The 55159-nt window shown below is 62.5% G+C and carries 56 protein-coding genes (2 of these 56 running past the window's edge); 33 read left to right on the forward strand and 23 right to left on the reverse strand.

Annotated elements, in window-relative coordinates; all coding sequences use genetic code 11:
• Positions 1–591, forward strand: the 3' portion of a protein-coding gene (locus TSA66_RS04000; protein ID WP_040042173.1) for an MgtC/SapB family protein. It extends 153 nt beyond the left edge of the window; only the last 591 of its 744 coding nucleotides appear in the window; its start codon lies beyond the left edge, outside the window; the stop codon is at positions 589–591.
• Positions 592–692: 101 nt separating this feature from the next.
• Here TSA66_RS04000 and TSA66_RS04005 read toward each other — a convergent pair whose 3' ends face one another.
• Positions 693–1292 (reverse strand): type 1 glutamine amidotransferase domain-containing protein, encoded by a 600-nt coding sequence (locus TSA66_RS04005; protein ID WP_040039080.1) that lies wholly within the window; start codon positions 1290–1292, stop codon positions 693–695.
• Between the two features lie 185 nt (positions 1293–1477).
• Here TSA66_RS04005 and mobA point away from each other — a divergent pair, with 185 nt between their 5' ends.
• The 4 genes from mobA (at position 1478) to TSA66_RS04025 (ending at position 6415) form a co-directional block, all read left to right on the forward strand.
• Positions 1478–2077, forward strand: a complete 600-nt coding sequence (gene mobA, locus TSA66_RS04010; protein ID WP_040039081.1) for a molybdenum cofactor guanylyltransferase MobA — start codon at positions 1478–1480, stop codon at positions 2075–2077.
• Positions 2074–3357, forward strand: coding sequence for a molybdopterin molybdotransferase MoeA (moeA, locus tag TSA66_RS04015; protein WP_040039082.1), 1284 nt, complete (start codon positions 2074–2076; stop codon positions 3355–3357). The genes mobA and moeA overlap by 4 nt, the downstream gene beginning before the upstream one ends.
• A gap of 334 nt (positions 3358–3691) precedes the next feature.
• Positions 3692–6055, forward strand: coding sequence for an endopeptidase La (gene lon / locus TSA66_RS04020; protein ID WP_052452613.1), 2364 nt, complete (start codon positions 3692–3694; stop codon positions 6053–6055).
• Between the two features lie 12 nt (positions 6056–6067).
• Positions 6068–6415: a hypothetical protein gene (locus TSA66_RS04025; RefSeq protein ID WP_157691595.1), complete on the forward strand. Its 348-nt coding sequence runs from the start codon at positions 6068–6070 to the stop codon at positions 6413–6415.
• A 24-nt stretch (positions 6416–6439) separates the two neighbouring features.
• Here the strand turns inward: TSA66_RS04025 and TSA66_RS04030 are convergent, their stop codons facing one another.
• The 6 genes from TSA66_RS04030 to TSA66_RS04055 all read right to left on the reverse strand — a co-directional run bounded on the left by TSA66_RS04030 (position 6440) and on the right by TSA66_RS04055 (position 11561).
• Positions 6440–7072 (reverse strand): MlaC/ttg2D family ABC transporter substrate-binding protein, encoded by a 633-nt coding sequence (locus TSA66_RS04030; RefSeq protein WP_332309929.1) that lies wholly within the window; start codon positions 7070–7072, stop codon positions 6440–6442.
• A 96-nt stretch (positions 7073–7168) separates the two neighbouring features.
• Positions 7169–7795 carry a LysE family translocator gene (locus tag TSA66_RS04035; RefSeq protein ID WP_040039085.1) on the reverse strand — a complete coding sequence of 209 codons (627 nt, stop codon included), beginning with the start codon at positions 7793–7795 and terminating at the stop codon, positions 7169–7171.
• Positions 7796–7878: 83 nt separating this feature from the next.
• Complete coding sequence (locus tag TSA66_RS04040; protein ID WP_040039086.1) at positions 7879–9000, reverse strand: DUF748 domain-containing protein; 1122 nt, start codon at positions 8998–9000, stop codon at positions 7879–7881.
• 10 nt (positions 9001–9010) lie between these two features.
• Positions 9011–10285, reverse strand: coding sequence for an amidohydrolase family protein (locus tag TSA66_RS04045; protein ID WP_040042175.1), 1275 nt, complete (start codon positions 10283–10285; stop codon positions 9011–9013).
• Between the two features lie 13 nt (positions 10286–10298).
• Positions 10299–11177 carry an ion transporter gene (locus tag TSA66_RS04050; RefSeq protein WP_052452614.1) on the reverse strand — a complete coding sequence of 293 codons (879 nt, stop codon included), beginning with the start codon at positions 11175–11177 and terminating at the stop codon, positions 10299–10301.
• A gap of 63 nt (positions 11178–11240) precedes the next feature.
• Positions 11241–11561: a cupin domain-containing protein gene (locus tag TSA66_RS04055; RefSeq protein ID WP_040039087.1), complete on the reverse strand. Its 321-nt coding sequence runs from the start codon at positions 11559–11561 to the stop codon at positions 11241–11243.
• Positions 11562–11772: 211 nt separating this feature from the next.
• Between TSA66_RS04055 and TSA66_RS04060 the strand changes: the two genes are divergently transcribed.
• From TSA66_RS04060 to TSA66_RS04100, 9 genes are all read left to right on the forward strand, one after another.
• On the forward strand, positions 11773–12894 hold the full coding sequence (locus tag TSA66_RS04060) for a branched-chain amino acid ABC transporter substrate-binding protein (protein ID WP_040039088.1): 1122 nt from the start codon (positions 11773–11775) through the stop codon (positions 12892–12894).
• A 321-nt stretch (positions 12895–13215) separates the two neighbouring features.
• Complete coding sequence (locus tag TSA66_RS25360; protein WP_232429404.1) at positions 13216–14352, forward strand: sensor histidine kinase; 1137 nt, start codon at positions 13216–13218, stop codon at positions 14350–14352.
• Between the two features lie 147 nt (positions 14353–14499).
• Positions 14500–15606, forward strand: coding sequence for a DNA topoisomerase IB (locus TSA66_RS04070; protein WP_040039089.1), 1107 nt, complete (start codon positions 14500–14502; stop codon positions 15604–15606).
• A 384-nt stretch (positions 15607–15990) separates the two neighbouring features.
• Positions 15991–17454 (forward strand): HupA family protein, encoded by a 1464-nt coding sequence (locus tag TSA66_RS04075; protein ID WP_040039090.1) that lies wholly within the window; start codon positions 15991–15993, stop codon positions 17452–17454.
• A 137-nt stretch (positions 17455–17591) separates the two neighbouring features.
• The gene (locus TSA66_RS04080; protein ID WP_040042178.1) at positions 17592–17894 is read left to right on the forward strand and encodes an antibiotic biosynthesis monooxygenase family protein; all 303 of its coding nucleotides are present in this window, start codon (positions 17592–17594) and stop codon (positions 17892–17894) included.
• 212 nt (positions 17895–18106) lie between these two features.
• Positions 18107–18673, forward strand: coding sequence for a hypothetical protein (locus TSA66_RS04085; protein ID WP_040039091.1), 567 nt, complete (start codon positions 18107–18109; stop codon positions 18671–18673).
• Positions 18674–18901: 228 nt separating this feature from the next.
• Positions 18902–19444: a spermidine N1-acetyltransferase gene (speG, locus tag TSA66_RS04090; RefSeq protein WP_040039092.1), complete on the forward strand. Its 543-nt coding sequence runs from the start codon at positions 18902–18904 to the stop codon at positions 19442–19444.
• 144 nt (positions 19445–19588) lie between these two features.
• Positions 19589–20623, forward strand: coding sequence for an SRPBCC family protein (locus TSA66_RS04095; protein ID WP_232429405.1), 1035 nt, complete (start codon positions 19589–19591; stop codon positions 20621–20623).
• On the forward strand, positions 20620–21789 hold the full coding sequence (locus tag TSA66_RS04100) for a zinc-dependent alcohol dehydrogenase (protein WP_040039093.1): 1170 nt from the start codon (positions 20620–20622) through the stop codon (positions 21787–21789). Before TSA66_RS04095 ends, TSA66_RS04100 begins: the two co-directional genes overlap by 4 nt.
• Positions 21790–21880: 91 nt before the next feature.
• On the opposite strand, the gene lpxO is transcribed toward TSA66_RS04100, so the two are convergent.
• Entirely contained in the window at positions 21881–22780 is a 900-nt protein-coding gene (gene lpxO / locus TSA66_RS04105) for a lipid A hydroxylase LpxO (protein WP_040039094.1), read from the reverse strand.
• A gap of 156 nt (positions 22781–22936) precedes the next feature.
• Positions 22937–23212 carry a hypothetical protein gene (locus TSA66_RS04110; protein ID WP_040039095.1) on the reverse strand — a complete coding sequence of 92 codons (276 nt, stop codon included), beginning with the start codon at positions 23210–23212 and terminating at the stop codon, positions 22937–22939.
• Positions 23213–23250: 38 nt separating this feature from the next.
• Here TSA66_RS04110 and TSA66_RS26750 point away from each other — a divergent pair, with 38 nt between their 5' ends.
• Both TSA66_RS26750 and TSA66_RS04115 read left to right on the forward strand, forming a co-directional pair.
• Complete coding sequence (locus TSA66_RS26750; protein WP_157691596.1) at positions 23251–23403, forward strand: hypothetical protein; 153 nt, start codon at positions 23251–23253, stop codon at positions 23401–23403.
• Between the two features lie 280 nt (positions 23404–23683).
• A complete protein-coding gene (locus TSA66_RS04115) occupies positions 23684–24346 on the forward strand; it encodes a PAS domain-containing protein (protein WP_040039096.1) in 663 nt (220 codons plus the stop codon).
• Positions 24347–24378: 32 nt separating this feature from the next.
• On the opposite strand, the gene fusA is transcribed toward TSA66_RS04115, so the two are convergent.
• Entirely contained in the window at positions 24379–26439 is a 2061-nt protein-coding gene (gene fusA, locus TSA66_RS04120; protein WP_040039097.1) for an elongation factor G, read from the reverse strand.
• 165 nt (positions 26440–26604) lie between these two features.
• Positions 26605–26841 (reverse strand): hypothetical protein, encoded by a 237-nt coding sequence (locus TSA66_RS04125; RefSeq protein WP_040039098.1) that lies wholly within the window; start codon positions 26839–26841, stop codon positions 26605–26607.
• Between the two features lie 180 nt (positions 26842–27021).
• Here TSA66_RS04125 and TSA66_RS04130 point away from each other — a divergent pair, with 180 nt between their 5' ends.
• Positions 27022–27237, forward strand: a complete 216-nt coding sequence (locus TSA66_RS04130) for a hypothetical protein (RefSeq protein ID WP_157691597.1) — start codon at positions 27022–27024, stop codon at positions 27235–27237.
• 20 nt (positions 27238–27257) lie between these two features.
• Here TSA66_RS04130 and TSA66_RS04135 read toward each other — a convergent pair whose 3' ends face one another.
• Both TSA66_RS04135 and TSA66_RS04140 read right to left on the reverse strand, forming a co-directional pair.
• Positions 27258–27677, reverse strand: coding sequence for a hypothetical protein (locus TSA66_RS04135; RefSeq protein WP_040039100.1), 420 nt, complete (start codon positions 27675–27677; stop codon positions 27258–27260).
• Positions 27678–27836: 159 nt separating this feature from the next.
• On the reverse strand, positions 27837–28238 hold the full coding sequence (locus TSA66_RS04140; protein ID WP_157691598.1) for a hypothetical protein: 402 nt from the start codon (positions 28236–28238) through the stop codon (positions 27837–27839).
• On the opposite strand from TSA66_RS04140, the gene TSA66_RS04145 reads away from it, so the two are divergent.
• Positions 28222–28842 (forward strand): hypothetical protein, encoded by a 621-nt coding sequence (locus TSA66_RS04145; RefSeq protein ID WP_157691599.1) that lies wholly within the window; start codon positions 28222–28224, stop codon positions 28840–28842. The two genes, TSA66_RS04140 and TSA66_RS04145, sit on opposite strands and share 17 nt — an antisense overlap.
• Before the next feature lie 27 nt (positions 28843–28869).
• On the opposite strand, the gene TSA66_RS04150 is transcribed toward TSA66_RS04145, so the two are convergent.
• On the reverse strand, positions 28870–29421 hold the full coding sequence (locus TSA66_RS04150; protein WP_040039103.1) for a YbhB/YbcL family Raf kinase inhibitor-like protein: 552 nt from the start codon (positions 29419–29421) through the stop codon (positions 28870–28872).
• Between the two features lie 123 nt (positions 29422–29544).
• The gene (locus TSA66_RS25365) at positions 29545–30318 is read right to left on the reverse strand and encodes a helix-turn-helix domain-containing protein (protein WP_052452096.1); all 774 of its coding nucleotides are present in this window, start codon (positions 30316–30318) and stop codon (positions 29545–29547) included.
• A 190-nt stretch (positions 30319–30508) separates the two neighbouring features.
• Between TSA66_RS25365 and TSA66_RS04160 the strand changes: the two genes are divergently transcribed.
• The 4 genes from TSA66_RS04160 (at position 30509) to TSA66_RS04175 (ending at position 33134) form a co-directional block, all read left to right on the forward strand.
• On the forward strand, positions 30509–30739 hold the full coding sequence (locus TSA66_RS04160) for a hypothetical protein (RefSeq protein WP_040039104.1): 231 nt from the start codon (positions 30509–30511) through the stop codon (positions 30737–30739).
• Between the two features lie 223 nt (positions 30740–30962).
• The gene (locus tag TSA66_RS04165) at positions 30963–32291 is read left to right on the forward strand and encodes an OmpP1/FadL family transporter (RefSeq protein WP_040039105.1); all 1329 of its coding nucleotides are present in this window, start codon (positions 30963–30965) and stop codon (positions 32289–32291) included.
• 95 nt (positions 32292–32386) lie between these two features.
• On the forward strand, positions 32387–32611 hold the full coding sequence (locus TSA66_RS04170; RefSeq protein ID WP_040039106.1) for a hypothetical protein: 225 nt from the start codon (positions 32387–32389) through the stop codon (positions 32609–32611).
• 94 nt (positions 32612–32705) lie between these two features.
• Complete coding sequence (locus tag TSA66_RS04175) at positions 32706–33134, forward strand: hypothetical protein (protein WP_040039107.1); 429 nt, start codon at positions 32706–32708, stop codon at positions 33132–33134.
• A gap of 92 nt (positions 33135–33226) precedes the next feature.
• On the opposite strand, the gene ettA is transcribed toward TSA66_RS04175, so the two are convergent.
• The 4 genes from ettA to TSA66_RS04195 form a co-directional block, all read right to left on the reverse strand.
• A complete protein-coding gene (ettA, locus tag TSA66_RS04180) occupies positions 33227–34894 on the reverse strand; it encodes an energy-dependent translational throttle protein EttA (protein ID WP_040039108.1) in 1668 nt (555 codons plus the stop codon).
• Between the two features lie 170 nt (positions 34895–35064).
• The gene (locus TSA66_RS04185; protein ID WP_084199272.1) at positions 35065–37308 is read right to left on the reverse strand and encodes a hybrid sensor histidine kinase/response regulator; all 2244 of its coding nucleotides are present in this window, start codon (positions 37306–37308) and stop codon (positions 35065–35067) included.
• A 13-nt stretch (positions 37309–37321) separates the two neighbouring features.
• The gene (locus tag TSA66_RS04190; RefSeq protein ID WP_052452097.1) at positions 37322–37717 is read right to left on the reverse strand and encodes an Hpt domain-containing protein; all 396 of its coding nucleotides are present in this window, start codon (positions 37715–37717) and stop codon (positions 37322–37324) included.
• Positions 37718–37809: 92 nt separating this feature from the next.
• The gene (locus tag TSA66_RS04195) at positions 37810–38427 is read right to left on the reverse strand and encodes a response regulator (RefSeq protein ID WP_040039109.1); all 618 of its coding nucleotides are present in this window, start codon (positions 38425–38427) and stop codon (positions 37810–37812) included.
• Positions 38428–38732: 305 nt separating this feature from the next.
• Here TSA66_RS04195 and TSA66_RS04200 point away from each other — a divergent pair, with 305 nt between their 5' ends.
• From TSA66_RS04200 to TSA66_RS04240, 9 genes are all read left to right on the forward strand, one after another.
• Positions 38733–39251: a chemotaxis protein CheW gene (locus TSA66_RS04200; protein ID WP_040039110.1), complete on the forward strand. Its 519-nt coding sequence runs from the start codon at positions 38733–38735 to the stop codon at positions 39249–39251.
• 32 nt (positions 39252–39283) lie between these two features.
• Positions 39284–40993: a methyl-accepting chemotaxis protein gene (locus TSA66_RS04205; protein ID WP_040039111.1), complete on the forward strand. Its 1710-nt coding sequence runs from the start codon at positions 39284–39286 to the stop codon at positions 40991–40993.
• A 42-nt stretch (positions 40994–41035) separates the two neighbouring features.
• Complete coding sequence (locus tag TSA66_RS27965) at positions 41036–42691, forward strand: methyl-accepting chemotaxis protein (protein ID WP_040039112.1); 1656 nt, start codon at positions 41036–41038, stop codon at positions 42689–42691.
• Positions 42692–42783: 92 nt separating this feature from the next.
• Positions 42784–43473 carry a protein phosphatase CheZ gene (locus tag TSA66_RS04215; protein ID WP_052452098.1) on the forward strand — a complete coding sequence of 230 codons (690 nt, stop codon included), beginning with the start codon at positions 42784–42786 and terminating at the stop codon, positions 43471–43473.
• 54 nt (positions 43474–43527) lie between these two features.
• On the forward strand, positions 43528–44355 hold the full coding sequence (locus tag TSA66_RS04220) for an ABC transporter substrate-binding protein (protein ID WP_040039113.1): 828 nt from the start codon (positions 43528–43530) through the stop codon (positions 44353–44355).
• Positions 44356–44363: 8 nt separating this feature from the next.
• Positions 44364–47330: a hybrid sensor histidine kinase/response regulator gene (locus TSA66_RS04225; protein ID WP_052452099.1), complete on the forward strand. Its 2967-nt coding sequence runs from the start codon at positions 44364–44366 to the stop codon at positions 47328–47330.
• Positions 47327–48370: a response regulator gene (locus TSA66_RS04230; RefSeq protein WP_040039114.1), complete on the forward strand. Its 1044-nt coding sequence runs from the start codon at positions 47327–47329 to the stop codon at positions 48368–48370. Before TSA66_RS04225 ends, TSA66_RS04230 begins: the two co-directional genes overlap by 4 nt.
• Positions 48367–49314, forward strand: a complete 948-nt coding sequence (locus TSA66_RS04235; RefSeq protein ID WP_040039115.1) for an HDOD domain-containing protein — start codon at positions 48367–48369, stop codon at positions 49312–49314. The genes TSA66_RS04230 and TSA66_RS04235 overlap by 4 nt, the downstream gene beginning before the upstream one ends.
• A gap of 113 nt (positions 49315–49427) precedes the next feature.
• Positions 49428–50054: an OmpW/AlkL family protein gene (locus TSA66_RS04240; RefSeq protein ID WP_040039116.1), complete on the forward strand. Its 627-nt coding sequence runs from the start codon at positions 49428–49430 to the stop codon at positions 50052–50054.
• A 66-nt stretch (positions 50055–50120) separates the two neighbouring features.
• Here TSA66_RS04240 and rarD read toward each other — a convergent pair whose 3' ends face one another.
• The 3 genes from rarD to TSA66_RS04255 all read right to left on the reverse strand — a co-directional run bounded on the left by rarD (position 50121) and on the right by TSA66_RS04255 (position 52541).
• Entirely contained in the window at positions 50121–51005 is an 885-nt protein-coding gene (gene rarD / locus TSA66_RS04245; RefSeq protein ID WP_040039117.1) for an EamA family transporter RarD, read from the reverse strand.
• A 134-nt stretch (positions 51006–51139) separates the two neighbouring features.
• Positions 51140–51826, reverse strand: a complete 687-nt coding sequence (locus TSA66_RS04250) for a Dph6-related ATP pyrophosphatase (RefSeq protein WP_040039118.1) — start codon at positions 51824–51826, stop codon at positions 51140–51142.
• Positions 51827–52142: 316 nt separating this feature from the next.
• Positions 52143–52541, reverse strand: a complete 399-nt coding sequence (locus TSA66_RS04255) for a bacteriohemerythrin (protein WP_040039119.1) — start codon at positions 52539–52541, stop codon at positions 52143–52145.
• A gap of 325 nt (positions 52542–52866) precedes the next feature.
• Here TSA66_RS04255 and TSA66_RS04260 point away from each other — a divergent pair, with 325 nt between their 5' ends.
• On the forward strand, positions 52867–53283 hold the full coding sequence (locus TSA66_RS04260) for a hemerythrin domain-containing protein (RefSeq protein ID WP_052452100.1): 417 nt from the start codon (positions 52867–52869) through the stop codon (positions 53281–53283).
• A 5-nt stretch (positions 53284–53288) separates the two neighbouring features.
• Here TSA66_RS04260 and TSA66_RS04265 read toward each other — a convergent pair whose 3' ends face one another.
• On the reverse strand, positions 53289–54500 hold the full coding sequence (locus TSA66_RS04265; RefSeq protein ID WP_198358708.1) for an NHL repeat-containing protein: 1212 nt from the start codon (positions 54498–54500) through the stop codon (positions 53289–53291).
• A gap of 269 nt (positions 54501–54769) precedes the next feature.
• Between TSA66_RS04265 and TSA66_RS04275 the strand changes: the two genes are divergently transcribed.
• Positions 54770–55159 carry the 5' portion of a hypothetical protein gene (locus TSA66_RS04275; protein ID WP_040039122.1) on the forward strand. 117 nt of this gene lie beyond the right edge of the window, so the window shows 390 of its 507 coding nt (coding positions 1–390); it begins with the start codon at positions 54770–54772; its stop codon lies off the right edge, out of view.

Below are 55159 nucleotides of genomic sequence, written 5' to 3' on the forward strand. Positions count from 1 at the left end.
TACGGCCTGGTATGCATGGCCTCGGCCGCGCTGACCGTCATCGCCGGCTATTCGGGCGACTGGTACGGCGGCCAGGTCGCCGTCAGCGCGGGCGCCGATCCGACCCGCGTCATCCAGGGCATCGTCACCGGCATCGGTTTCCTTGGCGCCGGCGTGATCATGAAGGAAGGCTTCAACATCAGCGGCCTGACGACCGCCGCATCGATCTGGGCCGCGTCGGTGATCGGCGTCTTGGTCGGTGTCGGTTTTTACCTGTCGGCGATGCTGCTGGCCTTGCTGTCGGCCGTGTGCATGATCGGCGTGCCAAAGCTGTCGAGCCGGCTGCCGTCGCGCCAGGCAATCGCCATTGTGCTGCGCTTCAAGGAAGGCGCTTCACCGACCGAGGAACGGCTGCGCGACGCGGCCATCAAACGCGGCTATGAAATCGCCGGCGGCTCCATCTCGATTTCGGCGCACCACGGCAAGCTCGAATGGCATTTCGTGGCCGTGGCGTTCGGCAAGAACAGCGGCGCGCCGATTTCCGAACTGGCGCGCGAACTGAGCGAGGTGGAGGGAGTGGAGGGGTTTAACTTGTCGCATGCGCGCAATTAATTAGCGCTTAGCGCCCCGTCCGGATTCGAAGGAAATTTTCCTGCGCCGCGCTCCCCTCTCTTGTTCATGCAAGAGGGGAGCGCGGCGATGGCGCAAAACGCTTATCCCGCCAGGCCGATGCCGGTTTGCTCGTCGCGCGTGCCGCGTACGCTGCCGCTGAAGCGCTGGAACAGCAGGTCGACGACCTTGTTGTTGAAGGCCGGAATATCGTCCGGCTTGCGGCTGGTGACCAGATTGCCGTCGATCACCACTTCCTGATCGACCCAGGTGCCGCCTGCGTTGCGGATGTCGTCTTGCAGCGTCGGCCAGCTGGTCATGGTCTTGCCGTCGACGAGGCGCGCCGACACCAGCAGCCAGCCGCCATGGCAAATGGCGGCGATCGGCTTGCCGTCGTCATCCATTTGCTGCACAAAGCGCTGTGCTTCGGGAATGATGCGGATGTGGTCGCCGTTCATCACGCCGCCCGGCAGCACCACGCCGTCAAAATCCTTCGGGTCGGCTTCGCCAAACGTCAGGTCGACATCGAACTGGTCGCCCTTGGTGTCGTGATGAAAGCCTTGCACCTTGCCGTGTTTCTCGGAAATCACCTTGGTCGAGGCGCCTTGCTGGAGCAGCGCATCGCGCGGGCCGGTGAACTCCACCTGCTCGAAACCGTCGGTAACCAGAATCGCGATGTTCATGCCATTGAGTGTGGTATCCATGCTTGTCTTTCCAAAAAAGAGGATCGCTCTTGGGGTCTGCTTGGACTTGGCTAAAAGGCATTAAGTTCTGGCCTATCTTGCCGGGCGGGTTGCAGAGTGGCGCTTGCCGATTCGACAGACAAGCATGCTGGAATTACAATGGCCGCATTGCGCCGAGCGGCGCTTGTCCACGACCTGCCCCATTCATGACACCCAGCACTAGCCAGATCACCGGACTCGTCCTTGCCGGCGGGCGCGGCTCGCGCATGGGGGGCGTGGACAAGGGGTTGCAGCCGTTGAATGGCATGCCGATGATCAAGCATGTCATCGAGCGCCTGTCGCCCCAGGTGGGGGCCTTGATGATCAATGCCAACCAGAACTTGGAGCGCTACCGCGCATTCGGCCTGCCGCTCTGGCCGGACCAGTTGACCGGCTTCGCCGGCCCGCTCGCCGGGCTGCACACCGGGCTGATGCATTGCGCCACCGACTATCTCGTGACGGCACCGTGCGATTCGCCGTTCCTGCCGCCCGACCTAGTGGCGCGCCTGCGTGCGGCACTGGCCGCGCAGGAGGCGAACCTGGCCGTGGCCGCCACCGAAGAAAACGGCACGCGCCGGCTGCACCCGGTGTTTTGCCTGATGCATGTATCCGTCCTGCCCAGCCTGACGGCATATCTGGACGACGGCGGGCGCAAGTTCGAGACCTGGTGCCGCTCTCTGCGGTTAGCCGACGTTCCTTTCCCCGATGAGGCAGCCTTCCGCAATATCAATACCGTGGAAGAATTGCGCCGCTTTGAGAACCCATGATGTCCAGCCTATCCCAAGTCACCAGTTGCCTGTCCGGTTACGACCCGGATGCCTTGTCGGTCGCGCAAGCGCAGCACATCATCGGCCAGTGCGTCGCGCCCGTGACGGCGGTCGAAAAGCTGGCCTTGCGCAGCGCACTCGATCGTGTGCTGGCCGCTGACCTGATCTCGCCGATCAACGTGCCGCCGCACGACAATTCGGCGATGGACGGCTACGCCTTGCGCGGTGCCGACCTGCAGGGCGCGCAGCCGGTGACGCTGAAGGTGGTCGCCACCGTGCTGGCCGGCGGCGGTTTTCATGGCGCGCTCGGCGCCGGCGAATGCGTGCGCATCATGACCGGCGCGCCGATGCCCGCCGCCTGTGATACGGTGGTGCCGCAGGAATTGACGCAGGATGCATCGGAGACGGCAGTGACGATTCCGCCCGGCGTGGTCAAGCCCGGCGACAACCGGCGCCGCCAAGGCGAAGACCTGCAAGCTGGCAAGCCTGCGCTGCGGGCTGGAAAAATCCTGCGTCCGGCCGATCTCGGCCTGATCGCCTCGCTCGGCATTGCCGAAGTGCCGGTGCGGCGCCGGCTGCGCGTGGCCTTCTTTTCCACCGGCGACGAGTTGCGTTCCATCGGCGAGCCGCTCGAACCCGGCTGCATCTATGACAGCAACCGCTACACCCTGTACGGCATGCTGGCGCGCCTTGGCTGCGACGTGATCGACATGGGTGTCGTCCGGGACGAGCCGGCGGCGATGGAGGCGGCATTTCGCAGCGCCTGCGAAAACGCCGACGCCGTCATCACTTCCGGCGGCGTGTCGGTGGGCGACGCCGACTATACCAAGCAGATGATGGCAACGCTGGGCGAAGTGGCATTCTGGAAAATCGCCATCCGCCCCGGGCGCCCGATGGCCTTCGGCCGCATCGCATCGAACGGCAGGAGCGCCTATCTGTTCGGCTTGCCCGGCAATCCGGTCGCGGTGATGGTGGCATTCTATTTCTTTGCGCGCGACGCGCTGCTGCGCATGATGGGCGCGGACGCCGCGCCGCTGCCGCCCCTGCAGGCCCTGTCGCAGGCGGCAATCCGCAAGAAGCCGGGCCGCACCGAATACCAGCGCGGCGTGTTGTCGCGCGACGCGCATGGCCGGCCGGCGGTACGTATTACCGGGTCGCAAGGCTCGGGCATCCTGCGCTCGATGTCGGAAGCCAACTGCATGGTCGTGCTGCATCACGCGCAGGGTGCCGTCAATGCGGGCGACCTCGTCGACGTGGTGCCGTTCGAGGGCTTGATCTGAGCGCTGCGCCGGGCGGCGCGGCGCTCGTGCATTCCGGCGCGGGATTTCCCGCAAAATTTCTTTTGGCGCTACAGCGCCTGCCATTTCTTTTCCCACGCCAAGTTCCGGTATCACCTTTGTGACATTAAAGGTCTTTGCCGCCGGAACAGCCCAGCGGCCACTCTTGTCAAACAGGCCGAGATTGGGATCAATTCGCGGGACGAATGCGCGAACTGAATGCGGGTTGATGTGCCACCGTTGACGCCAGCCCCGGTCTTTTTACCCATCGAGGACTAGGATGATCAAGACGGAACAGCGGCAATTCCTCGAAGTCGCGCTCGAGAGCGACAGTGCCATGACAATGGAAGAAATCAAGGCTACTCCCAGCAAGTTTCCGGCATTGCCGGCGGATGCTATGGTCATCATTCCCTTGCGTTACACGGTGCTGTTTCCCGGCATGATCGTGCCCATCAGTGTCGGGCGCGAAAGCTCGATCGCGGCGGCGCAAGAAGCGGTGCGGGCGGAGCGCCCGGTCGGGCTGCTGCTGCAGCATGATTCCGAGGTCGAGGCGCCCACGCCCGAGCAGATTTACCAGATCGGCACCTGCGCCAACATCCTGCGCTACCTGACGTCGCAGGACAGCGGCCACTACATCGTGTGCCAGGGCGACCGGCGCATCCGCGTGCTGGAATTTTTGGATGGCTATCCGTTTCACGTGGCGCGCGTCGAATTTCTGGAAGATGAAAACGAGCAAGGCCATGACATCCAGGCGCGCCTGCTGCAGCTCAAGCAGCGCGCCGCCGAAATTATCGACCTGCTGCCGCAGGCGCCGGCCGAACTGGTGACGGCGACCCAGAACATCGGTTCGGCGGCGGCGCTGGCCGACTTCGTCACCGGCCTGATGGATTTGCCGCTGCAACAGAAGCAGGAAGTGCTGGAAACCCGCAACTTGCAGCTGCGGCTCGACAAGGTGCTGCAATTTCTGTCCGACCGCATCGAGGTGCTGAAGCTGTCGCATGAAATCAACGAGCAGACCAAGGAGCGCATGGATGACCGGCAGCGCGAATTCCTGCTGCGCGAACAGTTGAAGACGATTCAGAAGGAACTCGGCGATGCCACGGACAGCGTGGCCGACGTCGAAAAGCTCAAGGCCGCGCTGCTCAAGGCCAACATGCCAGCCGAGGTCGAGGCGCACACGCGCAAGGAGCTGCAGCGGCTCGAACGCATGCAGGAAGCGGCGGCCGAATTCGCGATGCTGTGCACCTACCTTGAATGGATGACCGAGCTGCCATGGTCGGCCCAAAGCGAGGAACACATCGACATCGGGCAAGCGCGGCGCATTCTCGACGAAGACCATTTCGGCCTGGACAAGGTCAAGCGCCGCATCCTCGAACACCTTGCCGTGCGTAAGCTCAACCCGGCCGGGAACAGCCCGATCCTGTGCTTTGTCGGCCCGCCCGGCGTGGGCAAGACTTCGCTCGGGCAGAGTGTGGCGCGCGCCACCGGCCGCAAGTTCGTGCGCGTTGCGCTGGGCGGCGTGCATGACGAAGCGGAAATCCGCGGCCATCGGCGCACCTACGTGGGCGCCTTGCCTGGCAATATCATTCAAGCGCTGCGCAAGGCCGGTACGCGCAATTGCGTCATGATGCTCGACGAGCTCGACAAGCTCGGTGCCGGCATGCACGGCGATCCGGCCGCCGCGCTTTTGGAAGTGCTCGACCCGGAGCAGAATGCGCACTTTCGCGACAGCTACCTCGGCCAGCCGTTCGACTTGTCCAAGGTCATGTTCATTGGCACGGCCAACATGCTCGACACTATCCCCGCGCCTTTGCTCGATCGCATGGAAGTCATCCGCCTGCCCGGCTACACTGCGCAAGAAAAGGCGCAGATCGCGCGCCGCTACCTGGTTCCCCGGCAACTCGAAGCGGACGGGATGACCGAGCAGCAATGCCGCATCGACGATGCCGCCATCCATGCCATCATCCGCGATTACACGCGCGAAGCCGGCGTGCGCAATCTCGAGCGCGAGATCGGCACCGTCTTTCGGCATGTCGCCATGCGCATCGCCGAGGGTTCGGCGCAACAGATGCATCTCGAGTTGGCGCAGCTGGCGGAAATTCTCGGGCCGAAGACGTTCGAGAGCGAACTGGCGCTGCATGCCAGCCTGCCGGGCGTGGCGACTGGACTGGCATGGACGCCGAGCGGCGGCGACATCCTGTTCATCGAAGCGACCGTGACGCCAGGCAAGGGCAAGCTGATCCTGACCGGCAAGCTGGGCGACATCATGAAGGAAAGCGCGCAGGCTGCGCACACTCTGGTCAAGGCGCATTGCGCAGAACTCGGCGTCGATGCCGCTGTCTTCGAGAGCAGCGACATCCATGTGCACGTGCCGGCCGGCGCCATGCCCAAGGATGGCCCCAGCGCCGGCGTGGCGATCTATGTCGCGCTGTGCTCGCTGCTGACGCACCGTCCGGTGAGCAATGATTGCGCGATGACCGGCGAAATCAGCCTGCGCGGCCTGGTGCTGCCGGTCGGTGGCGTCAAGGAAAAAGTGCTGGCGGCGCTGCAGGCCGGTATCAAGCGCGTGCTGCTGCCGGCGCGTAACAGGAAGGAACTGGATGACATTCCGGCGGAAGCGCGCCGCGAACTGCAATTCATCTGGCTGGAATCGGTCGACGACGCGCTGCGCGAAGCCGTCGGCGCGTTACCCCACCACTGAATGGAGATTGGCATGAACAGAGCACTCGACATCTTCAGGCAAGCATTGTGGCAGCTGACGGAGGAGCAGCCGCGCCGGCAGCCGGCGCCGCTGACGCCGCCCGATCCATGGAACGCGATGTTCACGTTCCGCTATTCGTATACCGAAATTTCCGCGCAGGGCGGCGACGCGCATGTGAAGCGCCGCGAGACGCGCTTCGAAGACGGCAAGTTCGTCACCGAAGAGTGCGAAGGCACCGTCCGGCGCGACGCCTACGATCGCATGGTCGAGCAGACGCAGCAGGTTTTCATCGAGCAGATGAACCAGGCGATGAAGATGTTTTATCTGCCGTTTGCGCCGCGCGGGCGCAGCGATGAATAGCGCACGCTGCGCGCTGTGCACGGGCTACCGCGCCGCCAGCATCCTGTTCTTTTCCTCCAGCGTGCGGATCAAGCCTTCGACGCCGCCGCGGCCGATCTCGGCGGCGAAGCTGCTCTTGTAGGTCTGGATCATCCAGACGCCGAGCACGTTGACGTCGTACACCTTCCAGCCGTCGGTCGACTTGTAGAGGTGGTAGCCGACCTGGACCGGTTCGGCGCTGCGCTTGGGCTGCACCTGGAAGCGCACCACCACGTCGGTGGCGTCGGGAGTGGCGCGCAGCGGCTCGAACTCCAGCTTCTGGTTGCCGACCTGCGACAGCGCACCGGCATAGGTGTGCATCAGCAGCGAGCGGAATTCATCGATCAGCTGTTGCTGCTGTTGCGGCGTCGCCTGGCGCCAGTGATGGCCGACCGCCAGCGCCGTGGCGCGCCGCATGTCGAGGTAGGGCAGGATCTTCGACTCGACGACTTCCTGGATGCGCTCCGGGTTGCCGGACTTGATTTCCCTGTCGTGCCGCACGATGGACATCACTTCAGCGGTGACGCGCTTGACCATGTCGTCCGGCGCTTCTTGCGACGGCTCGGCGGCGGCGAACGCCAGTGCGGCCAGGGACCAGCCGGCGAGTGCGAGGAACAGGCGGAATAGGGGCATCATCATCTTTCAGGAAGGATATTCATTGGAGTGGATGCGATCGCGCCGGTTCGCTCTTGCGCGTGAAAAAGACGGCAAACGGAGCGTGTCGTCATCGCTGCTTCAGCGCTGCGTGGTCGCCAGCTTCAGCGCCAGCGCCGCGAATACCGTGCCGGCCACCCGGTTCATGACGCGCTCGGCCTGCTGCGACTGGCTCAGGCGCTGCCCGATCAGGCCGGCCAGCAGGGCAATGGCGCCAAACACCAACAGCGTCGACACGATGAACAAGCCGCCCAGCTGCACCATCTGGCCGGTCAGCGGGCCGCGCGCCGGATCGGCGAATTGCGGCAGGAAGGCCAGGAAAAAGATCGACACCTTCGGATTGGTGATATTCATGATGATGCCGCGGCGATAGAGCTGCCCGGGGCTGGCGCTGCTGCCTTTCCCCATCGCGATGCCGGACGACGAGGCGCGGAATGCTTGCCAGGCGAGGTAGAGCAGGTAGGCCGCGCCGACCAGCTTCAGCGCGGTGAAGGCCAGCGCCGACGCCTGGAAGATGGCGGCCACGCCGAGCGACACCGCCAGCGTATGGACGATCAGCCCGGTGCACAGGCCCAGGGTCACCAGGATGCCGGCCAGCCGGCCGCGCAGCGCGGACTGGGTAAGCACGAAAATATTGTCGGGGCCGGGAGTCATGGCCAGTACGACCGACGTGGCGAAGAAGGCGAGGGCGGTTGCGAGCGGAATCATGTGTTTCCTGTGTAAAAGCTAAGAGTGCCTGCCGATTGTAACGCCGTCCGCCGCCGCATTGATTGCGGCAGGGCAGATGGCGCCTACTTGCCAAACAGTTTCTTGACCATCCCGCCCAAGCCCTGCGCGGCGCTGCCCACGCCGCGCGTGAGTCCTTCGATGCTGATGCCCAGCGTTTCCGCCACCGATGCGCCGATGCGCCGGGAAAAACTGTCGTTGAGCGAAAACTGCGGGTCGTTCAGGTTGCCGTCGAGGGTGAAGCGCAGCGCGATCTGGCCGTCGCGGTTCTTCAGCGCCGCGACCACCGCCTGGCGCGGCACGCCCATGAAGGTGCCGAACGCGCCATTGCCGGGCGCCAGTTCCAGCCCGGAGAGCGTCACCGTCCCCGGCGCGTGCAGCCGGTTGCGGCGCACTGTCGAATGCAGCGCGAGATCGAGCGTGCCGCGCTTGACGCCGGTTTCCGACGCCTTGATCAGGTACGGCTGCAGCGCCACCAGGTCGACGCCGGAGAGCGTGGTCTCGATGTCGGAATTCTTGTCCGCCAGCTCGGCCCAGCCGCCGATCGACACCCGGCCGTCGCGCTTCACGCCCTTGACGGTGCCGTCCAGCGCCAGCCCCGTGCGCCCGGCCAGGCTCGGCACGCGCAAGTCGTCGACGCGCACATGCAATTGTTCCAGCCGTGTCTTGTGCGCCGGCTGGCGCACGCTGGAATCAAAAAATTCCAGCACGCCGTCGCGCAGCTCGATGCTGCCGATGCCGACTTCCGGCGCCGACGTTGAAGTCGGCATCGACGCGGCGGCGGGCTGCACTCCTTGCGCCGCCGGCTTTTCCAGCAGGCTGGGCAACAGGCGCACCTTGCCGTCGCGGGTGCGCCAGACCGAGACGTAGGCCCGGTCGACGGCAATGTGCGACACACGCACCTTGGCCGAGAACAGGCCGGCCAGGTCGGGCGTGACGACCACGCGCTCGGCGCGCAATGTGTCCGGCGCCGGCCAGCCCTTGGGCGCGCGGATGCGCACGTCGCGCGCTTCGATGGCCGACCAGCCGACCACGATGTCGCCCACCTCGCTGTCGGCCCCAAGCGCCTGCTCGACCTGGCCCTTGAGCGCCTTGGTGGCCACATGCAGGCCGGCGAGGGTGCCGGCACCGAGCACAATCAGCACCGCGCCCGAGACGAGCAGCGCGCGTTGCATGCTTCTTTTCATGGAATTCCTCCTATCGCCGCAGCCGGAAATCGACGCTGTCCGGCCGCCCCGGCAGGTTCAGCGCCGCATGCGCCGGCTGCGACTGGCTGACGATGCGCCCGCGCCGGATCACGTAGCGCCGCGCCGCGCGCAGCCGGATCGCCTCGACTGCGTCGCCGGCGTCCAGGATCACGAGGTCGGCGTGGCAGCCCGGCGCCAGGCCATAGCCTTTCAGCCCGAGAATGCGCGCCGGCGTTTGCGTCACCGCCAGGAAGCATGCCTGCATCGCTTCCTGCGACGTCATCTGGGCCACGTGCAATCCCATGTGCGCGACTTCCAGCATGTCGCCCGAACCGAGGCTGTACCACGGGTCCATCACGCAGTCGTGGCCGAAGGCGACATCGATGCCGGCCGCCATCAGCTCCGGCACGCGCGTCATGCCGCGCCGCTTCGGATAGCTGTCGTGCCGGCCCTGCAGGGTGATGTTGATGAGCGGGTTGGCGATGGCGGCCACGCCGGCTTCGCGCATGAGCGGCAAGAGCTTGCTCACGTAATAGTTGTCCATCGAGTGCATCGAGGTCAGGTGCGAACCGGCCACGCGCCCCTGCAGGCCGAGCCGGTGCGCGTGATACGCGAGCGTTTCGATATGGCGCGAGGCCGGGTCGTCCGACTCGTCGCAATGCATGTCCACGCGCAAGCCCTGTTCGGCCGCGAATTCGCACAGCAGGCGCACCGATTCCGCGCCGTCGGCCATGGTGCGCTCGAAATGCGGGATGCCGCCGACCACGTCGACGCCCATGGCGATGGCGCGCTTGAGGTTGGCGAACGCGCTCGGGTGGCGCAACAGCCCGTCCTGCGGAAACGCCACCAGCTGCAGGTCGAGGTAGGGGGCGACCTGGCGCTTGACGTGCAGCAGCGCTTCCACCGCCAGCAGGCGGTCGTCGCACACATCGACGTGGCTGCGGATCGCCAGCAAGCCGCGCGCCACCGCCCAGTCGCAATACTGCAGGGCGCGCGCGGCGACCGCCTCCTGCGTCAGCTGCGGCTTCAGCTCGCCCCACAGCGCGATGCCTTCGAGCAGCGTGCCGGAGCGGTTGATGCGGGGCAGCCCGTGGCTGAGCGTCGCGTCCATGTGAAAGTGGGCGTCGACGAAGGGTGGCGTGACGAGGTCGCCGGCCGCATCGATTTCCTGCGCGCCGCGCACGGCAAGGGCCGGGCCGAGCGCAGCGATGCATGCGCCTTCGATGGCGATGTCGATGCCGCGCCGGCCGTCAGGCAGCGTGGCGTTGCGGATGACCAGATCCATCGGCATGTTCCTTTCAGCGGTGGCGGTAGGGCGGCAGGTGCTCGCCGCAATCCTTGCAATATTGTGCCGTCGCTTCGTGCCCTTCGCTCAGGCAGCTGGGGCAGGTGCGCGCGGTCACCACGCGCGTCAAGCGCTGCGTCGTCATTTCCGCCGTGACGATCCCGGTCGGCACCGCCAGCACACCCCAGCCGAGCAGCATCATCAGCGAGGCGATCGCCTTGCCGAGGTCGGAGTGCGGCGTCATGTCGCCGTAGCCGACCGTCGTCATGGTCACGATGGCCCAGTACATCGCCTTCGGAATGCTGGTGAATCCCTGCTCCGGGCCTTCGACCACGTACATGATGGTTCCCATCACCAGCACCACCATCATCACGATCGACAGGAACACCAGGATCTTGCGCCGGCTGGCGCTCACCGCGTTGGTCAGCATCTGGTATTCCTGCACATACATGGTCAGCTTGAGAATCCGGAAGATGCGGATCAGGCGCAGGATGCGGATGTCGAGCAGCAGGTGCACTTCCGGCACGAAGAAGGCCAGGTACGTCGGCAGCACCGACAGCAGGTCGATGATGCCGAAAAAGCTCTTGGCATAACGCCAGGGATGCTTGACGCATGCCATGCGCAACAGGTACTCGGCGGTAAACAGCAGCGTGATGGCCCATTCGAGCGCATCGAGCGCCGTGCCGTGGCGCTGGCTGATCGCTTGCACGCTGTCGGCCAGGACCACCAGGATGCTGAACAGGATGGCGGCGATCAGCAGCAGGTCGAAGCGCCGCCCGGCCGGCGTGTCGGCTTCGAAGATGATGCTGTACAGGCGCAGCCGCCAGCCGGCGTCCGGTTTGCCGAACTCGGCTTGCGCTATCCGGGAAGAGGTGGTCTGGTTCTTCTTCATGGTCGGGGACAGATGGTCAGTGTCGTTGCCTGCGGAACGTTCGCGCAATGATATCGGCGCGCGTCAATAAAACACGGCAAGCCAGATGGTGTCGCAGTGCTGCGCGGTCCATTCCACGCGATGCCTTTCATGCGCGGCGATATCCACGTAGTCGCCTTCGGCCAGGCGCACCAGCCGGTCGTCCTGCTCGAAGCGCAGCGCCGCTTCTCCCTTGAGCACCATCACCCATTCCCGTTCGGGCTGGTCGTACCAGAAGCCGGCCGGCGAGCAATGGCCGCGCGAGACGATGCGCTCGATTCTGGCCGGACCGGCGCCGGCCAGCACCTGCGCCATTTCGGCAGGCAGCTGCGCCGGAATGGCGCGATATAAATTTCCGTATTCCATGTCGATTCCTGTCGATAAACCGAATTTAATTCGAAATTGGGGGTTATGGAGAAATAAATTGCTGTACGCTTGCCAATTCCATGAGAAGAACGCAAGAAAATTTGCCCGGAACTTCTCCATAATCCACTTCCGTGAAACATCAGGTTCACGCCAACGCCCAAGCGCAATCGACAAAATCGGTTAGCCGGGAACCATTCAAGTGAGGAAAACAATGTTAAACAAGATTATCAGCGGCATCGCCCTGTTGGGTCTGGCCGGCACCGTATCGGCACAGGAAGTCGTCGTCAAGATCGGTCACAGCGGTCCGCTGTCCGGCTCCCAGTCCTTTTCCGGCAAGGACAATGAAAACGGCGTGCGGCTTGCCATCGAAGAATTGAATGCCAAGCCGATCACCGTCGGCGGCAAGAAGGTCAAGTTCGAGCTGGTGTCCGAAGACGACCAGGGCGACCCGAAGTCCGGCGTCAACGCCGCGCAGAAGCTGATCGACAGCGGCGTGAAGTTCGTTGTCGGTCCGTATAACTCGGGTGTCACCATCCCCGCTTCGCGCGTGTACAACGAAGGCGGCGCCGTCGTCGCCACCGTGGCTTCGAACCCGAAGGTCACCGAGCAGGGCTACAAGAACCTGTACCGTATCAACGCCAGCGATTCGCAGCTGGGCGGCAAGATGGCGCTGTACGCGGCCAAGGAACTGAAGCTCAAGAACGTCGCCGTGATCGACGACCGTACCGCGTACGGCCAGGGTGTGGCCGAAGAGTTCAAGAAGCAGGCGAAGGCGTCCGGCTTGAACGTGGTCGCGCATGAGTTCACCACCGACAAGGCATCCGACTTCAGCACGATCCTGACCAGCCTGAAGGCGAAGAAGGCCGAAGCGATCTTCTTCGGCGGCTACGCGCCGCAAGCCGGCCCGATGGCTCGCCAGATGAAGCAGCTCGGCCTGACTGCCAAGCTGCTCGGCGGTGACACCGTCTGCGTGGCGGAAACTGCCAAGCTCGGCGGCGACGCGGTCGGCGACAATGTGCTGTGCGCGCAGGGCGGCGCCATCCTCGACAAGGCCGCAGCCGGCCCCGAATTCAAGTCCAAGTACAAGAAGCGCTTCAACCAGGAGCCGGATGTGTACGCCGCTTCCTTCTATGACGGCATGATGCTGTATGCGAACGCCATGAAGGGCTCGAATTCGACCGACGCGGCCAAGGTTGGCGCCGAAATCGCGAAGACTTCGTACAAGGGCGTCGCCGGCACCTACGCATTCGATGCGAAGGGCAACATGAAGCAGTCGCCGGTCACCATCTTCAACTTCAAGAATGGCCAGCCAGCACCATTAACTAGCTATTAATCGATAGCAATCATTCCGGGGCGCATAATGCGTCCCGTCATCACGAGGAGCAGCCCGAGTCATCGCGCTGCTCCTTTTTTCTGTGCAGAACGTTCCTCGTTGCGTTGTACTCACGCGGTCAACACCGATCGGCAGAAAACGTTATCACTCCTGCTACACTAGCTGCATACTTTCATTCGGGCGGAAAGCCTTATTTCATGCCGCCTGGATGCATCATTTGGGAAACATCAGCATCAGGCGCCGGTCGCGCTTTGCGCATCCTGGCGCCGCCTGCCGTGGCCGCAATGGGCTGAAATGGCGGGCATCAGCGAAGGAGAGCGCATGCCGGGCATCTTGTCCAACTGGTTCGCAAGCGGCGGGCTCGCCGTGCAGGGAAACGGCCACGTGTGGATGTCCTCGCTGGCGTGGATTTATCTCGATGCGGCCATGGCGATTGCCTACTTCGGCATTGCCGCCGGCCTGCTCTATCTCGCCTGCAAGCGCCAGCGGCTCCGCTACCGGTGGATGTTCGCCCTGTTTGCCATCTTCCTCTTCGCCGGCGGCAGCTCCTACCTGGCATCCGCGGCGACGGCTTGGTATCCGGGGCCGTGGCTCGGCGCCATCACCCGAATCGCCGCCGTGATTTCAGCCACGCTCACCGCCGTGCTGCTGTGGTGGCTGATCCCGAAAATCCTGCGGCTGCCGACCTCGGCGCAATTGCGCACCCTCGTCACGCAGCTCGAGCATGAAATTGCCGAACGCAGCCAAGTGGAAGAAGCGCTGCGCCAGTCGCAGGAAACGCTGCGCGAGCTGGCTGCCTACCAGGAAAGAATCCGGGAAGACGAACGCAAGCGCATCGCGCGCGAAATTCACGACGAACTTGGACAAACCCTGCTCGCCCTGCGCCTGGACGTGTCGATGCTGCACGCGCGCACCGGCGAGCGGCATCCGCTGCTCAAGACACGGACCGCACTGGCGCTGGAATACATCGACACCACGATGAAGTCGATCCGCACCATCATGAACAATCTGCGGCCGTCGGTACTCGACCTCGGCGTGCAGGCGGCGATCGAGTGGCAGGTCAGGCAGTTCGAGCAACGCAACGCTATTCCATGCCAACTGTGTATCGACGACGACGGTTTGCAGATGGATGATGAACACGCCACGGCGGTCTTTCGGATCCTGCAGGAGTCGCTCACCAATATCGGCCGTCATGCGCGCGCCACCATCGTGCGCATTACGCTGCGCATCGACGGCGGCATGCTCAAGATGAGCATCGAGGACAACGGCGTCGGCATGTATCCCGGCGACCGGCGCAAGTCGCGCCGTTTCGGCCTGATCGGCATCCAGGAACGCGCCAGCATGCTGGGCGGCGAACTGACCATCGAGAGCACGCCGGGGCAAGGCACGCTGCTGCGCCTGACGGTGCCGCTGCAAATGCCGCAGCCGCAGCCAGAGAAAGCGGTCGTCAATGCCTAGATCCTTGCTGGATGGAAGTAGGCATTTGCCGATGCGGCTTGATTAATTCACGAGCAACCTGCCTTCCTGGCACGAGTTATGCAGACGCTATGGTTCACTGACATTCCCCGTGAGCCTCAAGCGCAGCGACTTGCCGCGCAAATAACGATGACACAGCAAGCCCTCATTGAATCTTCCGCTTCGTCGCCGAGCACCGCGCCGGCGGCGGCGCGGCACGCTGGATTGCGCTACGTAAACGATGCGCTACCCGGCATGACGCGCGAAGCGGTCAAGGACGGTTTCCGTTACCGCGATGCCGAGGGCAGGGTAATTCGCGACGATGCCACGCTGGCGCGCATCAAGGCGCTCGCCATTCCGCCTGCCTGGACCGAGGTATGGATTTGTCCCTGGGACAATGGCCATATCCAAGCGACCGGGCGCGACGCGCGGCGGCGCAAGCAGTATCGCTATCATCCGCGCTGGCGGAACGTGCGCGATGAAGCGAAATACGAACGCATGCTCAACTTCGGCCGGGCCTTGCCGGCCATCCGCGCGCGCATCGACCAGGATTTGCGCTTGCCGGGATTGCCGCGTGAAAAAGTGCTGGCAACCATCGTCTATTTGCTGGAAGCCACCATGATGCGTATCGGGAATGAAGAGTATGCGCGCCATAACAAGTCGTTCGGCCTGACCACCTTGCGCGACCGTCATGTGCGCATCGACGGCCGTGAAGTCGAATTCCACTTTCGCGGCAAGAGCGGTGTGCAGCATGCGATTAAGGTCGATGATCCGCGTATGGCGCGCATCATCCGGCGCACGCGCGATTTGCCGGGGCAGGAATTGTTTCAGTACATCGATGACGACGGCGAGCAGCGCACGGTGGACTCGGCCGACGTGAACGAGTACCTGCGCGCGCTCACCGGAGAAGACTATACGGCCAAGGATTTCCGCACCTGGTCTGGCACGCTGCTGGCGGCGCTGGCGCTGCAGGAATATGAGAAATTCGATTCGCAGGCGCAGGCCAAGAAAAACGTGGTGCGCGCGATCGAATCCGTGGCCGAAAGGCTTGGCAATACGCCCAGCATTTGCCGCAAATGCTATGTGCATCCGGCAGTGATCGAATCCTATCTCGACGGCACCATGCTGCATGCATTGCAGCAGCGCGCGCAGGAAGAACTGCGAAGCGAACTGCATGCCTTGCGCCCGGAAGAAGCGGCGGTACTGGCATTGCTGCAGGAACGCTTGCAAGAAAATGCCACGCCGCGTCACCACTGACGCGCAGTTGCATCGCCCGATGCGGCAAGCGCCTATCTGCAAATCAATTTCTTTCCTCCAGTGGCGCGTTGATACAACAAGTTACAACGCAATGCATTCCACGCTTAACAACGATCAAGCCTGTCTGTGTAGATCAGTTGGAACATGAAGACTCGTTCGGAGCGATGCCGCGCCGCTGCATGGCTCCGTAATGCGTACTTGCAGCCCCGGTCATCGAAGCATGACTGGCGGAATCCACATCATTCCTAGTGTCGCGTGCCTTCAGCGCGCAGCAACACTATTGCCATGGAGCGAACGGTTCGTGATGACTAATCCACACAGAAAAACTTGCAGGTATCGGATCCACGATGTGCAGTGCGGATGCGCTGCGCCGGAGGTGGCCGTATGAAGCAGCCACATTTCAATATCAAGCCGCTCGCCGCCGCGCTGCTCATGGCCGGCATGCTGTCGGCATGCGGCGGAGGCAGCGACAATAAAACCACGTCGAATGCTTCCGGGAATACGAACACGTCTTCCGGTTCGACCGGCGGAAATTCATCCGGCAATACCTCTTCTGGCGGACCGCAGACTTCACAGGGCCCGACGGTGATGTCTTGTGCGGATGGCGCAAACTATCAATGCAGCGGCGAAAACATCGTCAAGGCAGGGGAAGTGGCGCTGACGGATTTTGGTGTGCAAGCCTATGGTAAGGCGACCAGTGATTTGGGCAAAACCGTCTTCACGCCGGAGGAAGCGCCCAATGCGAACGGCCTTGTGCCGGACGCCGGCGGCATTACCGAAGTACGCCTGGCGAAAGATGCCAAAGGCGTGGTAACCAAAGTGGCGCTAGTGCTGAAATATCTCGGGCTGCCATGGAATGGCAAGGATGAGCGTCCGCCCATTATCGAAACCTTCGATCCGACTCAGGGCAGGGCCATGTTTGGTACCAATAACGCCATCGTCGCCGATCAATTCCATGACAGTTCGGATACGGCATTCTACGATTACGCAACCAAGACGACTGCCGGCAACCAATCGCACTACGCGAACAATCGTTACTTCCCTCGCGCTACGCCATCCCGCTGTGGCACGACAGTCTTTACGACACCCTGCCCCTCTCCGGATCCAGCAAATGAAACCGATGGGAAGCTGAATTACCAAGAAGGGAATTGGCGCACTGCAGGCGGAAAGCTGCCGGATACGGTGAGCCTGCTTCGTTTCCATGAAGATGGCGATATTCATGCTGGCAATGCCGTCGATGGCAGTCCGCTGCCCGGCGGCAGTGGCGCCGGGGTGCCGTTCCCAGGCAGTAAGGGATACCGCACGTACAACGGATTGAGCTATCAGTACGTGAACCTTGGCGCGTGGTTCAGCGCTGACACAGTCTGGATTGCGGAATGGACAGCACAGGACGGCCGGCGGGAGCACAGCACGAACCGTCGCGGTGTCGTCGCGTTTGGCGCACTGACCAATCCCGCTCTTATTCCAGCGACTGGCACTGCCACCTATGCTGGCCGGATTTATGGCCGCTATGCGTCGGCCAAGGATGCTGATCCTGTCGCGGTCGAGGGGGACGCCACAATTGATGTCGATTTCGCGAAACGTCAGGCGACGATCAAGATCCTGCCCGATGGTGCTTCGGCAGCCATCACGTTTACGTCGACCGCATCGTTTGATGCTGCCGGAACGAACGCGCTGTCTGGAACCGTCGATAACGGCAGACTGACCGGTAATGTCAGCACGCGCTTTTTCGGACCGTTATCGACCACCGGCAACCAGGGGCCGGCTGAAACCGGAGGTGCCTTTTCGATGAAGAACGCGACAACCGGTGAAGCTGTTGTCGGCGGCTTTATCGCCCGTAAGCAGTAGCGCTGGGGGGCGCTTTGGCGCTACGGCTGCAGCGTTGGCAGACCGCAGCCACAGCGTCATTCCTGCATTTGCCCAAGGCAAGAGACGGAGAAGATGCAATAATGCAAGCTTTCCGTCTCAGCCAAATGGAGTTCCCCATGATTCTCGAGCTCGCCGATATCCGTATTCAACCCGGCAAGCAAGCCGAATTCGATACCGCCATTGAGCATGGCGTCCAGCAGGTCATTGCCAAGGCAAAGGGTTTTCGTGGCTATAAAATTAACAAAGGCATCGAATCGCCCGAGCGCTATGTCCTGATGATTTTCTGGGAAACCCTGGAAAACCATACAGTCGATTTTCGCCAGTCGGCAGCCTTCCAGGAATGGCGTGCCATCGTCGGCCCCTACTTTGCCGTACCGCCGACCGTCGAACATTTCACCCTGCTGGGCAAGTCGGACTAAGCGCTGCCGGGCCGCCTGCGCTTTCGCCATGGGTAAAACCGGTCCGAGTGGAAGGATAAAAGGGGCCTCGCTTGTCGTGCCTCTTGTTGCCCACTTGGCATGAATCCGATTTACTCCGTGGAGCGGAGTGATATGATCTTGGGGCCATGCAATATGAGCCTGAAATGCATCGCATCTAGCGAATAAAAGTTACTGCCCGAGGTCAAATAGGAATGTCTATCAAAGCTGACTCAGCCACCCTGACGCTGTTGATACTTCTTGCGCTCAATGTGATCGGCATTGTCGCCTATGCATTGACGCTCAGGTTGCGCGCGCGTCGCGAACAGAGCAGCATTGCTGCCATCCGGGGCGCGATTCTTGACTATTTCCGGCGTAGTGGCGTCGGCGTGGCAGTCGCCTGCACCAGGCTGCCCGGCGAAGCCGGATTTACCGCCGTGGTCGAGTCGGAACCGATGAAGCGCTTCCGCCTGTCGCATATCATCGAAATGACGCTGCGCGAACATGTCCGCAAAAGCTGCGGACTGGAGTTGGACAAGATTTACTGGCGCTTCCCGGTTAAGCAGGTGGCCGATGCCGTGACGGCGGCCACGGCCGGCGCGCAAGCCGTGCCTGCGCAGGATGCGCCAGCCGGCGACAAGAAGACGGATGAATTCTCCGACGAATACATCAACGAGGGCCTGGAGCATTACCGCCACATCCCGAAGCCGGAAGTGGAAGAGTTGCCATGGGAGCAGTTCGAACAGGTGACAACCGGCGGACCGAAGAAAAGCGACCTCTAACGTTGCCGCAGCAATCCTCTGTTATCTCTGCGGACGTGGCCGATGCAACACCACTGCGCCACATCCGATTTTATTGCTCATTGTCAATGTCCAAAAGCCGGCGTAATCTAGGCTGACGATCAACACCGAAGCAGGAACGAACGGCATGTCCGCCACATTCGCTGCAAGGCACAAAGACTGGTTGTCTTGGGGCGGTACGCCATGCCGCTTGTTTCGCGACCCTGACGTATGACGACGCTATCCCAACCCCATATCAAGCTGCGCCCGCTGGAGCGCAACGACCTGCACTTCGTCCACCAGATCAACAACAACAGCAACATCATGCGCTACTGGTTCGAAGAGCCTTACGAGGCTTACGTCGAGCTGGTGCAGCTGTACGACCGCCACATCCACGACCAGAGCGAGCGGCGCTTCATCATCGAGAGCGACGCGGGCGACCTGGTTGGCCTGGTGGAGCTGGTCGAGATCAATTACATCCACCGCCGCGCGGAATTCCAGATCATCATTGCGCCGTCCTGGCAGGGCAAGCGCTATGCAGAACATGCGACCCAGATGGCAATCGAATACGCCTTCTGCGTGCTCAACCTGTACAAGCTCTACCTGTTGGTGGACAAGGAAAACATCAAGGCGATCCACATCTATGAAAAATGCGGCTTCCAGCCGGAAGGCATGCTGACCGGCGAATTCTTCGTCAACGGCGTTTACCGCGACGCCATCCGCATGTGCATGTTCCAGAAAAATTATCTCGCGGCACGCAACACTAAAGAGTAACGGGAACTACCGCAAACTGAATTCGGACTAACTTGACCGCTTGCGCTTGCCCGTGACGACCTGCAAGGCGAATCAGGCACGCAAGCTTCGCTGTTTCCATTCGATTTTTCATCCGTGAGTCTCACCCAGTCAACGGAGGCAAGAATGATGCAGGGTCAAGCAGCAGACACGGGCACGCCAGTCGGCGCGCGCCCTCCGGCAACACAAGTCACTGAATACCCGCCGTACGAAAACCGGCAGTTCAGCTCCCCCGCTTTTCATCAAGAGCAACATGCCGATGGCGCATTGCGCGCACGCCAGGTCGCGCAGGCACTCGGCTGGTTCAGCATCGGGCTCGGGGTGGCACAACTGCTTGCGCCACGCATGATGGCGCGCACCGTCGGCGCACCGTCTGGTAGCGGCATGTTGCTCGCCGTCGGCGCCCGGGAGCTGGCCAGCGGCATCGGCCTTCTCAGCCAGAGCCGCAGGCAGCCGTGGCTATGGGCGCGCGTGGCCGGCGACGCGATGGACCTCGCCCTGCTCGGGATGGCGGCACGCTCGGCGGCATCGCAGCGCCGGCGTCTGGCGCTGACGGCGGCGGCGGTGGCCGGCGTGGCTGCGCTCGATATCCTCGCCGGCATGAAATACCGGCAGCAGGCGACCGGGCACGGGGTGCAGCGCACTATGCTGCACGTCGAAAAGAGCATCACCATCAATCGCTCCGCCGAGGAGTGCTATCGCTTCTGGCACGACTTCGAGAATTTTCCCAGCTTCATGAAGCATCTCGATACGGTGCAGATCACCGGTGAAAACCGCATCCACTGGAAGGCAAAGGGGCCGGCCGGCACCCATGTCGAATGGGATGCCGAACTGATCGCTGACGAGCCGGGGCAGTACATCGCCTGGCATTCGCTGCAGGGGGCCGATGTCGACCATTCCGGCAGCGTGCACTTCGAGCATGCGCCGGGCGGACGCGGCACCATCGTGCGCGTGGTGCTGCAGTACAACCCGCCGGGCGGCACGGCCGGTGCGTGGATCGCGAGGCTGTTCGGCGAGGCGCCGGAACAGCAGATCGACGAAGACCTGCGCCGCTTCAAGTGGCTGATCGAAACCGGCGAAGTGCCGACCACGGTGGGGCAGCCATCCGGCCCGCGCGGCATGGTCAACCGTCTGTTGTTCAGAAAAGGAGAGCCGGGATGAAAGCGACCTGCTGGATGGGAAAAAAGGACATACGCGTTCAGGACGTGCCCGATCCCCACATCATCAATCCGCGCGATGCGATCGTGAAGGTGACGTCGACGGCGATCTGCGGCTCCGACCTGCACTTGTACGACGGCTTCGTGCCGACCATGGAAAAGGGCGACATCCTTGGCCATGAATTCATGGGCGAGATCGTCGAGCTCGGCGCCGAGGTGAAGAACCTGAAGATCGGCGACCGCGTGGTGGTGCCGTTTCCGATTGCATGCGGCCATTGCTTCTTCTGCGAGGAGCAGCTGTATTCGGTATGCGAAAACTCGAACCCGAACGCGTGGATGGCAGAAAAAATGTGGGGCCATTCGCCGGCTGGCATTTTCGGCTATTCGCACCTGACCGGCGGCTATGCCGGCGGCCAGGCCGAGTACGTGCGCGTGCCGTATGCGGATGTCGGCCCGCTCAAGATCCCCGACGGCCTCACCGACGAGCAGGTGCTGTTTTTGTCCGACATCCTGCCGACCGGCTATATGGCCGCCGAAGCCTGCGAGATCAAGCCGGGCGCGGTGGTCGCAGTCTGGGGCTGCGGCCCGGTCGGGCAGTTCGCGATCCAGAGCGCCTATCTGCTGGGGGCGGAACGCGTGATCGCGATCGACCGCGTGCCGGAGCGGCTGCGCATGGCGCGCGAGATTTCAAAAGCGGAAACGCTCGACTACGAAGAAGTCAACGTGCTCGACGCGTTGAAGCAGATGACCGGCGGGCGCGGCCCGGATGCGTGCATCGATGCCGTCGGCATGGAGGCGCACGGCATGGGCATGATCGGCGTCTACGACCGGGTCAAGCAGGCGATGCAAATGGAAACCGACCGCCCGGTGGCCTTGCGCGAAGTGTTGATGGCCTGCCGCAACGGCGGCGTGGTGTCGGTGCCGGGTGTGTATGGCGGCTTCCTCGACAAGATCCCGTTCGGCTCGGTGATGAACCGCTCGCTCACCATCAAGACCGGGCAGACGCATGTGCAGCGCTACATGAAGCCGCTCCTGGAGCGCATCGAGGAAGGCGCGATCGACCCGACCTTCGTCATCACGCACCGCCTGCCGCTGGAGGATGCCGCATACGCCTATGACATTTTCTGCAACAAGCAGAATGACTGCATCAAGGTCGTGCTGAAGCCGTGAGGTGGCGGCTCGGCTAGGCGGCACCGGCATCACTTCAATCCGGCTCCTTCTCCCGCTGGCCGAAGAAGGAGCCGGATTGAAGCAATTGGCTTTATCCGAAGACCAGCAGCAACGCCGCCCCCACGATCAACAGCGTTTTGGTCGCGTAATAAGCATTCCTGTTCCATGCCTTGAAGCGCCGCCGGTACTGCCCCATGACCCATACGAAGCGGAACACGCGGTTGATGCCGCCGGTCTGGTCGCCCGTTTCATTGGGCGAGCTGGCGGCCGTCACCAGCGTGCGGCCGAGCCAGCGGTTGACGGCCTGCGCCCAGCGATAGCGCATCGGCCGCTCGACATCGCAGAACAGGATGATGCGGTTGCTTTGGCTGCCGTTCTGCGCCCAGTGAATATAGGTTTCGTCGAACATCACGCCTTCGCCGTCGCGCCAGCTGTAGCGCTGGCCATCGACTTCGATGAAGCAGCGCTCGTTGTTGGGCGTGACCAGGCCCAGGTGGTAGCGCAGCGAACCGGCATACGGGTCGCGGTGCATGTTCAGTTTGCCGCCGGGCGGCAGTTCGGCGAACATGGCCGCCTTCACGCTCGGTATCTGGCGCAACAGCGCCACCGTCTTGGGGCACAGGCGCTCGGCCGAGGGATGGCTGGCGTCATACCACTTCAGGTAAAAGCGCTTCCAGCCATTCTTGAAAAAGGAATTGAAGCCGGCGTCGTCGTTCTTGTCGGCGGCCTTGATCTTTTGCAGCGCCAGCAGGTTCAGCGCTTCGTCGCGGATCACTTCCCAGTTCGCTTCCAGCGTGCGCAGTTCGCGGAAATCGGCTACGGGAAGAAACGGCGTGGACGGCACCTTCGAGAACAGGTGCATGAACATGTTGATCGGTGCGACAAAGGAAGAGTGATCGAACAATTGCCGCAATGGCGGCAGCCGCACCTTGCCGCGGAAATGCACATGAAAAATCGACAGCAAATACAGGGAAACTACGGTCCACTTCATGGTGATATTCGACCTCGCAGAGAGGCTGCGTCTTGGCGCAACCAAAATATCGATCAATATCCCAATCCGCAAATGCTTGATTTAAGCAGGCGCAAATGTAGTTGATTTGCCACTAGGCATCTTAGGAGGCATGTCCTCCATGGTGAAAAACATGCCTTATCGCGTTGCCAGACGCGCAGTCAATCCATAGAAGAGGACAACGGTCTGTGCTGTGACGTTCAACCCGGCTACGGCTGCAATCAAATAATTGTTGGCTACATAGATCGCATAGAGAATGGACACCATGGCAATGGCAATCCAGCCGCCCCATGAAAACAGGGAAATCGAGCGGCGCGCCGCTTGGTCGCGGTGATATTTCAAGATCTGTGGCACATACAGGGCGGAGGCGAGCACTCCCGATGTGCCGTACAACAGGCTGAGAACTTGTTCCATGGCTCCGTAATGACGAATACCGCGCGGGCGCAACGAGCATGGCCGGCGCATTGAATTTCCAAGAGAAAATATTGGAGTATGGAAATATTGAGAAGTTGCATGGTCGCCCTTTTTTCGTCCAGGAAGCAGGAAAAAATGTCTTCGCTCCCGTCGAAGGAAATAGGGCAAAAACGGCACATATGATGGAATGAAAACGTTTTTTGACTGAAGTTAAGTTTTTTAAAAAACATCCCTCATATCGCAGGTATGGGATTGCCGTAAGCCGATCAGCGGGCTATCGTTTTAGTTGCTTAAATGGCATTCGGTTTGGCGTCAGACACCAACAACATGCGAAATGGTTTCGAACGCGCCATGCTCGTGCTCAGCATGGCCGGCACCATATCGTGATCGACATGCATCTCTTGAAAAACAAGCGATAAAGCGAGGGAGGGGTTATGGCACGAGTATCTGAAACTTGCTCGAAATAAATTAATGTTCGAGAAATCCTTCAAACATGCGCCTTTGGGCAAGGCCCTTGTGGCGCCGGACGGCCGATGGATTGCCGTCAACAAGGCGTTATGTGCAATGTTGGGGTACGAAGAGCAAGAATTGCTCTCGGTGAGCTTGCGCGTGCTGACCTATCCGCATGACCTGCATCTGGATCGGGCCAAGTACAGTGCGTTAATTGCCGGCCATATCGGACGCTATCACACAGAGAAACGGCACTTCCATAAAAGCGGCGCGATAATCTGGACCTCGCTGAGCATTTCCATGGTGCGCAACGATTATGGCAGCCAGGATTTTTGCATTTACCAGTTCCTCGACATCACTGAAAAGAAACGGCGCGAAGCGCGGCTGCGCCTCTTTTTTGATCATGCTTCCCACATGTTGGCTGTCGTCGATGCCGACGGTTATGTGGCGCAGGCAAATGCTGCCTGGACCAAGGCATTGGGGTGGTCAAGCAATGAACTCGCACAACGGCGCCTGGTTGACCTCCTCCACCCGGAAGACCGCGACACGAATGCATTGCCTAGACGTCACATGCCGCGCTACCTGGCCAAGGATGGCCAATACCAGCAGGTCGAATGGCTGGCGACGGTGTTCCAGAACGGCTGTTTTCATTATGTCGCGAAGGAACTCCCGCGCGGGGCCTGAATGCATCGCATCCAAGGCAGGTACTACGTCGCTCAGGCTTCTTCCGGTTCCACCTTGTGCTGGCTCACCATGCGTTGCTGTGTCGGCGCCGGCACCGGGTCATAGTGGCTGAACTCGATGGTATAGCTGCCGCGCCCGCCAGTGACTGAATTCAAGCGCGACTGGTAGTCGCTCAACTCCGCCAGCGGCGCTTGCCCTGAGATGACGACGGTATTGCCTTGCACCGTCTGCATGCCGAGCACTTGCCCGCGCTTGGTCGACAGGTCGCCCGTGATGTCGCCCATGGTTTGTTCGGGCACGACGATTTCAATGTTGACGATCGGTTCCAGGATGACGGGGCGTGCCTTCAGCACCGCGTCGATGAAGGCTTTGCGGCCTGCGGTGGCGAATGCGACTTCCTTCGAATCGACCGGGTGGCTCTTGCCGTCGTACACGATCACGCGCACATCCTGCATCGGAAAGCCCGCCAGCGGGCCGCCTTCCAAGACTTGCCGTATGCCTTTTTCCACGGCCGGGATGAACTGGCCGGGAATGGCGCCGCCCTTGACTTCGTCGACGAACTCGAAGCCGGCGCCGCGCGGCAGCGATTCCACCCGCAGGAAGACTTCGCCGAACTGGCCGGCGCCGCCGCTTTGCTTCTTGTGCCGGTGATGTCCCTCGGCGTGGCCCGCGATCGTTTCGCGGTAGGCGATCTTCGGCGGCCTGGTCGCGATGTCGATCTTGTAGAACTCCATCATGCGCTCCAGCGCGCAGCGCAGATGCAGTTCCCCCAGGCCGAGCATCACGGTTTCGTTGGTGCTGATCTGGTGCTCGACCTTCAGGCACGGGTCTTCGGCGGTCAGCTTCTGCAGGATTTCCCACAGGCGCTGTTCATCGCCGCGCTTTTTCGGCTCGATCGCCAGCGCATAGATCGGCGTCGGAAACGGCAATGGCTTCAGGTGGATGTGCTCGTCCTCTGCGGCATCGTGCAGCACTGCGTCGAAGGCGATGTCCTCCACCTTGGCGACAGCGCAGATGTCGCCCGGCACGCCCTGTTGCACCTCGATTTGCTCCTTGCCCTGCAACAGGTAGAGGTGCGCGACCTTGAACGGTTTTCTGGCGTCGCCGATGTAAAGCATGCTGTCGCGCCTGACCGTGCCCTGGTGGATGCGGAAGACGCCGAGCTTGCCGACGTAGGGATCGACCATCAGCTTGAACACATGGGCCAGCACATGCTGCGACGGATCCGGCACCGACCGGATTTCACGCTGCCGCTCTTCCGCACTCGATGCGTTAAGGTCCTCACGGTAAAACAGTGGCGGATTGCCCTCGGTGGGGTTGGGCAGCAGCCGCACGAACACGTCGAGCAGCTCCCTGATGCCGGCGCCGTTATGCGCCGATACAAAGCAGATCGGCACCAGGTGGCCTTCACGCAGCGCCTGCTCGAACGGCGCGTGCAATTGCTCCGGCTCGATCTCCCCCTGTTCCAGGTAGAGCGCCATCAGATCGGCATCGACCTCGACCACTTGGTCGACCAGCGCGCGGTGCGCCTGTGCCACGGATGAAAAATCGGATTCGCCGGACGGATTGAAAAAGCAGTCGACCACCTGGCTGCCGCCGGCCGCCGGCAGGTTAATCGGCAGGCATTCCTTGCCGAAGGTTTCTTGAATGCTGGCCAATAGCCCCGGCAAGTCGATATTTTCCGCATCGATCTGGTTGATGATGATCATGCGGCACAGCTTGCGCTGCTGCGCTAGCGCCATCATGCGGCTGGCGATCATCTCGATGCCATTCTGTGCATTGATCACGATGGCCGCCGTTTCCACCGCCGACAATGCGCTGACCGCCTGGCCGATGAAATCGGGATAGCCGGGCGTGTCGATCAGGTGGATGCGGGTATCGTGATAGTCGAGGTGAACCAGCGCGGAGTAGAGCGAATGCCGGTACTTGCGTTCGAGCGGATCGGCATCGGCAACCGTGCTGCCGCGCTCCAGGCTGCCCGGCGCGGAGATCATGCCGCTGCCGTGCAGCAGCGCCTCGGTCAGGCTGGTCTTGCCGCTGGCAGTATGTCCCAGCAGCGCAATGGTGCGGATGGCTTCGGTACTGTAAAGCATCGGTCGATCTCCTCCCGAGTAATCAGATACGCCGGCGCCGCATACTTGCCAGCCGCTGGCCGACGGAGCACAAGTGCACAACAGTGTCGAGCCATTGTATTTCAATTGCGCCGCCAGTCCGCGCTCGCGGGCGATGGCGAACGCATTTGCTTGAGCTGAAACAAGCTAGCGGCCCGCTTGCTCGACCATCGCATGCGCCACCCGGCGCGCTTCCGCCTCGGCTTCTGCCTCGCTTTCAAAGACGCTTTCCAGCGAGACGCGCTGTGTCGGGAAAATACTGTTCCTGTGCATCGGATTGGCCGACGGCCCGTAAATCGTCACGTAGGCGGCCCAGCCTTCGTGCTCGACGAGATGAACGCCGGCGTACTCGATTTCGTACTCGCCGATGGTTTCCATTCCCATTGACGTCTCCTGGTCCGTGCGCCTGCGTATCGCCGGTTTGACGAAACGCGCATTGATGTCGGGCGCGCCATAGTAAGGTTAATGCGCCGCTAAGCTAGTGAGACTATGCTTGCCATACAGTGCAACAAGCCGACAAGCACAGGCAGCAAACGCGGCACCACAAGCGAAGATGGGGAAAAAATGCCAATTTATGAATATACGCGTCGCACCGGAAAGCGCCTGACGTACACGATTGAGTACGATCAAGGGGAATACTTTATTCAGCGCGACGGCCTGATGAAAAAGGCATTTCCGGATGCCATGGCTACCGGCATGGCGCCGCATGAAGCCACCGCCGACCTGATGCTGCGCATGGCAATTGCCGACATCGAAGCGCTCAACGGCATGGATGAGTAGCGCCGCTGTAAGCGGCAGCGTCAGTTGCCTTGCTCGAACCGGCGTATGTCGCTTTCCATCGATGCGATGCAATCGAACGCCATGTCGAGTACATTGATCGATGCCGCCACCGGATTGTCCCAGGCATCGCGGCAAGCAACTGCGGCATTGTATTGCTGCAGCGCGGTTTGCAAGGCGACAGTACGTTCCGACAAGCCGCCACCTTGGCCGACCTGAATGCAGGAGCGAAACGCGGCTGCCAGCGCATCGATCTTCCGGCTGACAATACGCAAGTTAAACGCGAGCACCATGGCATGCACATCGGGATCGTAGTGCTGCGGATGGGCCGACTTCAGCGCCATCTGCTGCTCGTGTAACTTCTTCGCAAAATCCAGCGCATCCTCCACACTGCGATAGTGGCCGTACAGGTGGCCCGGCGGGTCAAGCAGGGTCCGCGGCATGACTTCCTCCGCTTCTCTTGTTACATGAAACCAGTCGGAAAAACGACTGCCTTTTCATTCGATTGTAGAACGATGAAAGGCAATGCAGGCATGCCGCATCGATCTAGATGAAATGAATGCCGCCCAGCAAGCCCAAGCGTTTTCTGCCGGAATAAGCGCTTAAGCAAAGTCAAAAAGCAATGCACTAATGAATGATTCAATGGAGTAGTAATGAATTTCATAAACATTGCTGGACGCAATTTCTTTGACGAAGAAATTGGCGTGGGCGCACAGGGGGAAAGACATGCTTCGTTCGGTATTGAAGAGCTTATCGACCATGCTTGCTGCAAGTACACTACTGGCCGCGTGCGGCGGCGGTGGCAGTGATGCGGCCAACACTGCGGGCAGTGCGCTGAACGACTCGGGCAGCAGCAGCACAAGCACGTCGGCTCCATCCGGCTCCAGCAATGCCGGCAGTACTAGCACCACCGGCTCGCAGAATACTCCAAGCGCCACGTTCCCCACCACGGTCATTGCCAGCGTGTTTGGTGGCACGAACAGCGCCGTGCGGCCGCTCACCATCCTGCTGCAGGACGATGGATCCTACTTCATCGTTTATTCCGACCCCGCATCTGGCAACCCGTCCGGCGTGATCCTTGGCACCGGCACGCTGAGCAACGGCAGCTTCGCCTCGACGAATGGCCTCGATCTGGCCTTGACCGGCGTTGGCGGGCAGCTGACGAATGGCGTCACGCTGTCGGCCAGCTATGCCGAAAAAAGTGCATTTAACGGCAATGTGACTTATACGGACAACAGGGTGGCAACCTTTACCAGCAGCTACAACAACGCGTATGAAACCCTGCCTTCCCTGAGCACGCTTGCCGGTGTGTATACGGGCAGTATCGCCAACAAGAGTGTGCGCGAAGATAATATCGTGTTGGAGATTGCCGCCGATGGCAAGGTGACCGGGCATTTGACTTGCGGATGCGCCATCGCCGCGCAACTGCAGGCACAGGGCAGCGCCTATGCCGCGACACTGGACTTCAAGAGCGGCTCCCATCCGCTGTCCGGGAAATCGTTTGGCGGCAATGTGTACCTGGACAGCGCCGCCAAGCGCCTCTACATCGTCGGGAAGATGACTGGTACCGAAGACCGCGTGGTTTTCGTCGGTACCAAGTCTTCCTGACCGTCCATTGGCGCTGGCGTTGCGGCTCTATCGTCCGTAGAGGCCGGTGAGCGTTGCCGTCGCCAGGCGGTTGGCGTTCAGCATGAAGCCGATCATCGCCGGCGAGGCATCGGCCGGCACACCAAGCTTGTCCGTCTTGAGCGCGTACACCGTCACGATATAACGATGCGGCTTGTCGTCGGCGGGCGGGCAGGCGCCGCCAAATTCCATCGTGCCGAAGTCGTTGCGGCCGTGCCTGGCGCCGTCGGGCAGCGTGCCGGAATGTCCGGCGCCGCTGGCGAGCTTGTGGACCGACGCCGGGATGTTGTATACCACCCAATGCCACCAGCCGCTGCCGGTAGGCGCGTCCGGGTCGTACATGGTGACGGCAAAGCTCTTGGTTTCTGCCGGCGCCTCCGACCATTCCAGCTGCGGCGACTGGTTGCCGCCTGCGCAGCCAAAGCCTTGATAGACCTGGCTGGAATGCAGCCTCTGGTTGTTCTGAATATCGGCGCTCTTGACTTGGAAGGCCGGTGCGGCAGCAGCCGTGCCGCCAGCCAGGGCAAGGCTCAGGATCGCAATGGAAATCGGGTGTCGCATGAATCGCTCCTTTCAACAGGGATGGAATGTCAGTCCATCATCGCGCAGCATGCCGTCGCCGGGCGCTCAAGACGGTGCGCGAAACGATCAAGGCAACCATTGGCAACACCACGCGGCCGGGATTCAGGAATGGGCGACGGCGGATGGCTCGATGCCGAAATGCGCGACGAAATTGCGCGTGAAGCTGGGCACTGACCGATAGCCGCAGGCTTGCGCCACTGACTTCACCGGCTTGCGCGTGGTCTGCAGCAAGGCCAGGCCGTGGTGCAGCCGCGCCTCGCGCAGCAACAGGCGCAGCGACGTGTTTTCTTCCGCCAGGCGCCGGCGCAGCGTGGCGCCGCTCATGTGCAGGCGCGCTTCGAAGTCGGCCGAACTCCACTCGCGCTCGGGGGCGGCCGCAACCAGCAGCCGGATGCGTGCGCTCAATGAGGGATCGCCGGCATGCAGGAAATGCCCATGACCCGCGCGCGCCAGCGCCAGGGCGACGCCGAGCAAACCATGATCCAGCAGCGCCGCATCGGGCGTTGCCGACGCGCTCAGCAACTCCAGCAAGTGCTGCAGCCACGGCAGCAAGGGCGTCACCGACCCGGTCGAAAAGGGCAGGGCGGCGCGCCGTTCTTCGGGCGACGCATGGGCATGGAGCAGGGTGCGCGCCAGTTCCACCACGCGCCACGGCAAGGCAATCGCCCAGGCGCGATAACTGTCCCCACCAATGCCAGTCGGCAGATTTTCCACTTGCAAGCAAGTCGCATGGTGAATCATCAGGAATTGCCCGGCAACGATCTCGCTCTGCTGCCCGCCGAGTTCCACCCGTTTGGTGCCCGCCAGCGGCAGGATCAGCGAGGGCAGGTCGACGCGCACCGCGCGCAGCCGATAGGCTTGTTGCGCTACGACCATGACTTGTCCTCCCGCACGGGCTACGCCGGACTGTAACCAATCCGGGATCGAGGAAGCTGTCATCCGTTTGTCCATAGGCTGCAATGCGCGCTGCCGCATCGCGAGAAAAATGTTCCTATTATTGTACAAAGTCTAAAGTGGTAGAGGCGGCCCGCTTCGGGCCGGCGTACTTGTTATCAGGAGGAAGGGCATGCAATCGACATTCCGTGCATCCGATTCGGGGCAAGCTGTTTTCCAGAACACCACCGCCACCGGCACCGAGCAATTGCTGGTGACTTTGCACCCAGGCAGCGACTCCATGGCACATATCCAGATCAAGGAAGATGTGTCGGGCGGGCTGGTGTCGACCTCGATTTCGATCAATCAATCCAATCTGCAAAAGCTGGTCGAATGGCTGCGCGACCAGGGCGCGGTGCAGTAGCAGCAAAGGCTGGACGAGGGCGTCTCTCGTGGCCGGCGAGCAGGATTGACACCTGACATGTGCGAGCGCGCTTGACGTGCATCAGATCTCACTCGGATGAAATATCCAACACTGGGGAACAGTTGACTGCGCAACGCCATGAATGCATTCAGGATAACAATCCTGGCGCTTCCGCGCGCGTGATGCGTACCTTGCGGAAGTGCCGGAAGAAAAGGAGAGCCGCATGAAATTCGTTCGCTTCGCTCTAGCCGCATCCACCGTCGCACTGATGCTTCCAGCCCCGTCCCATGCGGGCGGTTTCGCCCTTAGCGAAATGAGTGCCGCCAGTCTTGGCAACGCGCATGCCGGCGGCGCCGCCGCTGCCGAAGACCTGAGCACCATCTATTTCAACCCGGCCGGCCTGACGCGGCTCAGCGGGCGCCAGTTCATGGTTTCCGGCTCGGCCATCCGGCCGTCGGCCAATTTCGAGAACCGCGGCTCGTTTTCCGCTGCCGGCCCGCTTTCCGGAGGCAACGGCGGCGATGCGGGAAGCTGGGCGCTGGTGCCAGCCTTGTATTACGCGATGGATATCTCGCCCGACCTGCGCTTCGGACTTGGCATGCAGGTGCCGTTCGGCCTGACCACCGAATACGATGCGGGCTGGGTCGGGCGCTACCAGGCGTTGAAGTCCGATCTGATCACGGTCGACATCAATCCCACGCTCGCCTACCGGCTCAGCGACACGGTATCCGTCGGCGGCGGCGTGAGCGCGCAGTACGTCAATGTCGAGCTGTCGCGCGCGATCGACTTCGGCAGCGTTTGCGTGGGCAGTGCCGGCCTGGCCACCTGCAGCGCGATCGGTTTCCTGCCCCAGGCCCGTGACGGCAGCGTGACGGTCAAGGGCAACGACTGGGGCTACGGTTTCAATCTTGGCGCGCTGTTCACGCCCGATGCGCGCATGCGCTTCGGTATCGCCTACCGCTCCAAGGTCAGCCACGAACTGTCCGGCAGCGCCAATTTCACCAAGCCGGCCGGCTTGCCGGGGCCGATTGCGGCGGCACCCACGTTCACCAATACCGGCGCGCGGGCCGATATCGACTTGCCGGATTCGCTGTCCGTGAGCGGCTATGTCGACCTCGATCCGAAATGGTCGGTGATGGCTGATGTCACCTGGACGCACTGGAGTCGCTTCAAGGAATTGCGCATCCGCTTCGATAACGGCGCAGCCGACAGCGTGACGCCGGAAGAATGGCGCAATACCTACCGGGTCGCGGCAGCAGTGAACTACCGCTACAACGACATGTGGAAGCTGCGCGCGGGCCTCGCCTACGACCAGTCGCCGGTGGAGGGGCAATTCCGCACGCCGCGCATTCCCGACAACAATCGCCGCTGGCTGACCTTGGGCGCGCAGTATAAGCCGTCGCGGCAAGACAGCTGGGACTTCGGCTATGCCCACTTGTTTGTGAGTGACGCGTCGCTCAACAAATCCGAGCCGCCGGTGGGCGGCACCTTGGTCGGCAATTACAGCAATGACGTCAACATCCTCAGCGTGCAGTACAACCGCGCATTCTGACAGGCGGCGGCCCGCGTGCCTTGATACGGCCCGCCATCGGGACGATTCTGACCCCAGTCAGATAGCGGATTTCCAACCCATGGCAGGAGGTGAGCATGGCGGCCGCGACTTACCATAAGGGCAATTGGAAGGCGGAAGTGGATTTTGAGGAACTGGCCAGCGGTAAATTCCAGGGAATCGTCCTGCTGTTCCACGAAGGCGGCACGTCCGTCGACAAGCAGCAAATCCTGCATCGCACCGTGAATATCTCGGATACCGTCGACGGCGCACTGGAGGAAGGGAAGAACCTGGCGCACCACCTGCTCGGCGACATGGAGTGACGGGCGCGTGTTGCAGCGGGCGTGATGATCGGTGATGACAGAAAATCAATTTTTGAAGTAATCTGTCATCCCTATTTTTATTCCCGGTGTGCCCATGAAAAAACTCCTTGCCCTTCTGTTCTCCCTTTGCCTGGCGGCGGCCGCGCATGCAGCGGCAGATCCCGACCGGTATCTGCTGACGGTAGCGACGCTGCAAAAAATGGAAGCCGTCAACAAGGATCTGTCGAAGCTCAAGATCAGCAAGAAGAGCGACGAGGACGACGACGACAACCAGTCGGTGGAAGAATTCGCTAAAAAGCTCGATGCCGATCCGCGGGTGAAGGCAGCCCTGGCGAAAAACGGCATGACCAGCATGGACTTCTCGCTGGCTACCTACGCCATGTTCGCCGCAGGCATGCACCTGATGTTCGAGTCCAGCATGGACAAGAAGAAGGGCGCGGCGTTGTATGCGAGCTATCCGAAGGAGCGCCAGGCCAACATCGAACTGCTGCGCAAGAACCCGCAATTCATGGCCAAGAAATGAGGCAAGCCGGAAGAAATCCGGCATGGCTTTTCCCTCAAATGAATACGGCGGAAGGCTTGATGCCTTCCGCCGCATGAGGGTGCTGCCGGCGCTTAGCGCGTCACCGGCTTGTAGCGCACCCGCTTCGGCTTGGCCCCTTCTTCGCCCAGCCGCTTCTTCTTGTCCGCTTCATATTCCTGGTAATTCCCGTCGAAGAACACCACTTGCGAATCGCCTTCGAACGCAAGGATGTGCGTGGCGATGCGGTCGAGGAACCAGCGGTCGTGCGAGATCACCATCACGCTGCCGGCGAACTCCAGCAATGCATCTTCCAGCGCGCGCAGCGTTTCCACGTCGAGGTCATTGGACGGTTCGTCCAGCAGCAGCACGTTGCCGCCCTGGAGCAGCGTCTTGGCCAGATGCAGGCGGCCGCGCTCGCCGCCGGACAGGTTGCCGACGACTTTCTGCTGGTCGCCGCCCTTGAAATTGAAGCGGCCGAGATAGGCGCGCGACGGCATCTCGAAGCGGCCCACGGTCAGGATGTCGGCACCGTTCGAGACGTCTTCCCATACCGTCTTCTTATTCGACAAGTCTTCGCGCGACTGCTCCACCAGCGACAGCTTGACGGTCGGCCCGATGATGACTTCGCCGGAATCCGGCTGTTCTTTACCGGCGATCATCTTGAACAGCGTCGATTTACCGGCGCCGTTCGGACCGATGATGCCGACGATGGCGCCGGCCGGAACCTTGAAGGAGAGGTTGTCGATCAGCAGGCGGTCGCCGAACGCCTTGCTGACGTTCTTGAACTCGATGACTTCATTGCCCAGGCGTTCCGCCACCGGGATGAAGATTTCCTGCGTCTCGTTGCGCTTCTGGTATTCGTATTCGGACAGTTCATTGAAGCGGGCCAGACGCGCCTTGCTCTTGGCCTGGCGGCCCTTCGGATTCTGGCGCACCCACTCCAGCTCTTTCTGGATCGTCTTCTGGCGTGCGGATTCGGACGCTTCTTCCTGCTTCAGGCGCGCTTCCTTCTGTTCCAGCCAGGAGCTGTAATTGCCCTTCCATGGAATGCCGTGGCCGCGGTCCAATTCCAGGATCCATTCGGCGGCGTTGTCGAGGAAGTAGCGGTCGTGAGTGATGCCCACGACGGTGCCGGGGAAGCGCTGCAGGAACTGCTCCAGCCAGTCGACCGATTCCGCGTCGAGGTGGTTGGTCGGCTCGTCCAGCAAGAGCATGTCGGGTTTCGACAGCAACAGGCGGCAGAGAGCCACGCGGCGCTTTTCACCGCCGGACAGCACGCCGATCTTCGCATCCCACGGCGGCAGGCGCAGCGCGTCGGCCGCAAGTTCCAGCTGCTGGTCGAGGCTGCCGCCGCCCGAGGTGGCGATGATCGCTTCCAGCCGCGCCTGCTCGGCGGCGAGCGCGTCGAAGTCGGCATCGGGATCGGCATACGCCGCGTACACCGCATCGAGCTTGGACTGCGCTTCGGCCACTTCGCCCAGGCCCGATTCCACGACTTGGCGCACCGTCATTTCCGGGTCGAGCTGCGGTTCCTGCGGCAGGTAGCCGATGTTCAGGCCGGGCATCGGCACGGCTTCGCCTTCGATGTCCTTGTCGACGCCGGCCATGATCTTGAGCAGCGTCGACTTGCCGGAACCGTTCAAGCCGAGCACGCCGATCTTCGCGCCCGGGAAGAACGACAGCGAAATGTCCTTGAGAATCTGGCGCTTGGGCGGAACGATCTTGCCCACGCGGTTCATGGTGTACACGTATTGAGCCATAGGAATACCGGGTGATGAATACGGAAGAAAAGGAAGAGTGCAAGGATACCCCATCGGCCGTGCCTGCGGTGCCGCTGGCACGGGCAGCGATGGCGCTTTTTATGCAAAGCCGGGCATGTAATTAACGCAAGTCAAGATTGAGATAGTGCGCCGGCCGTACTGCGCGCCGCTCAAGTCAGGCCGAGCGTATTTGCCGTAATCCAGCGGCTGATGGCGGCGGTAAACCCGGCGGCCGTAAACGGCTTGGCAAGATAGTCATCCATGCCCGCCGCCAGGCAACGTTCGAGATCGCCCTCGACGGCGCTGGCAGTCAGCGCGATCACGGGGACGCGCCGCGCGCCGGCCTGCATCTCCCGCTCGCGCAGGCGGGCGGTTGCTTCATACCCATCCATGACAGGCATCATGCAGTCCATCAGCACTAGGTCGAATGCGCCCGGTTCGAACGCTTCCAGCGCCTCGACGCCGTTATCGGCGAGTACGACGCTGCAGCCCATTTTTTCCAGCAGAATGCGCGCCAGCTGGCGGTTGATTTCGATGTCTTCCACCACCAGCACGCGCGCATCGGCTGGCGCGGCCGGCACGGGCGGCGCGCTTTCCTGGGCCGATGGCGCGGCGGGGGCAGCGCTGTCGGCCATCGGGCACGGCAGCTGGAACGTGAATACGGTGCCCTTGCCGATCTCGCTGACACAACTGAGCCGGCCTTGCATCATGTCGGACAGGCGCTTGCAGATCGCCAGCCCGAGCCCGGTGCCGCCGTACTCGCGGCTGATCGACGCGTCGGCCTGGGTGAACGGCTCGAACAGATGGCGTTGCGTTTGCGTGCTGATGCCGATGCCGCTGTCGGCCACGGTATACGTCAGCTCCAGCATGCGCGGCGCACCGGGCAGCGCTCGCGCGCTGAAGGAAACGGCAACCGTGCCGGACGGCGTGAACTTGATGGCATTGTTGATCAGGTTGCCCAGCACTTGCGCGATGCGCATCGGGTCGCCCAGCACCCATTGCGGCGCCAGCGGCCCGGTGTGCACCTCGATGCGCAAGCCTTTCTTGTCCGCCTGGTGCTGGTGCAGGTCGACTGCGTCGCGCAGCGGCTGCACCGGGTCGAATGGCATGGTCTCGACTTCCAGGTGGCCGGCCTCGATCTTGGAAAAATCAAGGATGTCGTTGAGTATGCGCATCAGGCCCTTGGCGCTGCCATGCACGTTGGCGGCATAGCCGCGCTGCACGCCGTCGAGCCTGGTGTCGAGCATCAGCTCCGACATGCCCAAAATGCCATTCATCGGCGTGCGGATCTCGTGGCTCATCACTGCCAGGAAGCGGGACTTGGCTTCGCTGGCGGCCTCGGCCTGCGCTTTGAGCGACAGCGCCTGCTGCGCATCCTGCTCGCGCCGGCGCAGGATGGTCGCCATCAGCACGAACGCGGCGACCAGCGCGGCGATGCTCGCCAGCATGACGCTGCCGAGCATGCCCACGGTCTGATGCCAGCCGCCGAGGAACAGGTCATCGGTTACCGTCAGGCTGATGATGAGCGGATAATTCCGGATGCGCCGCGGCGCGGTCATGCGAAACACGCTCTTGAAATCCTCGGATGCGCGCGGCCCGTCGTTCAAGACCACGTCGTGATCCTTGCCCTGTCCCATCACCTTGTACGCCGAACTGTACAGGTTGCGTTGCCCGATCATTTTTTCCACTGCCGGCCAGCGCGCCATGAGCGTGTAGTCGCTGCGGTAGAGCGAGATGGCGGCGCTGCTGCCCAGGTTGACCTTTTGGAAAAAATTGACGAAGAAGTCGCACGAAATCCCGATCAGCGCTGCGCCGATGAATTCGCCGTGCGCGCCGTTGAGGCGACGGCTGATATAGAAAGTCCACTTGCCATTAATCTTGTTGCGTATCGGCGCGCTGAGAAAGGCGGCCGTGTCGTTGTGGCTCAAGTGGTGCCGGAAATAGTCGCGGTCGGCGAGGTTGATCGGCGGGGTCGGAAAGGAGCGGGTGAAGTTGATGACGTCGCCATTGGCGGAGACGATGGTGGCGACATCGATCTGCGGTAAGCCATGAATTTTGTCGCGCATCATCTGGTAGGTGGCATGATTGCCAAAGCGCGCCGCCAGCGCCTGGGCATCGCGCACCTTCGCCAGTTGAATGTCGTCGACAATGCTGTCGAGCACCAGGTAGGTCGAAGCCATGGTCTGCGAAGTGTTCTCGGCCATGATGAGGGACAGGTTGCCAAGCTCGTTGCGCCAGTCCTCGATCGCCCGCTCGCGCAGCACCCGGATCGAGACGGCTGCCGACAAGGCGATGAACACGACGAGCGCGCCGCCGATGAGGATGGTGGCGCGCCTGGCGTCGGTGGCGGCATGATGCAGGCGGTGCCAGAAGCGTGCCGGCTTGTCGGTTGCTGTCGAAGCTGTGCTGGGCATGCGATGCGGCGCCTTAGCGCCGGCGTTCCTGTTCGTGCTGCGGCGCGCCGTCCTGGATATCCGCGATGCTGGCCGCTACTTCCTGCATCACGTGCCGAAATTCCGGCTCCAGCGCCGACAGCAGGGCGGGAAGGAGTTCCAGTGCGGCGCTGCGTGCCAGGCTTTCGATTTGCGCGAGCTGCTGCGTCAGGCGCGCGGCGCCGACCAGGGCCGTCGTTCCCTTCAGCGCATGGCTTTCGCGCGTGACCGCCGCACCGTCCCCGGCCGCTGCCGCCTGCTGCAGCCGCGCCAGCATCGGCGGCGCGATGCGTAGATAAGTTTCGGTCATGCTGCGAAAGGCATCAAGGTCGCCTCCCACGGCCTTGAGCAGGACTTGCGGGTCGATCGACTGGTATGGGCTGGGCTGCATGCGGCGCTCTGGCTAGTGTTCGCGATGGCAGGATGGTAGCGCCTGACGTCAAAAGATGAAATCCGGAAAAAATACCGAATTTCACAAATCAATCAATTTTTCCGGTCGCTGCGCGCCTTTTGCGCACAGCAAGCGCGCAGGTAGCCGCGCAACTCATCATAGTTCACCGGCTTTTCAAAGAAAACGACGCCCGCCGGCACGCCGCCGCGTGCGGCGATATCCCGCTGTGTCAGGCCGGACACGATGGCAATGTTGATGTCGGCCAGATCCGGGTAGGTCAGGATCGTCGTGACGACTTCGTAACCGTCGATGCCTTCCATCATGATATCCGCCAGCACCACATCCGGCCGGCGGCGCGCGATTTCGATCAGCGCCTGATAGCCGTTTTCGCAAAACCGCAGGTCGGCATCCAGGTTCCAGGATGAGATCTGCTTCTGGTAGATGCCGCGTTGCATCTCGTTATCTTCGACGATCAGGATACTGGTCCGCCCCGCCGGCGACGCCGCTTTCGGCACATGGCCGGGCGCGTCCTTGTCCTTGTAGGCACGTACCGCAGACAACGGAATGCGCCGATGTCCGCCCTTGGTCTTCCACGCCTCGAGCGCACCGGTTTCCACTAATTGTTGCACCGAGGTCACGGAAATGCCCAAGAGTTTGGCGGCTTCCTGGGTTGTACATACTTCGGCTGCAGGCATTTTGATACTTTCCATGCTTTAATTTCTTCGTAAAATCAATTTTAACAGATTCAACATTGTTGTAAAAAAATCGTTATAATTGATCCAGTGCAAGTTTCCCGGTTGCTTTTTTCGGGGGTAAATGCAGTGTCGCAGGCGGTTTTCAAGTTTCCGTATAGCAACAATCAGCATTATGCCTTCGAATTGTGAAGAGGCAAGGCTAAACGGAATCCCTGCTTTGCTTGCGCCCGAATGGCGTGTCCGGCGGCAAAAACGGTGAAGTCAACAGAATAAACCGTGATACGCCGGCGTTGAATCTGACAATCAGAAGGGATTTGTTTATGCAAGCCAGCAACATCAGCGGCCTTTCCGCCCCGGCCGGCACACGACAGGCGCAGGAAACGGGCGCGCCAGAATTTCTTATCTTCGGCCTCGGCGGCGAGGAATACGGCATCGGTATCCGCAACGTGCAGGAATTGCGCGGCTATGAAACGGTAACCCGCATCGCCAACGCACCGGATTACATCAAGGGTGTCATCAACCTGCGCGGCGCCATCGTGCCGATCCTCGACATGCGCATCAAGTTCGGTCTCGACGCGCCCACCTATGACGCACTGACGGTGGTGGTCATCCTCAATCTTGACGGCCGCCTGGTCGGCATCGTGGTCGACCGCGTGTCGGATGTCGTCACGCTCAAGCCGGAGCAGATTCGCCCGGCTCCTCCCATGCACGGCGAAGCGCTGGATACCGGTTATCTGCTCGCGCTGGGCACGCTGGACGACCGCATGCTGATCCTGGTCGACATCGACAAGCTGAGCCCGCATGCCGACCTCGACGTCATGCAGAAGATCGCGGCCTGAGCCGCCCGGCAATCCCCTCAACGGAGAGCAAGATGAAAATCAATAACTTGAAAATCGGCCGGCGTCTGGGCTTGGGCTTTGCGCTGATCCTGGCGCTGATGGTGCTGCTCGCCGCCGTCGGCGCCGCCAGCATGAACAGTATTCAGAAGCGCCTGGATGGCATCGTCGAGATCAACATCCGCAGGATGGAGCTGATGGAGCAGATGTCCAGCTCGGTGCATATCGTGGCGCGCGTGTCCCGCAGCATCGTGCTGCTGGCGGACGAGAACGAGATCAACGAGCAATTGCGCAAGATCACCGATGCGCGCGGTAAATACGATGCGGCGCTGGCGGAACTGGAAAAATTGCCGGCCAGCGAGGAAGGCAAGGCGCTGCGGGCGAAAATCAAGGAAGCGCAAGAAGCCGTGCGGCCGATGAACGACCGGATCATCGAACTGGCGAAGGCCAACAAGGACGCCGAGGCGACCGAGCTGCTGCTCAAGCAGGCCGGACCCGCCACGCAGACCTGGCAGGACTTGCTGGAACAATTCATCGACTTGCAGCAGGAAATCAGCAAGAAGGATGCCGCAGCCGCGCACAGCGCCTTCGAGCAAGCCTCCCTCCTGATGAGTGTGCTGACTGCCGCTGCCGTGCTGCTGGGCGCATTCATCGCGTGGCATCTCACGCGCTCCATCACGCGCCCGCTCAACGCCGCGATGTCGCTGGCGCAGGCGGTGGCCGGTGGCGACCTGACGCGCTCCATTGCGGTCGAAGGCCGGGACGAAACCGCGCAGCTGATGCAGTCGCTGAAAAACATGAATGAAAGCCTGGCCAGGATCGTCGGCGAGGTGCGGCGAGGCACCGACACCATCGCCACGGCGTCATCTGAAATCGCGTCCGGCAACCAGGACTTGTCGTCGCGCACCGAGCAGCAGGCCGGCTCGCTGGAGGAAACGGCGTCCTCGATGGAGGAGCTGACCTCGACCGTGAAGCAGAACGCCGACAACGCGCTGCAGGCCAACCAGCTGGCGCGCTCGGCCTCCGAGGTCGCCGCCAAGGGCGGCGCGGTGGTGGCGCAGGTGGTCGAGACGATGGGCGCGATCAACGACTCGGCCAGGAAGATCGCCGACATCATCGGCGTCATCGACGGCATCGCGTTCCAGACCAATATCCTGGCGCTGAACGCGGCGGTGGAAGCGGCGCGCGCCGGCGAACAGGGGCGCGGCTTTGCGGTGGTGGCGTCCGAAGTGCGCAACCTGGCGCAGCGCAGCGCGACAGCGGCCAAGGATATCAAGGCGCTGATTTCCGACTCGGTCGAGAAGGTGGGCTCCGGCGCGAAGCTGGTCGACGCTGCCGGCGCCACGATGGAGGAAGTCGTGGCCGGCGTCAAGCGCGTGACCGACATCATGGACGAGATCACGGCAGCCAGCCGCGAGCAGGCGTCCGGTATCGCGCAGGTGAACGACGCGATCACACAGATGGACCAGGTGACGCAGCAGAACGCGGCGCTGGTGGAAGAGGCGGCGGCCGCGGCCGAGTCGCTGCAGGATCAGGCTGCCGGCCTGGCGCGCGCGGTCAGCGTGTTCCGGGTCGATGGCTTGAAGGACAGCATCGCAAGCGCCGAACAGCCGCGCGCCACGTCCATCCCTTCCGCCATCCAGCGTCGCCGCGCCGCGCTGCCTACTGCGGCAAACAAATCCGCGCCGGCCAGGAAGCTCGCCCATCTGCCTCCCGCCGACGGTGGCGAGTGGGAAACCTTCTGAACCACCCGACATGTCAACGATGAAGCCCGTCAAGAGGAAACCATGCGTACCAACCTGCCAGTAACGAACGTCGAGTACATCCTGAAGGACACGGAAACCATCGTGTCCAAGACCGATCTGAAGGGAAAAATCACCTACGTCAATCAGGACTTCATCAATATCAGCGGCTTCTCGGAGGAGGAACTGCTGGGCTCGCCGCATAACATCGTGCGCCATCCCGACATGCCGCCGGAGGCGTTCGACGATTTCTGGCGCACGCTCAAGAGCGGCAAGGCATGGACCGGGATGGTGAAGAACCGCTGCAAGAACGGCGACTACTACTGGGTCGAAGCCAATGCGGCGCCGCTGTATGAAAACGGCAAGGTGTCCGGCTATACCTCGGTGCGCGTCAAGCCGGAGCGGGCCCAGGTCGCGGCCGCCGAAGAGGCTTACCGCAAGATCAAGAGCGGCAGCACCGACCTCGGCGTGCGCGAAGGCTCCGTGGTGCGGCGCTCGCTGCTGACGCGGTTCGCGCTGCAAGACCGGATGTCGATCCGCGCCCGGATCATACTGTGGTGCGGCACGCTGATGCTGCTGTTCGCAGCCGGCTTTTTTACCACGCCCGGTGCGCTTCTCGACGGCTGGTCCGGCGCGCTGGCCGGCTGCGGTGCGGTGCTGGCGCTGCTGTTCGGCGTACTGATGCTGCGCGCCACCGTGACGCCGGCCGAGCGCATGCGGCGCGACATGGAGCGCATGTGCGACGGCGACCTGACCGGCCGCATCGATTCGCACGGCAATGACGAGTTGTCGGCCCTGGCGCAGGCGCTGCGCATCCTGCAGATCAATGTCAAGCTGCTTGTCGGCCAGATCAAGGAAGCGACCGACGTGGTCCATCACGGCGCGGCGGAAATCGCCGCCGGCAATGCCGACCTGTCGGCCCGCACCGAATCGCAGGCCAGCTCTCTGGAGGAAACGGCGGCCTCGATGGAGGAGCTGACGTCCACGGTCAAGCAGAACGCGGATAACGCGCACGAGGCGAACCTGCTGGTCGCGTCCGCTGCCGACATTGCCGCCCGCGGCGGCCATGCCGTGGGCCAAGTGGTCGGCACCATGGGCTCGATCAAGGAAAGCTCGCGCAAGATCGTCGACATCATTGGCGTGATCGACGGCATCGCGTTCCAGACCAATATCCTGGCCTTGAATGCCGCGGTGGAAGCGGCGCGCGCCGGCGAGCAGGGGCGCGGCTTTGCGGTGGTGGCGTCCGAGGTGCGCAGTCTGGCGCAGCGCTCGGCGTCGGCGGCCAAGGAGATCGCGGTCCTGATCGGCGACTCGGTCAAGACGGTGGAGTCCGGCAGCATGCTGGTCGACGATGCCGGCAAGACCATGAGCGAGGTGGTCGGCTCGGTGCGGAAGGCGGCCGGCTACATGCACGACATCACTTCCGCCAGCCAGGAGCAGAGCTCGGGCATCGAGCAGGTCAACCAGGCGGTGGCGCAGATGGACGAGGTAACCCAGCAGAATGCGGCCCTGGTCGAGCAGGCCGCCGCCGCCGCCGAGAACATGAAAGCCCAGGCGGCGAAGCTGGCGCAGCTGGTGGCAGCCTTCAAGCTGGTCACGGGCGCGCCGCCGGCCAGTGCCGCGATGCTGTCGCTCGGCAGCCGCGCCGCGCAGCGTGCGGGTCAGGCGAAGCCGGCACTGCCGAACGTGGCGAACGGGTGACGGCGGCGCAGGCCGGCCTGCAGCAGTCCTGATCTGGCAGGCCATCCGGCGAAACCCGATATGAAGATGGATTACTTACCAGGAGCGTCAGCATGAACGATTTCACCCCGCTCAACCGCTTGCTTGAAGCCGCCTCCGGCGAGGGCGGCGCCCGCGAGGCTGTCCCCCACGATGTTGCGACCAGTAACGTCGCTCCCGTCTACGAGCGGCTCGGCACGATCGTGCGCGCGCTGCACGACACCTTGCGCGAGCTGGGCGCCGACGGCGTGCTGACGGACGCGGCCAGCGAATTTCCGACCGCGCGCGACCGCCTGCTGCACATCGCCAGCCTGACCGAAAACGCCGCCAATGTCGTGCTGAGCAAGGTGGAAGAGCACGGCCCGCAGCAGGAGCGCCTGGCGCACGAGGCGAAAGAGCTGGCCCAGCAATGGGAGGAGGCCGCGCCGCATCTGCCGCCGGTGCCGGAATACGGCTTGCTCGCCACCCGCACCCGGGCTTTTCTGGCGGCGGCGCAAGCCGGCTGCGGCGGCACCCGCGGCGCGCTGTCCGAGATCATGATGGCGCAGGACTTCCAGGACCTGACCGGCCAGCTCATCAAGAAAGTCGTCGCGCTCATGGAGCATACGGAAAACGACTTGCTGCGGCTGCTGATCGATGCGGCGCCGCCCGGCGCCGTGGTGCACACGCGGCGCGACGAACTGACCGCCGGCCCTGGCGCGCATGGCAGTGTCGCGCTCAACCAGTCCAGCGTGGACGACCTGCTGGCCGACCTCGGCTTCTGACGCCGCGTTCTCCACGTCTGCTGCAAGCGCAACCCATCGTATTTCCGCCTTCCGATGAAGACCATCTCTTGCCTTCGCTTTTGTTTCGCCGCCTTGCTCTTGCTGAGCGGCTTTGGCGCCAGCGCTGCTCCCGCCCCGGACCGGCTGCAGCGCGTGCTCGACGCCGGCGAGCTGCGCGTCTGCATCTGGCCCGATTACTACGGCATCACCTTTCGCAATCCGAAGACGCGCCAGCTGAGCGGCATCGATATCGACCTGTCCGCCGAATTGGGCAGGGAGCTCGGGGTCCGCGTGCGCTACGTCGACAGCTCGTTCGCCGCGCTGGTCGATAACCTGCTGGCCGACCGCTGCGACATCGCCATGCACGCCGTCGGCATCACCGACGCGCGCCGCGAGAAGCTGGCGTTCACACGCCCTTACCTGCGCAGCGACATCTACGCGATGACCACCAGGGACGGCAGCGCCGTCAAGAGCTGGGACGACCTCGACAAGCCGGGCCGGGTGATCGCGGTGCAGGCCGGCACGGTCATGGAGCCGGTCATGCAGCGCACGCTGCGCCATGCGAAGCTGCTCGTGGTCAGGCCGCCGATGACGCGCGAGAACGAGGTCGAGTCGGGCCGCGCCGACGCCTTCATGGCCGATTTTCCGTACAGCCAGCGCCTGCTCGATATGACCGACTGGGCGCGCCTAGTGGCGCCGCCGCAGCCGTTCCACCTGACCGATTACGCCTATGCGCTGGCGCCCGGCGACGCCTCGCTGCTGACGCGGGTCGACCGCTTCATCGACGCCATCCGGCAGGACGGACGCCTGCAGCGCGCCGCGCACAAGCACAAGCTCGATTCGATCCTGATCCAGGGCGACGGCGCGAGCGAACGCCACTAGGGGGTTTTATGAACGCCATCCACCGACAGTTCCGCCTGCTGCGCCGGCGCGCGCGCGGCTTTCCCGTGCGCTACCTGTTCGTGCTTGCCGGGATGCTGTTTAGCATCAGCATCCTGATCGGCACCAGCATCCTGCTCGAACGCGACAAGACCGTGGCGTTGGAGACGGAGGCCGAACGCGGCAGGCTGCTGGCGAGCACGCTGGAAAGCCATGTGTCGCGCACCCTGGCCGCAGTCGACAATGCGCTCGACGTGCTGGCCCATTTCATCGAGGCTGGTTCGGATGCCGGGCGCCTGGTGACGGCGGCGGCCAACGGTTCGCCCCATCTGCGCTCGATCTCGGTGCTCGACAGCGGCGGGCGGGTGCTGACCAGCTCCAACGCCGGCAACATCGGCCTGCGGCTCGACCTCTCGGCGCTCGGCTTTGCGCGCGAGATCGCCGGCGCGCTCGATCCGGGCCGGCCGCAGTTCGTGCGCGACCTGCAGGACTTGGTCAGTGGGTCCGCGCCGCCGACCGACAACGGCAACCAGGTGCTGCCGTTTGCGCGCGCCGTGGAAGTCAATGGCAAACGGCTGGTCCTGCTGGCGATGGTCAATCCGGCCGCTCTCTTCCCCGATTACCGCGCCGCGCTCGGCAGCGAAGCGGGTTTCGCCGCGCTGTTCGACTACCAGGGCAACGTGCTGGGCGCGAGCGCGCAAGCGCCGTATGCGCTGGGCGGCCGCTATGCCGGCCTGCCCATGTTCGCCGCGCTGCAGGCCGACAAGGAGTTCGGGCGCTTTCGCGCGCCGAACGGCGCCGGCGACGCCTATCTGGTGAATTTTCGCGCCGCGCGCAGGTATCCGCTGGCGGCCGTCATCGGCATGCCGGAAGCGCAGGTCATCGCGCAGTGGGAAGCCGGTTCGCGCCGGCTCAAGTGGCTGGGCATAGCGGCGGCCTGCTTCGTGCTGCTGTACACCGTGATGCTGCACCGTGTCATGCTCAAGCGCGAAAAGATCGAGCGCGAACTCAAGGCCGCGAAGGACGCCGCCGAGCAGGCCAACGCCGCGCGCGGCGTGTTTCTGTCCACCATGAGCCATGAAATCCGCACGCCCATGAATGCGGTGATCGGCATGGCGGACCTGCTGCGCGACACGCCGCTCGACGCCGAGCAGGGCGAATACGTGAAAGCCATCGGGGAATCGGCCGCCACGCTGCTGGGCATCATCGACGACGTGCTCGATTTTTCCAAGATCGATGCCGGGCGCATGGAAATCGAGTCGGTCGACTGCGACCTGCGCGCGGTGGCCGAAGGCAGCCTCGACATGGTTGCCGCCCGTGCGCGGCAGAAGAACCTGAGCCTGCTGTGCTTTGTCGATCCGGCGCTGCCGGCGGTCGTGTCGGCCGATCCGGTGCGGTTGCGCCAGGTCCTGCTCAACCTGGCCGGCAATGCCGTCAAGTTCACGCCGGCCGGAGAAATCATGCTGAGCGTGCGGCTGCTTGGCCGCCAGCGCGATCACTGCATGGTGCGCTTTGAGGTGGCGGACACCGGTATCGGCATCGAACGTGCGGCGGCGGCCCGCTTGTTCACGCCCTTCACTCAGGCCGACAGCTCCGTGACGCGCCAGTACGGCGGCACCGGGCTGGGCCTGTCGATCTGCAAGCGGCTGGTCGGCATGATGGGCGGCCAGATCGCGCTCGACAGCGCGCCGGGCAAGGGCTCCACGTTCCGCTTCGACCTGTCGTTGCCGGCGCGCGCTGCCGCGCCCTATGTGCGGCGGGCGAATGCGGCGCGCGTCGTGCTGGTCGAGCCCAATCCCAGGCAGTCGGCCATCCTGCGCGCCTACCTGCAGTCGCGCGGGGTACAGGTGACATGCGTCGCCACTGGCGTTGCAGCATTGCAGCTGGAGTGGGGCGCGCATGGTGAACAGGTCGCCATCGTCAGCGCCCGATTAGAGGACATGACGCCGGCCGAATTGAGCGGCGCGCTGGCTGCACGGGCTGCGCAGACGCGTTTGGTGCTGCTGGCCGACCATGAGGATGCGCGCGACGACGCCGCGGCAAACGGCTTTCATGCCGCCCTGCTGCAGCCGGTCAGGCAAGCTGCCCTGTTCGACGCGATTGACACCACGTCCGGCCGGGGCGCGATCGGCCGGTCCGCGCTTCCCGGCGCCGATGCGGAGCGCAGGCAGGCGCTACCGGTCGACGCCGGGCAGGCGCAAAGGGATGAGCGCCTCATCCTGCTGGTGGAAGACAATCCGACCAACCAGATGGTTGCGCTGCGTCAGCTGCGCCAGCTCGGCTATGCCGCGCACATCGCCAACAACGGGCAGGAGGCACTGGAGGCGCTGGCGGCCTTTCCGTATCCGCTGGTGCTGATGGATTGCCAGATGCCGGTGCTGGACGGTTTCGAGGCCACGCGCCGTATCCGCGCGCAGGAGCGCGCCAGCGGCCGGCGCCGGGCGCGCATCATCGCCATGACCGCGAACGCGATGCAGGGCGACCGCGAGCGCTGCCTGGAGGCAGGCATGGATGACTACCTGGCCAAGCCGATCCTGCGCGAACAGCTGGCCGAGCGGCTGACGGCAGCCAGGGCAACGCCGGTTGTTGCGACACCTGAAGCGCCCGGCATGTATGACAAGCACGATAAGCACATTGCGCCGATGCTGGACGAGGCCCGGCTGCGCGACCTGTTTGGCGACGACGCCGCATTGCGGCAGGAGATGCTGGAGCTGTTCGTCTCCAGCACGCAGCCGGTGTTCGATCAGCTCAGGAGCGCGATCGACCGCGCCGACTTCGCCGAAGTCCATGCGATCGGCCACCGGCTGGCCGGTTCGTGCGGAAACATGGGTATGGACGAGCTCGCCGCGCTGGCGCGCGAGATCGAACGGGTGGGGCGCAGCGGCGACCCGCGGGGAATGGAAGAAATGCATGAAGCGGCGACGGCGGCATTTGCGCGCCTGCGCGATTTTGTGCGCCGAGAGGAGAGCCTGACATGAACGTACTGATCGTCGATGACGACCTGCCCAACCTGAGGCTGTTCTCCCATCTGCTCAAGGCGGTGCCGGATGTCGTGTCGGTGGAGATGCAGCATCCGCTGGATGCGCTGGCCTGGTGCGGCACGCACGAGCCGGACCTGGTGCTGGTCGATTACCGCATGCCGCAGATGGATGGCCTGCAGTTCCTGCAGGGTTTTCGCGCACTGTCCGGCAAGGCCGCCGTACCGGTGATCATGGCCACCGCCGAAACCGACGACGACGTGCGCCACACGGCGCTGCAGATGAGCGCGAACGACTTCATCACCAAGCCGGTGAACAAGACCGAGCTGCGCGCGCGCGTGACCAACATGCTGGCGCTGCGCCGCGCGCAGCTGCAACTGGCCAGCCGCGCCGACTGGCTGGCCGGCGAGGTGCGCAATGCGACGCGGGAAATCGCGCTGCGCGAGCGCGAGGCGATCTACCGCCTGTCGCGCGCGGCCGAATTCCGCGACCCGGAAACCGGCGGGCACTTGCTGCGCATGGCCAACTATTCGCGCCTGCTCGCCGCCAACCTCGGCCTGGACTCTGCCGAGCAGGACCTGATCCTGGCCGCCGCACCCATGCACGACATCGGCAAGGTCGGCATCCCCGACCATATCCTGCTCAAGCCCGGCCGCCTCGACGACGAGGAAATGGCGATCATGCGCACGCATGCGCAGATGGGCGCCGACATCCTCAGCGGCAGCACGTCGCCGCTGCTGCAGGCGGCCGCGGCGATCGCGCAGACCCATCACGAGAAGGTCGACGGCAGCGGCTATCCGCACGGCCTGCGCGGCGAGGCGATTCCGCTGCACGGCCGCATTGTTGCCGTGGCCGACGTGTTCGACGCGCTGACCTCGCCGCGTCCGTACAAGCCGGCCTGGGAGCTGGAGCGCGCCGCCGCGCTGATCCGCGACGGCGCCGGCAGCCATTTCGATCCGGCCTGCGTGGACGCCTTTTTGATGAACTGGGACGCGGTGCGGCAGATCCACGATCAATTCCAGGACCACGGTGCGGCATGAGCGAGATCATCGACTTCAACGAACTGAAGGCGACCGGCGCGCTGCCCTCGCCCAGGGGCGTCATGCTGGCCGTCATCCGATTGTGCCAGCGCGAACAGGTATCGCTGCAGGAGCTGGCGCGCACGGTGCAGACCGACCCGGTACTGGCCGGACGCATCATCAAACTCGCCAATGCCGCCAACCCGGTCAAGACGCGCTCGATCGCGGCGGTCACCACCGACGTGCTGATCCTGATCGGCGTGCATGCCGTGCGCCAGGTCGCACTTGGCTTGTCGCTGGCTGCAAGCTACCGCAACGGCGCCTGTGAGGGTTTCGACTATGGGCGCTTCTGGACGCGTTCGCTGGCCATGGCGTGCGCTGCGCGGGCGATCGGCGAGCGCATCCGTGTCGCGCCGGCGGCGGAACTGTTCACCTGCGGGCTGCTGGCGGGGATCGGCCGGCTGGGCATCGCGTCGGCCCGGCCGCTGGCGTATTCGCGCCTGCTGGAAGAGATGCGCGGCTGCTGGCCGGAGGAGCTGACGTTGGCCGAAGCCAGGCTGTTCGGATACAGCCACCTCAGCCTGGCGGCAGCGATGATGGCTGACTGGAACATCCCGCGCATGTTCGGCGACGCCGTGCTGTTCCATGAAAAGCCGCACGCATCGAGCTTTGCGACCGGGTCGCGCCAGCAGCGGTTGACGCATGGCCTGCATCTGGCGGCGTTGATTGCGGATCTGTGCGTGGCCACCGATGATGAACGCACGCTCCTGGTGCCGTCCGTGTTCGAGGCCGCAGCGGTGTCCGGCCTGGCCGACGACCAGGTGGCATTGCTTGTCGACGAAGTGTCACGCGAGTGGGCGGAGTGGGGCGAAGTGCTGCAGTTGCACACCCGCGCGCTGTCCTTGCTGCCGGAAAGCGGCGCCGATATAACACAGCTTTCTCAAGGTCCTATTGATGTACAGTAAATCCATGTTAATAGCATGGGTATTGTTTGACCTGTATCAACGTTTTTGATGCGGTGCGTCACTAAAGTGGGCGGCAGTTTTATCGCAGAGTGACTTTTAATAAGGAAAGCATCATGAAGAAAACTGCTGTAGCTCTCGTCCTTGCCGCAATGGGAATGATCGCCGGGGAAGCGATGGCCCAACAACAAAGCCCGTGGCTGGTGCGCGTCCGCGCGGTCAATATCGATCCGGCCAACAAGTCGGATGCTGTGCCTGGCCTGCTGCCTGCCGACGCCATCAGCGTCAGCACCAAGGTGATTCCGGAGGTGGATATTTCCTACTTCTTCACGCCGAATATTGCGGCAGAATTGATCCTGACCTATCCGCAAAAGCATGATGTTTCGATTCAGGGCATCGGCAAGATCGGCAGCTTCAAGCACCTGCCGCCAACTCTTACAATGCAATACCACTTCACGCCGGAAGCGAAGTTCAGCCCGTACGTCGGTGCTGGCGTCAACTACACGCGCATCTCCAGCGTTGATCTCAACGTCCCTGGCGTCGGTCCTCTGTCCTTGGACAGCAACAGCTTCGGTCTCGCGCTGCAAGCTGGCGTGGACTTCAAGCTCGACAAGAACTGGTCGATCAACCTCGACGTCAAGAAAGTGCAGATCCGCAGCGATGTGACGGCTGGCGGTACAAAAATCAGTAACGTGCAAGTCGATCCGTGGCTGGTCGGTGTGGGCGTCGGCTACCGCTTCTGATAGCAAGTCTGTAGCATCAAAAAAAAGCCGGTCATCCGACCGGCTTTTTTTCGTCTGCATGCGGCATCATGCCGCGCCCGGTTTTCCCCGCCATACGCGCCAGACGCCTTCCAGCGAATACACTGCCAGTGCGCCCCAGATCAGCGCGAAGCCGAACATCCGGCTGCCGCCGAACGGTTCGTGGTACAGCCAGACGCCGAGCAGCAATTGCAGCGTCGGGCCGATGTATTGCAGCAGGCCGAGCACCGACAGCGGAATGCGGCGCGCGCCGGCGGCAAACAGCAGTAGCGGAATGGCCGTGATCGGGCCGGCTGCGGCCAGCAGCAGCTGCAGCGATAGCGGCGCGCTCGCAAAGCCGTTCCTGCCCTGCAGGGTCAGCACGGCCAGATACGCCAGCGCCAGCGGAAACAGCAGCAGCGTTTCCAATGCCAGTCCTTCTAGCGCGCCGAGCGACGCGGTCTTGCGCAGCAAGCCGTACAGCCCGAAGGTGACGGCCAGCGTCAGCGCCACCCACGGCAGCTGTCCGCCTTGCCAGGTCAACCATGCCACGCCGGCCGCGGCCAGCGCCACCGCGGTCCACTGCACCGGGCGCAGCCGTTCGCGCAGGATCAGAAAGCCGAGCAGCACGTTGAACAGCGGATTGATGAAGTAGCCGAGGCTGGCGTCGACCACGCGGTTATTGTTGACCGCCCAGATATAGATGAACCAGTTGCTCGATAATAGGATCGCGCTCGCGGCAAAGCCGGCCAGCACTTTCGGGCGGCGCACGACATCGCCCAGCCATGCCCACTGCCGGCGCCATGCAATCACCACGGCCAGAAACAGCAGTGACCACAGCATGCGGTGCATCAGGATTTCCATCGGCGCGATCGGTTGCAACGCCTTGAAATAAACGGGAAACAGGCCCCATGCTGCGTAAGCGGCAGCGGCGTAAAGCATTCCAATATTCATGTCGGATCGAGCGGGAGAGATAGAAACGCAGCGCGGCACGCGCAGGAAAGTAATACTGCTCGTTAATTATCTCAGCAATCGACCGATCGGGTCGGCGGGCAGCGCGACCTGGTGCGCCACCTGCCGCCCCACCCTCATGCGGCGGTCAGTCGTTGGAAAAAATACGTGGCTGGCGTCAGCGGCGCTTCGGCTTGGCAGCTCCACTTTTCGGCGCGACGGAACGCGACCGGATGCGCAAACGCCGGGCCGTCATACACGAAGGTGTGGAATTCGCCGTTCTCGCCGCAGGCATCGATATGCGCCGGCAGGTCGGCGAGAAACTGCGCATCGAATTCGCGGCCGACGAATTCTTCGCCGAGATAATTGCCGTTGACGCAGACCACGACTGCCTTGAAGCCGAGCGCCAGGAATTCATCGACCAGTTTCTGGCGCGGCTCGTCCCACAGCGGCAGACAGGGCGTCATGTCGGCTCTGGCACATACCTTTTCTTCCCATTCGCGGTGCGGCAGCAAGTCGATGTCACCGAATACCGCCTGCGTGATGCCATCTTGGCGCGCTTTGTTCAATGTCGCGATGAATCGTTCTTCGTAATTGCTCCAGGATGTTGTATAGAAGCGCATCCCGGCGCCGATGGCGTCGGCCTGCGCCTGCAGCAGTTGCGGCGGCACGCCATGCGAGCGCGAATCGCCGCCGGCTTCATCCATGGCGGTGATCAGGCGGCGAATGGTCATGCCCGACTGACGCGCGCGCCACATCGCCAGGCAGCAATCCTTGCCGCCGCTCCAGGAAACCAGGGCCGATGGGGTTACTTCTTGATTCATGGGGAATAAAAATCTGGATTGATGAAATGGAAAGTTAGCGTGCTACAGGTTGAATGCCGATAGCAGGCACGTCATTTTCGCACGGCACGTGGGTTTCCATGACAATGCAGACCCGCACCATCAGCGTCGCTTGATATGCCGATAGCTGGAACGCGCTTGTTGGCAACCCAGCACTGTTGCGGCAGTGGGAAAAGAGAAGGAACGGACGATGCGGTTTCGTCCGATGATTGGTACAGAAGGTCCGGGAGCGCTAGTGCGACTAGGGAAAAGACCTTGCTCCCGAAACCGGTTGATTGCTTGTTGCTCCCGAAGGCGGTCAGGCCGCCTGAAGGGCTGATGCCAGCTTCGTGTCCGTCTTCATGATGTGGTTGACCAGCCAGTTGCGCAGAAAGCCGGATACCTGAACCGACAGCATGCCATTGCCGGCATTGAATTTCGATTGTAGATCGACCACGTCTTTGATCAGCTTGTCGTGTTCCTGCTTGTGCGCTGCAAAATCGGCATAGCGGATTTTCTGCATGTGCTCTTCTTCCCGCGTGAAGTGTTCGCGCGTGTAGCGGATCAGTTCGTCGAAGATCTTTCCCAGAATGTCTTTGCCGTGGCCCTGTGCCATCGCATCGTGGAGCCGATTTACAAGGCTGATGAGTTTTTGATGATCGCTATCGATGAACGAATTGCCTACACGCAATTCTTCACTCCACGTAAAGTAAGCCATACATTCCTCCCATACTGTTCAGTTGCTTGCACGTGCCATCGGAGCGATGGCGCGGCTCTGTTTTTGACGAAAATCAAATGCGGCTGACAGTACGTGACCGTGAAATAGGGAAAAACCCCCTCTTTATGGGATATTTTGAAATACTTGATTCGGGTCAAGGGGTAATGCAGGGCAGCAGGCGCTGGGTTTCTAACTGCACATACCAAACTGCACGTCAATAGGCAGGACGGTTTAGTTGCTGCTAGTCAATTAGGTGTATTGAGCGGGTGGTATGGCGTCGATAACGTGGTGTTCAACACCCTGACCAACCACCGAAGGAAGTCGCATGTCACGAACCGAAAAATTCAGGCAGCAGCACAATGAAATCCTCGCTCTGGCAACGGAGCTTCAGGCGATGCTGAATGAAGGCGCGTTGGCGAAGGATGGCCTGCCGGCACGTAGCTGCCTGGCCAAGCTCATGGGAAAACTGTCGCTGCACCTGTCGAGCGAAGACAAGGTGCTGTATCCGGAGCTGGAAGCGCACAAGGACGCCAACGTCGCCGGCGTCGCCCGCCGGTTTTCGGCAGAAATGAAGAAGACGACCGCCGAGATTTCCGCATACAACAGCCGCTGGCCTACTCCGACCTCGATCAAGACGAATCCGCAAAGCTTCGTCAAGGAGACGAAGGAAGTGATCAAGGTCCTTGCCGACCGTATCAAGCGCGAAAACCAGGAACTGTACGCGGTAGCCGACCGCGCATAACGGGCTCAATCGGCGTTGCCGGCTTTTCCCGGTTTCCCTGCTACGAGACTGATCTGGCCGGACGGATCGATCCGGTATATAGCTTGGTCGAACGGATCGGCCAGATACAGTTCACCGTTTTTGCCGGTTGCAATGCCGGGATTGGCCCGGATGTCGGTTGCGATCTGCCGCGGCGTATTGTCCCCGTTGGGGAAGCCGTTCAGTATCGTTGTTACTGTGCCGTCCGGCGCGACTTTGCCTATCCGCATGTCGGTCGCGACCAGCGTGCCGGGCGTCGTCGCGGCGGAGAATGCGGCGCCGGCAGCGTAGATATTTCCGCCGGTGCCGAAAAGGAGTTTTCCGGTTGCATAGATATCGTCCACCGGCCAATGGAGCACGCCCGGTGCCTGGCTGTCTGCGTTTGACTGCGCCGCAAGCGGGGCGACGTCGATGTGGCTTGTGTTAATGCCGCTGCCGTCCGCAGTGACTGCTGGGCCGCCCATGGCGGTAATGCCGACCGCCAGGTTCCCCGCATCGTTGGTCGCGATATCGCCGGCGCCGCCGTACGTATTGACGTAATAAATGTTGGTGGTGCCGTTGTCGGGATCGATGCGCTGCACCCGGAAGATATTCCTGTATTGCAGCAACACATAAATCCTGCCCTGCGCATCGAGCGACAGGCTCTGCGGCTGGTAGCTTCCCGGTCCCTGCGCATAACTCTTGATCAACGTCTTGCCGCCGTCGGGCGCCACCTTGTACAGGTCGATACCAGACAGCACAAAGAGCATGCCCGATGGGCCGATAGCCAGCCTGCTCGTCGCGGCATAGCTTCCGGGCAGGGTGCTGACGTCACCGCTGGCGGCAATACGGCGGATGGCTTGATTGCCACGATCCATTACGTAGAGATTGCCGGCCTTGTCGGCCGCGAGATCGCTTGGCAGATTGAAGCGCGCGGTTTCATCCACCTTGAAGGTCGACGTGCTCGTCCCGCCATTGCTGCCCGTCGATGGCGGCGTATCGCCGGGCGTTCCTGTCGGGGCAGTGACTGGCGGCGTTCCGGACGTAGCTGGCGTGGTAGGCGTGGCAGGTGTCTCGCCGCCGCTGGTGCTGCCGCCCGCACTGGAAGGGGTGGCCGGCTGGCCGGACGATGCCGGCACGGAATCGCCGCTACCACCGCCGCAGGCGGCGAGCAGCGCGGAAAGAAGCATGGCTATTGTTCTTCTGGTATGAAGGGACATGGCCGTCGTCCTCCTTGGAAATCGGGAAAGATGCGGGCAGTGCGCCGGGACGCACGGGGCATGGCTGCTCAGACGCCAGGTTTTTCGCGTTGTTCGTCCGTTTTCCCGATGCAGGAATCTTCCTTGGCTTACATCAAAATCACGTCTTGCCGGATGCCATCCCATGCAGGTTTCCTGTGCTGAGACAGCCCGCAGAAGCGAAGTAAATTTCCTGGAAACTTAGCGGACGGCAGGTTGCCTGATCTAGCGAGTCCATCTGCAAAGCCGCCATGAAAACGCTCATTCGCCTGTCGTCGGTCATCCACGCCGTCATTACCGCCTTCTTCGTCGGCGCCGCGCTGATTCTGATCGTCATCAGCGCCAACATTGCATGGCAGGCCCTGTTGCACGAAGGACTCGGGCCGAACGGCGCGCTCGGCGTGATCGAGGCGCTCGGGCTGCTGGCGGTGGCCGTGGTGGCGGTGCAGATCGCGCAGACGATCGGGGAGGAGGAAGTCATTCGCAGCGCGCAGATCAGCGCGCCGACGCGGGTGCGGCGCTACCTGTCGCGCTTCATGGTGGTCATCGTCGTTGCCCTGGCGATTGAAGGCATGGTGGCCGCCTTCAAGGCCGTGCACGAAAACATGACGTTTCTACTGCACGCCGCCAGCATCCTGATT

This window comes from Noviherbaspirillum autotrophicum, assembly GCF_000818395.1.
In the GTDB taxonomy this organism is placed as follows: Bacteria; Pseudomonadota; Gammaproteobacteria; order Burkholderiales; family Burkholderiaceae_D; genus Noviherbaspirillum; species Noviherbaspirillum autotrophicum.

What these genes read in the sequence shown, in the direction of transcription:
- TSA66_RS04045 (WP_040042175.1), bottom strand. Translation starts at nt 10,285, where the DNA reads ATGGATCTGGTCATCCGCAACGCCACGCTGCCTGACGGCCGGCGCGGC.
- TSA66_RS04035 (WP_040039085.1), bottom strand. Translation starts at nt 7,795, where the DNA reads ATGATTCCGCTCGCAACCGCCCTCGCCTTCTTCGCCACGTCGGTCGTA.
- TSA66_RS04230 (WP_040039114.1), top strand. Translation starts at nt 47,327, where the DNA reads ATGAACGTACTGATCGTCGATGACGACCTGCCCAACCTGAGGCTGTTC.
- TSA66_RS04250 (WP_040039118.1), bottom strand. Translation starts at nt 51,826, where the DNA reads ATGAATCAAGAAGTAACCCCATCGGCCCTGGTTTCCTGGAGCGGCGGC.
- TSA66_RS04225 (WP_052452099.1), top strand. Translation starts at nt 44,364, where the DNA reads ATGAACGCCATCCACCGACAGTTCCGCCTGCTGCGCCGGCGCGCGCGC.
- lon (WP_052452613.1), top strand. Translation starts at nt 3,692, where the DNA reads ATGACAATGGAAGAAATCAAGGCTACTCCCAGCAAGTTTCCGGCATTG.
- TSA66_RS04040 (WP_040039086.1), bottom strand. Translation starts at nt 9,000, where the DNA reads ATGAAAAGAAGCATGCAACGCGCGCTGCTCGTCTCGGGCGCGGTGCTG.
- TSA66_RS04190 (WP_052452097.1), bottom strand. Translation starts at nt 37,717, where the DNA reads ATGCAGCCCAGCCCATACCAGTCGATCGACCCGCAAGTCCTGCTCAAG.
- TSA66_RS04110 (WP_040039095.1), bottom strand. Translation starts at nt 23,212, where the DNA reads ATGGAACAAGTTCTCAGCCTGTTGTACGGCACATCGGGAGTGCTCGCC.
- TSA66_RS04060 (WP_040039088.1), top strand. Translation starts at nt 11,773, where the DNA reads ATGTTAAACAAGATTATCAGCGGCATCGCCCTGTTGGGTCTGGCCGGC.
- TSA66_RS04005 (WP_040039080.1), bottom strand. Translation starts at nt 1,292, where the DNA reads ATGGATACCACACTCAATGGCATGAACATCGCGATTCTGGTTACCGAC.
- ettA (WP_040039108.1), bottom strand. Translation starts at nt 34,894, where the DNA reads ATGGCTCAATACGTGTACACCATGAACCGCGTGGGCAAGATCGTTCCG.
- TSA66_RS04070 (WP_040039089.1), top strand. Translation starts at nt 14,500, where the DNA reads ATGACACAGCAAGCCCTCATTGAATCTTCCGCTTCGTCGCCGAGCACC.
- TSA66_RS27965 (WP_040039112.1), top strand. Translation starts at nt 41,036, where the DNA reads ATGCGTACCAACCTGCCAGTAACGAACGTCGAGTACATCCTGAAGGAC.
- TSA66_RS25365 (WP_052452096.1), bottom strand. Translation starts at nt 30,318, where the DNA reads ATGGTCGTAGCGCAACAAGCCTATCGGCTGCGCGCGGTGCGCGTCGAC.
- lpxO (WP_040039094.1), bottom strand. Translation starts at nt 22,780, where the DNA reads ATGAAGTGGACCGTAGTTTCCCTGTATTTGCTGTCGATTTTTCATGTG.
- TSA66_RS04050 (WP_052452614.1), bottom strand. Translation starts at nt 11,177, where the DNA reads ATGAAGAAGAACCAGACCACCTCTTCCCGGATAGCGCAAGCCGAGTTC.
- moeA (WP_040039082.1), top strand. Translation starts at nt 2,074, where the DNA reads ATGATGTCCAGCCTATCCCAAGTCACCAGTTGCCTGTCCGGTTACGAC.
- TSA66_RS04240 (WP_040039116.1), top strand. Translation starts at nt 49,428, where the DNA reads ATGAAGAAAACTGCTGTAGCTCTCGTCCTTGCCGCAATGGGAATGATC.
- fusA (WP_040039097.1), bottom strand. Translation starts at nt 26,439, where the DNA reads ATGCTTTACAGTACCGAAGCCATCCGCACCATTGCGCTGCTGGGACAT.
- TSA66_RS04175 (WP_040039107.1), top strand. Translation starts at nt 32,706, where the DNA reads ATGAAAAAACTCCTTGCCCTTCTGTTCTCCCTTTGCCTGGCGGCGGCC.
- TSA66_RS04215 (WP_052452098.1), top strand. Translation starts at nt 42,784, where the DNA reads ATGAACGATTTCACCCCGCTCAACCGCTTGCTTGAAGCCGCCTCCGGC.
- TSA66_RS04265 (WP_198358708.1), bottom strand. Translation starts at nt 54,500, where the DNA reads ATGTCCCTTCATACCAGAAGAACAATAGCCATGCTTCTTTCCGCGCTG.
- TSA66_RS04150 (WP_040039103.1), bottom strand. Translation starts at nt 29,421, where the DNA reads ATGCGACACCCGATTTCCATTGCGATCCTGAGCCTTGCCCTGGCTGGC.
- TSA66_RS04185 (WP_084199272.1), bottom strand. Translation starts at nt 37,308, where the DNA reads ATGCCCAGCACAGCTTCGACAGCAACCGACAAGCCGGCACGCTTCTGG.
- TSA66_RS04055 (WP_040039087.1), bottom strand. Translation starts at nt 11,561, where the DNA reads ATGGAATACGGAAATTTATATCGCGCCATTCCGGCGCAGCTGCCTGCC.
- TSA66_RS04205 (WP_040039111.1), top strand. Translation starts at nt 39,284, where the DNA reads ATGAAAATCAATAACTTGAAAATCGGCCGGCGTCTGGGCTTGGGCTTT.
- TSA66_RS04095 (WP_232429405.1), top strand. Translation starts at nt 19,589, where the DNA reads ATGATGCAGGGTCAAGCAGCAGACACGGGCACGCCAGTCGGCGCGCGC.
- TSA66_RS04200 (WP_040039110.1), top strand. Translation starts at nt 38,733, where the DNA reads ATGCAAGCCAGCAACATCAGCGGCCTTTCCGCCCCGGCCGGCACACGA.
- TSA66_RS04260 (WP_052452100.1), top strand. Translation starts at nt 52,867, where the DNA reads ATGTCACGAACCGAAAAATTCAGGCAGCAGCACAATGAAATCCTCGCT.
- TSA66_RS04140 (WP_157691598.1), bottom strand. Translation starts at nt 28,238, where the DNA reads ATGGTGAGCGGCCGCACGGCGCTGTTCGTGCCACCAAACACGCTGGCA.
- TSA66_RS04085 (WP_040039091.1), top strand. Translation starts at nt 18,107, where the DNA reads ATGTCTATCAAAGCTGACTCAGCCACCCTGACGCTGTTGATACTTCTT.
- TSA66_RS04125 (WP_040039098.1), bottom strand. Translation starts at nt 26,841, where the DNA reads ATGGGAATGGAAACCATCGGCGAGTACGAAATCGAGTACGCCGGCGTT.
- TSA66_RS04135 (WP_040039100.1), bottom strand. Translation starts at nt 27,677, where the DNA reads ATGCCGCGGACCCTGCTTGACCCGCCGGGCCACCTGTACGGCCACTAT.
- TSA66_RS04130 (WP_157691597.1), top strand. Translation starts at nt 27,022, where the DNA reads ATGCCAATTTATGAATATACGCGTCGCACCGGAAAGCGCCTGACGTAC.
- TSA66_RS04030 (WP_332309929.1), bottom strand. Translation starts at nt 7,072, where the DNA reads ATGATGATGCCCCTATTCCGCCTGTTCCTCGCACTCGCCGGCTGGTCC.
- TSA66_RS04195 (WP_040039109.1), bottom strand. Translation starts at nt 38,427, where the DNA reads ATGGAAAGTATCAAAATGCCTGCAGCCGAAGTATGTACAACCCAGGAA.
- TSA66_RS04165 (WP_040039105.1), top strand. Translation starts at nt 30,963, where the DNA reads ATGAAATTCGTTCGCTTCGCTCTAGCCGCATCCACCGTCGCACTGATG.
- rarD (WP_040039117.1), bottom strand. Translation starts at nt 51,005, where the DNA reads ATGAATATTGGAATGCTTTACGCCGCTGCCGCTTACGCAGCATGGGGC.
- speG (WP_040039092.1), top strand. Translation starts at nt 18,902, where the DNA reads ATGACGACGCTATCCCAACCCCATATCAAGCTGCGCCCGCTGGAGCGC.
- TSA66_RS04235 (WP_040039115.1), top strand. Translation starts at nt 48,367, where the DNA reads ATGAGCGAGATCATCGACTTCAACGAACTGAAGGCGACCGGCGCGCTG.
- TSA66_RS04115 (WP_040039096.1), top strand. Translation starts at nt 23,684, where the DNA reads ATGTTCGAGAAATCCTTCAAACATGCGCCTTTGGGCAAGGCCCTTGTG.
- TSA66_RS04170 (WP_040039106.1), top strand. Translation starts at nt 32,387, where the DNA reads ATGGCGGCCGCGACTTACCATAAGGGCAATTGGAAGGCGGAAGTGGAT.
- TSA66_RS04255 (WP_040039119.1), bottom strand. Translation starts at nt 52,541, where the DNA reads ATGGCTTACTTTACGTGGAGTGAAGAATTGCGTGTAGGCAATTCGTTC.
- mobA (WP_040039081.1), top strand. Translation starts at nt 1,478, where the DNA reads ATGACACCCAGCACTAGCCAGATCACCGGACTCGTCCTTGCCGGCGGG.
- TSA66_RS26750 (WP_157691596.1), top strand. Translation starts at nt 23,251, where the DNA reads ATGGCCGGCGCATTGAATTTCCAAGAGAAAATATTGGAGTATGGAAAT.
- TSA66_RS04160 (WP_040039104.1), top strand. Translation starts at nt 30,509, where the DNA reads ATGCAATCGACATTCCGTGCATCCGATTCGGGGCAAGCTGTTTTCCAG.
- TSA66_RS04100 (WP_040039093.1), top strand. Translation starts at nt 20,620, where the DNA reads ATGAAAGCGACCTGCTGGATGGGAAAAAAGGACATACGCGTTCAGGAC.
- TSA66_RS04025 (WP_157691595.1), top strand. Translation starts at nt 6,068, where the DNA reads ATGAACAGAGCACTCGACATCTTCAGGCAAGCATTGTGGCAGCTGACG.
- TSA66_RS04075 (WP_040039090.1), top strand. Translation starts at nt 15,991, where the DNA reads ATGAAGCAGCCACATTTCAATATCAAGCCGCTCGCCGCCGCGCTGCTC.
- TSA66_RS04080 (WP_040042178.1), top strand. Translation starts at nt 17,592, where the DNA reads ATGATTCTCGAGCTCGCCGATATCCGTATTCAACCCGGCAAGCAAGCC.
- TSA66_RS04220 (WP_040039113.1), top strand. Translation starts at nt 43,528, where the DNA reads ATGAAGACCATCTCTTGCCTTCGCTTTTGTTTCGCCGCCTTGCTCTTG.
- TSA66_RS25360 (WP_232429404.1), top strand. Translation starts at nt 13,216, where the DNA reads ATGCCGGGCATCTTGTCCAACTGGTTCGCAAGCGGCGGGCTCGCCGTG.